The 57,671-nt window shown below is 65.4% G+C and carries 21 protein-coding genes (1 of these 21 running past the window's edge); 3 read left to right on the forward strand and 18 right to left on the reverse strand.

The features are described from left to right. Positions 1 to 920: 920 nt before the first annotated feature. The 18 genes from FFS45_RS18520 to FFS45_RS18605 all read right to left on the reverse strand — a co-directional run bounded on the left by FFS45_RS18520 (position 921) and on the right by FFS45_RS18605 (position 55,041). The gene (locus FFS45_RS18520; protein WP_137956082.1) at positions 921 to 1,859 is read right to left on the reverse strand and encodes a dihydrodipicolinate synthase family protein; all 939 of its coding nucleotides are present in this window, start codon (positions 1,857 to 1,859) and stop codon (positions 921 to 923) included. Between the two features lie 236 nt (positions 1,860 to 2,095). Continuing rightward, positions 2,096 to 2,785, reverse strand: coding sequence for a FadR/GntR family transcriptional regulator (locus FFS45_RS18525; RefSeq protein ID WP_137956083.1), 690 nt, complete (start codon positions 2,783 to 2,785; stop codon positions 2,096 to 2,098). Between the two features lie 92 nt (positions 2,786 to 2,877). Beyond that, positions 2,878 to 5,388 carry a penicillin acylase family protein gene (locus FFS45_RS18530; protein WP_249362841.1) on the reverse strand — a complete coding sequence of 837 codons (2,511 nt, stop codon included), beginning with the start codon at positions 5,386 to 5,388 and terminating at the stop codon, positions 2,878 to 2,880. A gap of 19 nt (positions 5,389 to 5,407) precedes the next feature. After that, a complete protein-coding gene (locus FFS45_RS18535) occupies positions 5,408 to 7,075 on the reverse strand; it encodes a cyclic peptide export ABC transporter (RefSeq protein WP_137956084.1) in 1,668 nt (555 codons plus the stop codon). Positions 7,076 to 7,160: 85 nt separating this feature from the next. Then, positions 7,161 to 9,422, reverse strand: coding sequence for a TonB-dependent siderophore receptor (locus FFS45_RS18540; RefSeq protein WP_137956085.1), 2,262 nt, complete (start codon positions 9,420 to 9,422; stop codon positions 7,161 to 7,163). A 257-nt stretch (positions 9,423 to 9,679) separates the two neighbouring features. After that, positions 9,680 to 17,680, reverse strand: a complete 8,001-nt coding sequence (locus tag FFS45_RS18545) for a non-ribosomal peptide synthetase (protein WP_137956086.1) — start codon at positions 17,678 to 17,680, stop codon at positions 9,680 to 9,682. Between the two features lie 9 nt (positions 17,681 to 17,689). Then, complete coding sequence (locus FFS45_RS18550) at positions 17,690 to 26,200, reverse strand: non-ribosomal peptide synthetase (protein WP_137956087.1); 8,511 nt, start codon at positions 26,198 to 26,200, stop codon at positions 17,690 to 17,692. A 138-nt stretch (positions 26,201 to 26,338) separates the two neighbouring features. Further along, complete coding sequence (locus tag FFS45_RS18555; protein ID WP_249362842.1) at positions 26,339 to 27,397, reverse strand: YqcI/YcgG family protein; 1,059 nt, start codon at positions 27,395 to 27,397, stop codon at positions 26,339 to 26,341. A 190-nt stretch (positions 27,398 to 27,587) separates the two neighbouring features. Then, positions 27,588 to 29,018 carry a peptide synthetase gene (locus FFS45_RS18560; RefSeq protein WP_137956088.1) on the reverse strand — a complete coding sequence of 477 codons (1,431 nt, stop codon included), beginning with the start codon at positions 29,016 to 29,018 and terminating at the stop codon, positions 27,588 to 27,590. A gap of 345 nt (positions 29,019 to 29,363) precedes the next feature. Next, the gene (locus FFS45_RS18565; protein WP_249362843.1) at positions 29,364 to 31,466 is read right to left on the reverse strand and encodes a TonB-dependent siderophore receptor; all 2,103 of its coding nucleotides are present in this window, start codon (positions 31,464 to 31,466) and stop codon (positions 29,364 to 29,366) included. A 370-nt stretch (positions 31,467 to 31,836) separates the two neighbouring features. Continuing rightward, the gene (fhuB, locus tag FFS45_RS18570; RefSeq protein ID WP_249362844.1) at positions 31,837 to 33,861 is read right to left on the reverse strand and encodes a Fe(3+)-hydroxamate ABC transporter permease FhuB; all 2,025 of its coding nucleotides are present in this window, start codon (positions 33,859 to 33,861) and stop codon (positions 31,837 to 31,839) included. Beyond that, entirely contained in the window at positions 33,854 to 34,933 is a 1,080-nt protein-coding gene (locus FFS45_RS18575) for an ABC transporter substrate-binding protein (RefSeq protein ID WP_137956091.1), read from the reverse strand. Before FFS45_RS18575 ends, fhuB begins: the two co-directional genes overlap by 8 nt. Next, on the reverse strand, positions 34,930 to 35,721 hold the full coding sequence (locus FFS45_RS18580) for an ATP-binding cassette domain-containing protein (RefSeq protein WP_137956092.1): 792 nt from the start codon (positions 35,719 to 35,721) through the stop codon (positions 34,930 to 34,932). The genes FFS45_RS18575 and FFS45_RS18580 overlap by 4 nt, the downstream gene beginning before the upstream one ends. 80 nt (positions 35,722 to 35,801) lie before the next feature. Next, complete coding sequence (locus FFS45_RS18585) at positions 35,802 to 41,561, reverse strand: non-ribosomal peptide synthetase (RefSeq protein ID WP_137956093.1); 5,760 nt, start codon at positions 41,559 to 41,561, stop codon at positions 35,802 to 35,804. Between the two features lie 103 nt (positions 41,562 to 41,664). Next, on the reverse strand, positions 41,665 to 52,809 hold the full coding sequence (locus FFS45_RS18590) for a non-ribosomal peptide synthetase (RefSeq protein ID WP_137956094.1): 11,145 nt from the start codon (positions 52,807 to 52,809) through the stop codon (positions 41,665 to 41,667). A gap of 145 nt (positions 52,810 to 52,954) precedes the next feature. Beyond that, a complete protein-coding gene (locus tag FFS45_RS18595) occupies positions 52,955 to 53,929 on the reverse strand; it encodes a TauD/TfdA family dioxygenase (protein ID WP_137956095.1) in 975 nt (324 codons plus the stop codon). Beyond that, on the reverse strand, positions 53,917 to 54,804 hold the full coding sequence (locus FFS45_RS18600; RefSeq protein ID WP_137956096.1) for an alpha/beta fold hydrolase: 888 nt from the start codon (positions 54,802 to 54,804) through the stop codon (positions 53,917 to 53,919). The genes FFS45_RS18595 and FFS45_RS18600 overlap by 13 nt, the downstream gene beginning before the upstream one ends. A gap of 3 nt (positions 54,805 to 54,807) precedes the next feature. Further along, positions 54,808 to 55,041 (reverse strand): MbtH family NRPS accessory protein, encoded by a 234-nt coding sequence (locus tag FFS45_RS18605; protein ID WP_137956097.1) that lies wholly within the window; start codon positions 55,039 to 55,041, stop codon positions 54,808 to 54,810. 395 nt (positions 55,042 to 55,436) lie between these two features. Between FFS45_RS18605 and FFS45_RS18610 the strand changes: the two genes are divergently transcribed. The 3 genes from FFS45_RS18610 to FFS45_RS18620 form a co-directional block, all read left to right on the forward strand. After that, positions 55,437 to 56,090 (forward strand): nitroreductase, encoded by a 654-nt coding sequence (locus FFS45_RS18610; RefSeq protein ID WP_137956098.1) that lies wholly within the window; start codon positions 55,437 to 55,439, stop codon positions 56,088 to 56,090. 16 nt (positions 56,091 to 56,106) lie between these two features. Next, positions 56,107 to 56,586, forward strand: coding sequence for a hypothetical protein (locus tag FFS45_RS18615; RefSeq protein ID WP_137956099.1), 480 nt, complete (start codon positions 56,107 to 56,109; stop codon positions 56,584 to 56,586). Between the two features lie 287 nt (positions 56,587 to 56,873). Next, a protein-coding gene (locus FFS45_RS18620; protein ID WP_137956100.1) for a TonB-dependent siderophore receptor crosses the window boundary here: on the forward strand, positions 56,874 to 57,671 show its 5' end (the start). It continues 1,410 nt past the right edge of the window; 798 of the gene's 2,208 nt are visible here — the first part of the coding sequence; its start codon is at positions 56,874 to 56,876; its stop codon lies beyond the right edge, outside the window.

Raw genomic sequence — 57,671 nt, forward strand, 5'->3', positions numbered from 1 at the left:
TCCTCGCGGCTATAGCCCATCTGCGCCGTGCGCGAACGGTGGCCGAACGAACGCAGGTCGTTCACCCCGTACCAGCGGTGGCTGCGCAATTCTTCAGGGGTCTTTCTCTTGGTGCTCACTTCGCATTACTCCAGAAAATCCAACCGGCACAGCGTTCACCGCAACAGGGCATGCGCGGCGACCCGGCCCGGCTCATTCGCGTGACACCCGCAGCCAACCCATTGCTGCGTGTTGTCATCGGATGGGCGCAGGGACGGCCAGCGGTGCGCATCGTCTTGATGTTGCCAAGGAGGTGTGAAGCCGGTGCCTGGGTGTACTTGATATTGGAGAGCAGGCTCGCGCATCGTGACCTGGAGGCGAAGCTGCTTTCCCGTATGACGCTGTGATTGCTCGCAACATGGTTCGTGTCGAGGCGCACTGGCTGCGCCGCGCTCGCATAGACAGTCGCGTCGACGCCGAATGCCATCCATGCACCCGCGAATTTGACTGACAACCGCTGCGAATCGAACATCCTGTCTCCTCACAATCTTGTTATTTGGACAATCCGATACACAAACGCCGTGTCGAATTCCCGCGCGAGGCGGCCCGATGAGCGAACATACCGAACCACCACCAATGATGTCAAGCAACTACAAATGCCAGATTATGACGAATTTTTTACCTTACCAACCATAAGCCACTGTTTTTATTATATTTATACGGATTAGTCAGGAAAACCCGAATGTATCGTCGCTACAAACGCCTGACGCACATCGAAAAACGAGCCACTGGTAAGACAAATGTATGACGGCCGTCGGCTCAACAGTCACTGCAGGAGCGGGCGTGCCGTGCGGCAGGCACGCCTCAATCCAATCTCACTCGTCTGCCGGCGTTACGGCTCGGCCGCCAGCAGAAGCCGCAGTTCAGGCCGATCAGGCCGCTCAAGCCGATGCTTTAGCCGCAAAGCTGCGTTCGAACGCAAGCAATGCCTGGGTGGCGGCATTCACCTCCGCGTGATGCTCCTGCGGCGTGCTGCTCAGCAGCGGCAGAATCGCTCCCATATCGGCGATGCCCGAGAAAGTCACGGCGTCGTGCAAGACGCGAATCAGGGAAATGTTGTCGCGCAGGGTTTCGAGCGGCATGAATTCGTCATAGATGCGCTGCGCTTCGGCGTCGCGCGACTCTTTCGCGGCGCGCAGCAGCGCGGTCACCGCGTGCGACGCGATACAGCCCGAGCCGGTTGTCCACGAAGCGAGGCCGAAGTCGCGCACATGAACGAGGGCCGGGCGTTCGCCCATACCCGAGACAACGCGCGCCGGATTGACGTTTTGCAGGAGGCGGCGCAGATAGGCGTCGTCCCTGGGGTTCTCGCGCACGATCGCGTATTTCACGGCCAGCAAGGTGCCGCGGTCCACCAGACGCGCCAGCGTGTCCACGTCCACGTAGTTTTCGCTCTTGATATAGAGCGTGAGCGGAATGCCGGCCGCCTCCACGATGCGCGTCAGCCCCGCCTCGACGCCCTCGGAAGTCGTAAAGCCACCGAGCGGCAGCACCATCGCCGTGCGATACGAGGTCTGCGCGAGGATGCGCGCCTGGTCGAGCATCTTGCCGTAGTCCGGGCCGATCGCCGGAATCACCCGGGTATCCGGGCCGGCGCTTTCAGCCAGCATGTCGAGCAGTTCGCGGTACTCGCTCACCGCCACGTGATAGAGGTTCGCGTTGCCGCCGTACAGCAATGTGCGCACGCCACCCGCCTCGATATGGCGGATCAGTTTCTGGTTCTCGCCTGCGTCGAGCGACAGGTCGGCACGGCGCGCCAGGGGCGGCACAGCCATTACGGTCGAAGCAAATTCGCTTTCGACGATCGGGGACACGTTCATGGGGTCTCTTATCGGAATGGAGTGGACAACGGACAGGCTGAACGGTAGCACTGCCCCTCCATGTTGTCAAACAACATGACAAATCGACAAAATCCCGACGGGCGCCGGCGAAATTGGGACCCACAAGCGTTCGCCGGGCCGGGCCAGGCCGCCCCGGCGTGCGCGGCGTGCTCCCAACCCGTGCCTGCTCTTAAGACCCGCTCTGACGCGGCACGCTCCAGAACCCGTGCATGCTCTCAAGCCCCGACCATGCGCTCCATCGCGTTGCCCAGATGCGCCCGCATCGCCTGTTCCGCGCCGCGTGAATCGCGCCGCCGGATAGCTTCGAGCACGGCCAGATGTTCCTGCTGCACGCGCTGCTGCCGCTCGATCGACTTCACGAGCGACAGCTTGCGCGACAGGTCCATGCTGAGCTCAACCTGCTCGTGAATGAAGGACAGGGCCGTGATGAAGAACTGATTCTTCGACGCCCGCGCCACAGCCAGATGAAACGCGAAGTCATCGCGTGCGCCTATTCCTTCGCTGTGAATGACCTGCTGGAGGGTGTCGCAGGCGTGCTGGATCGCCTCGAGATCGGCCTCATCGGCCTTCTGGGCTGCGAGCGCGGCGCCGCCCACCTCCGTCATCAGGCGGAATTCATAGCAGCGCCGTATATCCGACAAGGTCTCGAGCGGCGCGAAGCGCCGCAGATCGGGGTCCGGCCGGCGCCTGACGGTCGTACCGGAACCTTGCCGGGTTGCGATGATGCCGTCCGCACGCAACTGGGCCAGCGCTTCCCGCACGGTCGGGCGCGAGGTTTCGAAGCGCTCGGCCAGCGTGTGCTCGCTCGGCAGCCGATCGCCCTCCCGGTACTCGCCATCGATGATGCGGTTCAGGATATCGCTATAGACCCGTCCCGGCATGCCGGGCGATTTGTATTCGAACATGACGGAGGCATAGGCTTAAGTTGTCACACTAGCAAACAATTGTACGACCACTTTTGGCGGAAACGCATAGTGGTAAACAAGCTAAGCCGGCGTCAATCCCCAGGACCGGGACGAGGTCCAGTCAATACCTGCTCTGTCATGCCTGGCGCACTGCTGATCGCCTGTTCGGTGAACGGCAAGCGTGACCACGCTTTCTTCGCATATCCATTGGTCGCGTCGGCATAGTGCGGCGAGGCGGGATCATCCGATTCCGAATGAGCCAGCAGGGTGTCGGCATGCGGACCATCGTCGCCGAACTCAACGAGCTGGACATAGCTGTTGCCATGCGCGTCGAGGTCGAGCGCATAGCCACGGCGGTCGAGCGGGTGTTCCGCGCATGCCGCCGCGAAATAGCCCTCGGCATCGCAGCCGCCATACATGGGCACCTTGATGCCATTGCGCGTCAGGTAAAGCAGCTCGCCGCGCGTCGAGTCCGGCGAAAAACCATTGCGCTGCAGGGCGAGAACCGCGCCCGCAAGCGCCTGTTCAAGCTTCTGCTGAACCTCAGGATTCGCGGTGTTCAGTCCGGCAGGCGTAGTCAATGGCTGGTGAGCGTCGAACGGCACCGCATACAGTTGTGCGGCGGCAATCTTGCTCGCACGGAGCCAGAACTCGTCCCACAGGTTCGCACCGCGCGCATCGGCGTTGGCCGTGCCATCCCACTTCCTCAGCACACGGCATGCTTCGCCCAGATCGACGGACTGCGGATGCGCGAAGTCCGCGCCGCCCAACGGGTCCCGAGCGACATCAACGACCGGTGCGGGCTTCCCCTCCACGCACACGGAATCGAGCAGCGGCTGTCTCGCAAGGCGCTCGGACATGGACGTACTCTCGAGCACCGTACGCTTCAGTTCTTCGCGCGTAATGCCGCCGGGCCTGGCCATCAGTTGCGCGGCAAGCGCGTGCCCGAGCCGCGTGCGCAAGGACTGCGGGGTGTCCGTCTGGCCCAGCACGTCCGCATATCCCGTGAGCGGCGCGCGCGGATTGGTCAGCCAGTAGCTGCCGTTGAAGTTGCCGACATAGTCGAGGCGCAGCAGGCCGGGCATGCTGTCAGCCGGCAGCGCATCCGCCTGCTGCTGCGAGTGGGCTGCCGTTGCGCCCCATGAGCACGCGGAACGGGAGCCGTCCAGAAACGGCACGCCCGGGACCATTTTGTTGAAGGCCTGGCCCAACTGCGTCGTGCATGCCGCTGCGAGCTGATCCGGCACGTTCGGCACCGTGCCGATATCGGCAAACCAGACACGCGGATCGTCGCGCCCGATTGCGAACGTATTCACCCATGGCATCGCCGCGTAGCGCTTCTGGATGGCGATGAAGTCGTCGAGCGAGCGGGCTTGCCCCCAGGCGAGGAAGTTGTCGAACGCGCGGGTATTTTGCGCGTTCACATCGCGCAGTACGAACGCATGCGCGGCATTCCACGCGAGCGCCGGCGATAGCGACGACAGATTCACCATAGGTCCAAAACGCGAGCGGTACAGCGTGCGGGTGACCTGCGTAAAGGAACCGTTCGCGGCATCGCGCACCTTGACGGTGATAGGCACCGCCTGTAACGCCTCCTCCTTGCCGTCGTACAGATAATGCGTCGGCGCATCCGGCGCCAGCTTCAGCTCGAAGATGCCGAAGCGACGCGCGCTCGACACAGTATGTGTCCACGCGATGTCGTGGTTGAAACCGATCACCACCACCGGCTCACCGAGAAACGACACGCCCGCGACATCCAGTTGCCCCGGAATGGTCAACTGCGCCTGGTAAAAGCGATCCGGTCCGCGCCAAAACCAGTGAGGATTGCCGAACAACAGACTCTTGTCGTCGCGGGTCGTCGCGGCGCCAAAAGCGAGCGCATTGCTGCCGATGCCCGCGTGTCCGCCGACGGTCATCTGCGCCACGCTGAGCGGCAGTGTATTGGCGGCAAGCGGCGGCGCCGGCGCGCCCGGCGGCTGGGCGTGAACGATCGCCGCGAGGAACTGGCTGGCGCCACCCGCCAGGTCGATCGCGGTGAGCCTGCGGTACAGATCGTCCGTCGTGATATGGCCTACCCACGGTTCGTTCGCGCAGGTGAGATGAGCGCCGGGAAAACGTCCCGCCTTCAGTTCATCGACATAGCGGTTGTAGCCCTGCGCGAACCCGCCTAGCAGCGTGCGGAAATTTGCAGGTTGGGCGGAACGGTAGCGCTGGACCGCGGCATCATCGTCAACGAACCTAAAGAAAAAATCCGCATCGAGATTGCGCGGCCGGCCAAACGAAGCCGCCGCAGGCGGCCGGGCATCGGCGCCGAAGTACGACGAACGTTCGCCACGCCACGTCACGAACGAGTCGGCCAGCGTGCAAAGATCGTCCTGCGCCTGCACGTAGCCAAAGCCGTAACCAAGACTGCCCCAGTCGTCGGCCTTGATGTGCGGGATACCGTCCTGGGTCCGGCGAATCTGCGCATGATAGGACGCAGCAGAGGCATCCGCCGCACCGTCCTGATGAGATGGCGCGGTGCAACCGGCGAATAGCGCGCTCGCCGCCAGCATCGCGGCGAACGTGCCCAACTTACGTAACGCGCGAAACGGATAAGTCATGAAAGCTCTGATACGGGTGTCATCCGGCAACGACATGCGCGCTGCCATCCGCATGTGCGTGGGTGTTCTGCAAATCGCTTCCCTTGCCCTCTTCGACGACCTGGCCGTAATCGAGCTTGATGTAGCGGTCGGCGAGAGGGAAATAGCGATCGTCGTGGGTAATGACAAGGACCGTCTTGCCTTTGGCGCGCAACTCCGGCAGCAGGCGCCGGTAGAAGACTTCCTTGAACACCGGGTCCTGGTCCGCGGCCCACTCGTCGAAGACGTAGAACGGCCGGTCTTCCAGATAGGTGACGAGCAAAGCCAGGCGCTTTCGCTGCCCCTGAGACAGTTCGGTCGTCGAAAATACGCCGTTCTCGATCTTGACCTTGTGATCGAGATGCAGATGTTCGAGCAGCGTTTTCGCCTGGCTATCGAGCCCTTCGAGCTTCATGCCAAGCAGCGTATCGAAGAGGAAAAAGTCGTTGAACACCACCGAGAAATGCTGACGGTAAATGTCGCGCTCGGCTTCGTCCACCGGCTTGCCGTTCAGCAGGATGCGTCCGCCCTCAGGAGCATAGAGTCCAACCAGCATCTTGGCGAGCGTGGTCTTGCCGCTGCCGTTGCCGCCGATCAGATAGACCAGTTCGCCCGGTTTGAACGAGAGGTCGACCGGACCCAGCGTGAACACTTCATCCTCTTTCTCGCGGTAATAGCGGTGCGTGACTTGCTCGAGCACGATGCTGTCGAACGACGTGGGCTGGTCCGCGGGCAGCGTATTTTCCGGCGGCAAATCCTGGTTGATCTTATTGATGCGCTCGATCGCGACCTTCGCCGAACTGATGCTGGGAAGCGCTGAAAGCAGCCCCTCGATCGGCATCATCATATACAGGAAAATCACCGCGTAACCCGACATGACGTGGCCCGACACGGGGTAGATCCGGGTCAGCAAAAACAGCACGCAGCCGATAAAAGCAAAAAAGATAAAGCTACCCCAACTGGCCGCGGCGGCGTACAGCACGTAACCGCGCGTGCGCTGCACGCGCACAGCTTCCACGTTGGTCGCAAGCGTGTCGTCAATGAAGGCCTGCTTGCGCTGGCGATGCAGTTTCAGTTCCTTCGCACCGTCGAAGAGTGCGCGAAAATCCTTGACCAGCGTGTCCTCGCGCCGGCGCGAACTGCGCAGATGAAACGCCGCGCGACGATTGGCGAGATGAAACCCGAGGGAACCGATGAACACCGTGACGATTGCAAGCAGCAGGATCTGCCAGGACAGATACCCCAGATAGCCGAGGCATCCCGCAATGACCGCGCCCTGCATGGCGAGGTTCGGCATGCTCACGAAAAAGACCACGATGGTATCGAGATCGTTCGTCAGCACGGACAAGGCTCGTGAGGAACCCTGTTTTTCGAGGTTCTGGTAAGACGCGTCGCCAATGCGACGGATCGTGCTCATGCGCAGCGTGGCCTTGGCGCTCTGGCCGAGCCGCATGAACAGCGTCGACGACAGCGCACGCGTGACAAGCACGAGCACGCTCAAGCCGAGGAACTTCAGGCCAAGTTCCGCGAGCCGCTGCTGCGACGCGCCGAGCGCCTGGTTGATCAGAGCAACCAGGCCCGCACTGCTCAGACCGCTGATGATGCTCGTGATGATCGCAATGAGCAGCGTCTTGCGCGAATTGCGGATCAGATAAAGTATGAGCGGCATAAATCCTCTTTCTCGTCGATACCGGCCGCTGCCGCATGCAGACAGCCTGTCGGCCGGTTCTTTGCTGTTGCAAATCCGGCCTGGTTTACCACTGGTAGGTCGCGCGTCCGATCACATTACGTCGCAAGCCATACGCGCAGTAGTTCTCGCCCTGGCAGTTGACGTAGATACGATCGAACAGGTTCTGCGCATTCACCGAAAAGCGCCAGTGTTCAATGTCGTAATGAACCGCAGCGTCGTACAGCGTGACCGACGCCATCCTTAAGGTGTTAGCCTCATCGCCGAACTGCGGACCCATGTAGCGCACGCCGCCGCCAAGACCAAAGCCTTTCAGCGGTCCCTGCTGGAAGGTCTTGTCGAGCCAGAGGCTCGCCATGTTGTGCGGGACGTTCACCGGCTGGTTGCCCGTGTATCCCTGATCGCTCGCGGTAATCAGCCCATCCATGTAGGTATAGGCGGCCGTGAGGTTCAGGCCGGCGCCGAGATCCGCGACACCTGAAAGCTCGATGCCACGCACCCGCACCCCGCCCGTCTGCACCACGTAGTTGCCTTGCGGGTGGTCGAAGTCTGTCTCGGTCACGTTCTTCTGCTGAATGTTGTACACAGACAGCATCGCGAAACTCTTCTGGCCGGGCGGCTGGTATTTGATACCTGCCTCGACGCTCTTGCCGGTGGTCGGCTTGAGCGGGGCTCCGTTGTATGTGGTGCCGAGGCCGGGCTGGAACGATGTCGAATAGCTCACATACGGCGCAAAACCGTTGTCGAACAGATAGACGAGACCGGCGCGGTAGGTGAACCGCTGCTCGCTGTTGCTCTGGTCGGTCTGGCCCGTCAGCCGGTTGTCCTCGTCGGTGTTGGCCCAATCCTGACGCACCCCGAACGTCGCAGCCAGTTTGCCGAAGCGGATCTGGTCCTGGGCATAGAGGCCCGCCTGGTCGAGATGATGCTCCACACTGTAGTCGACACCGCCCAGCGTGATCGGTCCGCCATAGACCGGGTTGTACAGGTTGAGCGACGGCACCGAAGTCGCGTCGTTCTCGGCCCAGCGGTCAACCGAATGCAGGTAGTCGAAGCCGACCAGCGCCGTGTGCTGCAGCGGCCCCGTGCTGAACTTGAACTGCGCCTGGTTATCGACCGTGATAGTGTTGACGCTCGCCTGCGCCGCATACGCGTAGCGGTTGATCGTGGCGAGATCGTCCCGGAGCCCCGCGTCGCCGACGATGTCCTCGTCCAGGTTCACATGCGTATAGCGCACGTTCTGGCGCACGGTGAACCAGTCGTTGAAGCGATGTTCGAACTCGTAGCCGATCGCCGCTTCGGTGCGCCGGATCTCGTTGAAGTCAGGCTCGCCATCGAACACATTCGTGCCGATCTTGCCGTATGGACTTGCATACAGGGTGCCGATGGCCGGCAGGTCAGCGGTCGGATAGCTGCTGTTGCGATAGCTGAAATGCGAAAGCAGCGTGAAGGTGGTGTCGGCCGACGGCTTCCATGTCAGCGCAGGTGCAATGTAGAAGTGCTTGTCCGTCTGGTAGTCCACCTGCGAACCGGTGGTGCCCATATCCCCTGTCAGGCGGTACAGCAGCGTGCCGTCCTGGGTCACGGGCCCGCTGAAGTCGAAGCGCCCGCCCACTTCGCCATGACTGCCGGTATCGAGCGACACCTCGTGGATCGGGTCGTCGGTTGGCCGCTTGGTCACGAGATTGATCATGCCGCCGGGGATGTTCTGTCCGTACAGCACCGATGCAGGCCCGCGCAGCACATCGATACGCTCCAGGCCATATGGATTGACCGCAGGCGCGAGCAGCGTGAAATAGGTTTGGGTCGACAAGCCATCGACGAACGGAAACTGGTTCGGGAAGCCGCGCACCGTGAAGTAGTCGATCGTCGTGTTGAGTCCACCGTACTGCTCACCAATAACCCCCGGCGTATAGCGCAACGCCTGACCGACGGACTGCACCGCCTGATCCTGCATCTGCTCGGCTGTAATGACTGAGATCGACTGCGGCGTTTCGACAATAGGGGTATCCGTCTTGGTACCCGTCGCGCTGCGTTTGGCCACATAGCCATTCACCGGACCGGTTGCCGTTTCCTGTTCGCGCCCGCTTGACACCACAATCGGCTTCAGTTGCTGATTCTCCTGAACCTGGCCCGTCTGCTGCGCCGCCTGGGCCGGCGCCGGATTCGCCGCGGCACTCGACGCCGGATCGCTTTGCGCATGGGCGACGCTCGCGAAAAACAGGTATGCAGCGACCGACGAGCCGCTCCGCTGCAACAAACCGCGAATTGCCACACCGCTAGCGAGGCGAACTGCCTCTTTCGACTCCTCCTGCCTGACTGCTTTCATTCCCCGACCTTCTCTTGCTATTTAAAGTTAGTAAAGATGATTCGCCACCACGGCCCCGCGCCTGTCGGGTCGATCTGCGTTGCCTGGCTCATTTTTCAGCTTCGAAATGGTACCGAAACGACATCCAAGATGCAAATAACATTCATTCTCATTTAGACAAAACCCGACGCGCTCCGTCCCGGAAGGCTCCCCCCTTTTGCACAGAGCGGGACGGTCGCGCGGGGCGGGAATTCTCCCGCCCCCAGCAGGAAGCCGCTTCAGATCTGGGCCATCAGTTCCAGCATGAGCGCGGCATCCGCTTCTTCTTGCCCGCTCGCCTTGCTATCTGCCGCGAGTTTTTCCGCCACCGCGTGCAGCGGCTGGTTCGTCATCAGCACGGCAAGCGGCGCTTCAAGCGCCAGTTGGCGCCGCAGCGCGGCCTGCACCTGCATCGCCGCCAGCGAATGGCCACCCAGTTCGAAAAACGTGTCGTCGCGGCCAACCGTGCTGACACCCAGAACCTCTGTCCAGATTTGCGCGAGTGCAATTTCAGTTTCGCTGTGCGGCGGGTTGAACGCTTGTCCGCGATCCTCCTGCGCGGGCAGCGGCAAGGCATGGCGGTCGATCTTGCCGCCAGGGCTGAGCGGCATGGCGTCGAGCATCATCACCGTAGACGGGATCATGTAGTCCGGCAGCGACCCGGCGAGTCTCGCGCGCAGCGCAGCACCGTCGACGCTTTGCGCGGAAAGGGGGGCGGCACTGGCGTCGGCGGACAGCGCCCGCGTCACGTACGCCAGAATCCTCAGGCCCCCGGCTCCTTCACGCGCAACCACCGCGGCCTCGCGCACCTCCGGCATACCGAGCAGATGCGCTTCGATCTCGCCGAGTTCGACGCGGAATCCGCGCACCTTCACCTGATGGTCGGCACGGCCGAGATAGTCGAGCGCGCCTTGTTCGTTCCAGCGGACGATGTCGCCCGTGCGATACAACCGGCCGCCCGGCTGCGGTGCAAACGGATCGGCGATGAAGCGCTCCGCGGTGAGACCGGGACGCTGGTGATAGCCGCGCGCCAGCAGCGCCCCACCGATATACAGTTCGCCCGCGACGCCCACCGGCACCGGTTCGAGCCGGGCATCGAGCACGGCAAGGCGGCGGCCGGCCAGCGGCGTGCCGAGAGGAATCTGCGATGGCACGGCCGCTTGCGGCAGCAGGTACGGCGCGCAGTCGAATGCGGTGGCCGTCACGGTGGCTTCGCTAGGCCCGTAAGTGTTCGCCAGTTCGATGCGCGCGAGCCCCGCGGCGCGCCATGCCCGCACGCCGTCGGCCGGCATCGCTTCGCCGCCCGCGTGCACACGGCGCAAGCTCGCGCAGGCCGCCGCGGCGCGCGGATGGGCGGCGAAATCCTGGGCGAGCACGTTCCAGTAAGCAGTCGTGAGGTCGGCAACGGTAATCCGGCCGGACTCGACTTCGTCAAGGAAGCGCTCGCTGCTCCACAACTCCGGACCGCGCAGGATCACCGCGGCGCCTGAGCACAGCGACGGAAATACCTGCTCGACGAAGCCGTCGAAATTGAAGGTGGAAAACTGCAGGACACGATCGCTGCAGCTCAGGCCAAACAGATCGATCGACACACACGTATGCTGTGCAAGTGCCGCATGCGCAATGCCGACGCCTTTTGGACGCCCCGTCGAACCCGACGTGTAGATGAGGTAGGCAAGCTGCTCGCCGTGTACGGCGACCAGCGGATCGTGATCGGGTTGGCCGTCGCCGCAGCGGCTCACGTCGAGCGTTACGACGCCCTGGGGAGCCGGCACGTCGGCCGCCCCCGGCGCCGTCAACGCGAACTCGATGCCGCTGTCCTGTGTCATCCATGCAATCCGGTCTGCCGGATACGCCGGGTCCAGCGGAACATAAGCGGCGCCGGTTTTGAGCACGCCAAGCAACGCGACGATCATGTCGATCGAGCGGTCAATCGCCACGCCCACGCGCGACTCCGGTCCGACGCCATGCGCCAGCAACCGATGCGCGATCCGGTTGGCGCGGCGGTTCAGCGTGCCGTAGTCGATGGATTCGGCGCCGAGCACCAGCGCCTGGGCGTCCGGACGCAAGCGCGCCTGAGCCGCGATGCGCAGGTGCACCGGCGTGGTGTCGAGCGCGGCGCCATCGGTCTGGCAGGCATCGCCCCAGTTCTGCAACTGCGCCAGCTCGTCGGCCGACAGCATCGGCACGTCGGCAAGCGCACGAGCCGGGTCGGCTGCAAACGCATCGAGGAGATTCGAAAGATGCGCCGCAATGCGCTCGATCTGCGCGGCATCGAATGCGTCGTGGGCGTACGCGAAGTCGATGCGCAAGCCGCCGTCCGCCACAGCGTCCGCCTGCGTGCGCTGTGCATGCGTCACCGAAAGCGTGAGCGGGTAATTCGTCTGCTCGCTCGCCTGCAGGTTGGAGAACGTCAGCCCCTGAGGAGCAGCCGATCGCAGCGTGTCGTCGACCGGATAGTTTTCGAACACGACGATGCTGTCGAAAAGCGGCTGCCCGCCTTCAAGCTGCGCCCAGCGCTGGATATCGTAGAGCGCAATGTGCTCGTGCTCGCGTGCGGCAATGCCTTGCTGCTGAATCTGCTCGAGCCAGTGCGCGACACTCGCCGCAGGCCGCGGCTCCGCGACCACCGGAATCGTGTTGATGAAAAGTCCCAGCGTGCGCTGCGCATCGGCAAGCGCTTCGGGCCGTCCCGCGACCGTCGCGCCGAACGTGACCGCGCGCTGGCCGGTATAGCGCTGCAGCAACAGCAGCCACGCGGCCTGCACGAGCGTGTTGAGTGTCACGCGCTGCGCCTTCGCAAAGCGCAGCCAGTGACCGGTGCGTCCGGCATCGAAGGCAAGCGTCTTGCTGCCGAACAGCGCGCTCGCTGTCTTGGCGTGATCTGCGTCGGGTTTGGTCAGTGCGGCGCCCAATAGCGTCGGTCCGTCGAGTCGCGCGACCTGGGCGCGCCACCAGTTTTCGCTCGACGTGTCGCCCGCCGCCGCGCGGCCCGCCAGCCACGCGATGAAGTCCCGATAGCGTCCAGGCTTCGCGTCCGCTACTGCGCCGAGTGCTGTGCCCTCATAACGCCGCAGCACTTCAGCCAGCAACTGAGCCATGCTCCAGCCGTCAAGCAGCGCATGATGGAAAGTCCAGACGAAGTGATGACGGCGCTCCGCGGTGCGAATCAGCGCAAGGCGCAACAACGCAGGCTGTTCGATATCGAAACCGGCTGCGATGTCAGCGGCGGCGAACGCATCGAGCGCGGCGGCAACTTCGTTGTTGCCGCGCCAGTCTTTCTCGATGAACGGCAGCGTCACGTGACGCGCAACCCACTGACGTGGCGCGTCGTCGAACTGCAGGAAACCCGTGCGCAACACATCGTGGCGCGCAACGACCGCTTCCCACGCCGCGCGAAACCGCGCGCAGTCCAGACCGTCGATATCGACGCGCAACTGGTTCACATAGGCGCCCGGCTGCTCGCCGAGCAAGCTATGAAATACGATTCCCGTTTGCATCGGCGCAAGCGGGTAGAGATCCGCTACGTTGGATGCGCTGACCGGCAACGTGTCGAGGCGCACCTGATCGATTGCGGCCAGCGGGACATCCGAAGGCGTGATGCCGCTCGCACTGCTCGTGCAGTGCTCGATCAGCGCCAGCAGTTCCGCATGCAGATCGCGCGCGAGCGCGCCGAGTGCCGCTTCATCGTAGCGGTCGCCGCGGCGGTGCAGCAGCGTCAAGGACATTTCGCCATCCAGCACCTGGCCCATGACTTCGAGGGCATGCGCGACGGCGGCTTGCGGGTCCTGCGACGCGCCGGTGCGTTCGGACGCGAGTTGCCATTGCGCGTCGCCGCCCAGCGTGCCGTCCAGTTGTCCAAGGTAATTGAACACGACATCGGCATGGGTCACGGCAGCAAGCGCCGCGCGCTGCTGCGGCGCGCCGAGATACTTCAGGATGCCGAAACCGATGCCAGAGCCGGGAACCGCGCGCAAATCCTCCTTGACCCGTTTGAGCGCCGCCGGCAGGTCTCCCATGGGTTGCAGGCACACCGGATACAGGCTTGTGAACCACCCCACAGTACGGCTTAAATCCGCGTCAACGAAATGCGCGTCGCGGCCATGGCCTTCAAGGTCGATCCGCAGCGTGTCGACACCTGCAAAGCGGCACAACACCCGGCCTAGTGCGGCCAGCAGCAGATCGTTGATCTGCGTGCGGTACGCAGCCGGTGCCTCTTGCAGCAAACGGCGCGTGAGATGCCGGTCGAGCCGCAACGCCGCGCTCACCGGCACAGGCGCGCGCTGCTCGACGCGTGCGGTGTAGGGCAACGCAGAGGGAACGGCGGCCAGCGCTTGCCAGTACGCAAGCTGCGCATCGAGCGCCGGTGTCCGCGCGGCGGTTTGCAGTTGACGGGCGAAGGCCTGATATGAGGTCGTGCGCGGCGGCAGCGCAATGGGCTTGCCTTCGGCGAGCTGGGTGCAGGCAAGTTGCAGATCGCCCAACAGCACGCGCCACGACACCGCATCGACAGCCAGGTGATGAATCACGATGAACAGGCGCCAGCTCCCGTCGTCGATCGCAAGCGCCGTGGCGCGGACCAGCGGGCCGTCGGTCAGATTCAGACTGCGTTGGGCGCGATCGCAATGCGCCTCGATATCCTGCACGCGTACGCCGGTTTCCAACTGCAACAGTGGCGCGGCTTCGGCACCGGCGTAGCGCTGCACCCATGCAGCGCCGTCTTCGTGCGATGGCTCGCGAGACTCGAAACGCAGTCGCAGACAGTCATGGTGCGCGACCAGTGCACGCAGCGCCTGATCGAGATGAACCAGGTCTGGCGCGCTTTGCCTGCACAGCAAGACCGACTGATTCCAGTGATGGCGCTGCGGCATACGCTGCGCGAAGAACCATGACTGGATGGGCAGAAGTGGAATGGCCTCGTCGAGTTCGACGCGCGTGTTTGCCGCCTCGCTGTCTTGTGTGCTTTCATCGGCCTTTACGGCGCAAGCGGCGAGTTGCGCGATTGTTTGTTGCTCGAACACCTGACGCGCGCTCAGCACCAAACCCGCCTGGCGTGCGCGGGCGACGATCTGCAAGCTCAGGATCGAATCGCCGCCGAGGTCGAAGAAGTTGTCATGCCGGCCGATAGGCGCGACGTTCAGCAGTTGCGACCAGATCGCCGCCAGTTGCGTCTCCGTCTCGCCCTGCGGCGCTTCCCGCACGCTGTCGTCCGCGGCGGCGGCCTGCGGCTGCGGCAGCGCGCGCCGCTCCACCTTGCCATTCACGCCCAGCGGCAGCGACGCCAGCGCCACGATCCGCCACGGCACCATGTAGTCCGGTACGGCCTTCGCAAGCTGCGCCTTCAGGTCTGCTACGTCCAGTGCTTCTGTGTCTGCTTCCGCATCTGTGCCGCTCGCCGCCTCCGGTGTCACGTACGCCACCAGCCGGCCTTCGTGCGCAACCACCACCGCCTCGCGCACCCCGTCCAGTTCCGCGAGCCGCGCCTCCAGCTCACCCAGTTCGATACGGAAGCCCCGGATCTTCACCTGGTGGTCCAGCCGTCCCAGGTAGTCCAGCACCCCATCCCCACGCCAGCGCACCAGGTCGCCCGTGCGGTACAGGCGCGACCCGCTGCCCTTCGTATCGAACGGGTCCGGCACGAAGCGCTCCGCGGTTAGCCCCGGTCGTCCCAGATAGCCGCGCGCCAGTCCCGCGCCGCCCAGGTACAGCTCACCCGCCACGCCACGTGGCACAGGCTCCATGCGGGAATCGAGCACCCACGTCTGCGTGGCTGCAATCGGTGCGCCGATCGGCACTGCCAGGCCCGCTTCCGCACGGCACTGCCACGCGGTCACGTCGATCGCCGCCTCGGTCGGTCCGTACAGGTTGTGCAGTTCGACACCTGGCAGTACCTCGAATACGCGGTTCTGCAGTTCAGCCGGCAGGGCCTCGCCGCTGCACACGATGCGCCTGAGCACGTCTGCGCAGCGCGACGCGTGCTCGCTTGCGACAAACGCCTGCAGCATCGACGGCACGAAATGCAGCGTGCTCACCTGATGCGTGACGATCGCCGCAGCCAGTTGTGCCGGATCGCGGTGCGCACCCGGTGCAGCCACCGCCAGGCGGGCGCCCACCATCAGCGGCCAGAAAAATTCCCACACCGAGACGTCGAAGCTGAACGGCGTCTTCTGCAGCACCGTTTCACCGCGTTGCAGCCCGTAGGCGCGCTGCATCCATTCGAGGCGGTTGTACAGCGCATCGTGACGGTTGCCCACGCCCTTCGGGCGGCCGGTGGAGCCGGATGTATAGATCACATAGGCCAGGTTCGCGCCATGCAGCGGGACTTCGGGATTGCGCGCGTCCTCTTCGGTGCAATCCAGCGTATCCAGTTCGATGCGGCGCACGCCCGTCACCTCAGGCAGCACGATCCCGGACTGGCACAGCAGCAGGCCAATGCCGCTGTCCTCCTGCATGTACGCGAGGCGCTCGGCCGGATACGACGGGTCCAGCGGCACATACGCCGCGCCCGCCTTCATGATCGCCAGCAGCGCCACCACCAGTTCCACCGAGCGTTCCGCCGCCACGCCCACCTTCGATTCCACGCCCACGCCCTGCCTCGCCAGCCAGTGCGCCAACCGGTTCGCCTGGGCGTTCAGTTCGCCGTAGCTCAGCGATGCGCCGCCGAACACCAGCGCCTCATCGTCAGAGTGGCTGGCCGCATGACGCTCAAACAGACGGTGCACAGGTTCGCGATACTCGTAGCGCTCGTCGTTGCGGCTCCAGTGTTCGTTCTCGCGCCGCTCTTCCTCGCCCAGCAGCGGCACTTCGCTCACGGCGACGTCACTGCCTTCGCGCGTGATCGCCTCGAGCAGAGCCTGGTAATGATTCGCCATACGTTCGATGGTCTGTACATCGAACAGTTCACGCGCATAGGCAAAGCTCAGCGAGAACCTGCCGTCCTGTTCTTCCCGCGTGTCGAGCAACAGTTCGAACTGTGCCATGACGTTGGGCAATGCATAGGGTTCGATCGCGAGGCCGGGCAGTTGCTGCAGCGCGCGCCAGTCGCGTCGCTGATGATTGAACATCACCTGGAACAGCGGACTATGGCTCAGGCTGCGCGGCAGATGCAGACCATCGACCAGCGCGTCGAACGGCAGGTCCTGGTGAGCCTGCGCACCCACGGTCGCTTCGCGCACCTGCGCCAGCAGTGCGGACGGGGTCGTCGATGCATCGAGACGGCTCGCCAGCACCTGCGTGTTCACGAAGAAACCAATCAGGCCTTCCGTCTCGACCCGATGACGGTTCGCCACCGGCACGCCAGTACGCACTTCAGCCTGCCCGCTATAGCGGTACAGCAATGCATGGAACGCCGCCAGCAGCACCATGAACGGCGTCGCCGAAGCGCGCTGTGCGCAGGCACGCACCGCCGCTGAAAGCGTTGGCGGCAGGTCGACGTTCAGGCGCTCTGCATGATACTCAGCTTGCGCGGGACGCGGCGAGTCAGTGGGCAACGCCAGCACCGGATGCTCATTGCCCAGCGCGCCGCGCCAGTACGCAAGCTGCCGTTCGCGCTCGCCCGCGTCGAGCCAGTCGCGCTGCCACGCCGCGTAATCGGCGTACTGCACAGGCAGTGGCGCGAGCGGCAGCTCACCGCCCAGCACAGCGGCACGGTAATGCGCCACCAGTTCGTCGAGCAGCACCTGCACCGACCAGCCATCCGACACGATGTGATGCATCGACAGCGCCAGCAGATGCTCCTGCTCGTTCACGCTGAATAGCGCCACCCGCAGCAGCGGACCCTGCGCGAGATCGAACGGCTCGGAAGCCAGCGCGCGCGCGGCGCCGTCCAGCCCTTCGGCCGGCAGTGTTGCTTCACGCCAGTCGAGTTGCGCGTCTGAGTCGATCTGCTGTCCGACCCGGCCTGCGTCATCGGCCACAAAGCGCGTGCGCAGTACCTCATGACGCGCAACGATTGCCTCGAAGCTCGCACGCAGCGCCGCACGGTTCACCTCGCCTTGCAGGCGCAAGCCGCCCGCCACGTGATACGCACTGCTTTCCGGCGACAGTTGCCACAGGAACCACTGACGCTGCTGCGCATAGGAAACCGGCAGCGATTGCTCCGCCGTCCGGGTTCGCGACAGGATAGGCAACTGCGCGGGCGTCACGCCCTGCTCGACCATTTTTTGCCAGAACAACTGCCGTTTTTCCGGCGTCAGTTCGATGAAGCGCTCTGCAATGCGCTGTGCCTTGTCTTTTTCCATGAGTCTTGCTTAAAGAGTGTCGAGGAAGGCATCGAGTTCGTTCAATACCTGCTCGCCTTGGGTCGCCTCGCGAGCGCGATCGATCGATGCCGCCAGCGCCTCGATCGTCGCAGCCTCGAAAAGCGCGCTCAAGGGCAAGGTGGCCTTCAGGTCGAGACCGATACGGGCGTTCAGGCGCACCGCCATGAGCGAGTTGCCGCCGAGGTCGAAGAAGTTGTCGTGCCGGCCGATAGGCGCGACATTCAGCAGTTGCGACCAGATCGCCGCCAGTTGCGTCTCCGTCTCGCCCTGCGGCGCTTCCCGCACGCTGTCGTCCGTGGCGGCGGCCTGCGGCTGCGGCAGCGCGCGCCGCTCCACCTTGCCATTCACGCCCAGCGGCAGCGACGCCAGCGCCACGATCCGCCACGGCACCATGTAGTCCGGTACGGCCTTCGCAAGCTGCGCCTTCAGGTCTGCTACGTCCAGTGCTTCTGTGTCTGCGTCTGCGTCTGTGCCGGTCGCCGCCTCCGGCGTCACGTACGCCACCAGCCGGCCTTCATGCGCAACCACCACCGCCTCGCGCACCCCGTCCAGCTCCGCGAGCCGCGCCTCCAGCTCACCCAGTTCGATACGGAAGCCCCGGATCTTCACCTGGTGGTCCAGCCGTCCCAGGTAGTCCAGCACCCCATCCCCACGCCAGCGCACCAGGTCGCCCGTGCGGTACAGACGCGCCCCGCTGCCCTTCGTATCGAACGGGTCCGGCACGAAGCGCTCTGCGGTTAGCCCCGGGCGTCCCAGGTAGCCGCGCGCCAGTCCCGCGCCGCCCAGGTACAGTTCTCCCGCCACGCCGCGCGGCACCGGCTCCATGAGGGCATCGAGCACCCACGTCTGCGTGGCCGCAATCGGTGCGCCGATCGGCACTGCCAGGCCCGCTTCCGCACGGCACTGCCATGCGGTCACGTCGATCGCCGCCTCGGTCGGTCCGTACAGGTTGTGCAGCTCCACGCCAGGCAGTACCTCGAATACCCGGTTTTGCAGCTCGGCCGGCAGGGCCTCGCCGCTGCACACGATGCGCCTGAGCACGTCTGCGCAGCGCGACGCGTGCTCGCTTGCGACAAACGCCTGCAGCATCGACGGCACAAAGTGCAGTGTGCTCACCTGATACTTAACGATCGCTCCGGCCAGTTGTGCCGGATCACGGTGCGCACCCGGTGCGGCCACCGCCAGGCGGGCACCCACCATCAGCGGCCAGAAAAACTCCCACACCGAGACGTCGAAGCTGAACGGCGTCTTCTGCAGCACCGTTTCACCGCGTTGCAGCCCATAGGCGCGCTGCATCCATTCGAGGCGGTTGTACAGCGCATCGTGACGGTTGCCCACGCCCTTCGGACGGCCCGTGGAACCCGATGTATAGATCACGTAGGCCAGGTTCGCGCCATGCAGCGGGACTTCGGGATTGCGCGCGTCCTCTTCGGTGCAATCCAGCGTATCCAGTTCGATGCGGCGCACGCCCGTCACCTCAGGCAGCACGATCCCGGACTGGCACAGCAGCAGACCAATGCCACTGTCCGTCTGCATGTACGCGAGGCGCTCGGCCGGATACGACGGGTCCAGCGGCACATATGCCGCGCCCGCCTTCATGATCGCCAGCAGCGCCACCACCAGTTCCACCGAACGTTCCGCCGCCACGCCCACCTTCGATTCCACGCCCACGCCCTGCCTCGCCAGCCAGTGCGCCAACCGGTTCGCCTGGGCGTTCAGTTCGCCATAGCTCAGCGATGCGCCGCCGAACACCAGCGCCTCATCGCCAGGGTGGCTGGACGTATGACGCTCAAACAGACGGTGCACAGGTTGCGTGCCTTCATACTGTTGCGTGTTGCGGCTCCAGGTCTCCAGTTGGTCACGCTCGTCGTCGCCTGGCAGCGTAAGCGCATCCAATGTCGTCTCGACGCCAGCGCCCGGCTCACGCGTAAATGCCTCCAGCACCCGCTGATAGTGCTGCGCCATACGCTCGATGGTCTGCTCATCGAACAGTTCACGCGCATAGGTAAACTCCACCGTAACCGCGCCATCCGCCTCTTCGCGCGTATCCAGCAGCAATTCGAATTGCGCCATCGGATTCGCCAGCCTGTACGGTTCGATCGCGAGACCCGGAAGTTGCTGCAGCACGCGCCAGTCGCGTCGCTGATGGTTGAACATCACCTGGAACAGCGGACTGTGGCTCAGGCTGCGCGGCACATGCAGGGCATCGACCAGCGCATCGAAAGGGAGGTCCTGGTGCGCCTGGGCACCTAGAGTCGCTTCGCGCACCTGCGCCAGCAGTGCGGACGGGGTTGTCGATGCATCGAGACGGCTCGCCAGCACCTGCGTGTTCACGAAGAAACCAATCAGGCCTTCCGTCTCGACCCGATGACGGTTCGCCACCGGCACGCCAGTACGCACTTCAGCCTGCCCGCTATAGCGGTACAGCAATGCATGGAACGCCGCCAGCAGCACCATGAACGGCGTCGCCGAAGCACGCTGGGCCAGCGTGCGCACCGCATCGGCCAGGCCTGCCGGCAACATGAAGCCATGACGTGCAGCATGGAATGAAGCGTGCGCGGGACGCGGTGCGTCGGTGGGCAACGCCAGCACCGGATGCTCATCGCCCAGCGCGCCGCGCCAGTACGCAAGCTGCCGTTCGCGCTCGCCCGCATCGAGCCAGTCGCGCTGCCACGCGGCGTAATCGGCGTACTGCACCGTCAGTGGCGCGAGCGGCAGCTCACCACCCAGCACAGCGGCGCGGTAATGCGCCACCAGTTCGTCGAGCAGCACCTGCACCGACCAGCCATCCGACACGATGTGATGCATCGACAGCGCCAGCAGATGCTCCTGCTCGCTCACGCTGAATAGCGCCACACGCAGCAGCGGACCCTGCGCGAGATCGAACGGCTCGGAAGCCAGCGCGCGCGCGGCGCCGTCCAGCCCATCAACCGGCAGTGTCGCTTCACGCCAGTCGAGTTGCGCGTCTGACTCGATCTGCTGTCCGACCCGGCCTGCGTCATCGGCCACAAAGCGCGTGCGCAGTACCTCATGACGCGCAACGATTGCCTCGAAGCTCGCACGCAGCGCCGCACGGTTCACCTCGCCTTGCAGGCGCAAGCCACCCGCCACGTGATACGCGCTGCTTTCCGGTGACAGTTGCCACAGGAACCACTGACGCTGCTGCGCATACGACGCCTCGGTATGCGCGCGGATCTCGTCGGGCAAGCGCCGAATCGTCGGCTCGCTCTGCGCTGCCGGTTGCGCTCGCTTGTCCTGCGGCATCGCGCTCGCCGCGAGTTCGGCAAGCGTGCGCCGCTCGAACAGTTGCTTGGGCGTCAGCTTCAGGCCCGCCTTCTTCGCCTTCGCGACGACCTTCAGCCCGAGAATCGAGTCGCCACCCGCTTCGAAGAAATTCAGTCTACGGTCGAGCGTTGCTGCATCGACGCCCAGCACGTCGGCCCAAATCTGCGCCAGCGCAATCTCCGCATCGTTGCGAGGCGCCTCGATGCTGCCGGGATCGGCGCGATGCGTCGGCGCTACCTCAGTCAGTTGTGCCAGCAGTGCAGCGCGATCGAGCTTGCCGTTCGCATTGAGCGGCAATTCGGGCAATACAACAAGCTTCGCCGGCACCATGTATTCCGGCAAAATCCGGGCCGCGTCGGCCAACACCGCTGCGCTGTCGCGCTCGCCAGTCACGAACGCCGCGAGCCGCTTGCCCGCAGTCGTGTCGTGCGCAAGCACCGCGGCCAAACCCACGCCCTCGACGCCGCACAGCACGCGCTCGATCTCCGCAGGCTCGACGCGATAGCCGCGCACTTTGACCTGATCGTCGCTGCGGCCAAGATACTCAAGCGTGCCGTGCGCGTCGAGCCGCGCAAGATCGCCCGAGCGATAGACGCGCGCGCCCGGCACGAACGGATCGGGAACGAAACGCTCGGCAGTCAGCGGCGCCCGGTCGTGATAGCCGCGCGCGACACCCGGTCCGCCCAGATACAGTTCACCCGCGATTCCCGCAGGCACACGGTTCATCCGCTCGTCGAGCACATAGATGCGTGCATTGGGCAGCGGCTTGCCGAGCGGCAGCCGTTCGCCCGGACGCTCGCCTCTCACCCGCGCATGCATCGCGATGCCGACGGTGGTCTCCGTCGGTCCGTAGTGATTGAAAATCCGGCACGCCGGTTTGAGCGTCTCGATCCGCTCGAGCAGCGTGGCCGGCGCCGCGTCGCCGCCGAGAATCAGCGCCTGCGCCGGCAGCACGTCCTGTTCGCGGGCCGCAGACAGCAACGCAGCGAGATGGCTGGGCACGATCTTCAGCACGTCGACCTGATGTTGCGCCATGTAGTGCGCGAACAGATCCGGATTGAACGCGAGTTCCGGCGCGAGCAGATGCAGCGTGCGGCCCGAGCACAACGCGCCGAACAGCGCCGTATGACCGAGATCGGCCGCGGGCGTCGACACCATCGCAAACGAAGCGTGTGCGTTTACACCCGATGCGCCAAGCGTCTCCAGCATGCCCTGGACGTAGTTGGCGAGAGCGCGCTGACTGATCACCACGCCCTTTGGCGTACCCGTCGAACCGGAGGTGTAGATCAGATACGCTGCGCGCTCGCCGTGCACCGTTCGCCGCGGCGTGCCATGCGCAGGGCTATTGCCGGTCTCGCCGACGGGAGCGAAAACGAGCGGCAGCGTGGTCGAGACGTTACCGGCTACGGCCAGTTCCGCAGGACATGCCGAGGCATGCAGAAGCGCGACGGCCCCGCAATCGGCGAGTTGCGCGGCGATGCGCGCGGCAGGCAGTTGCGGGTCCAGCGGCACCCATGTCGCGCCGGCCTTGAACGCGGCCAGCATGCCGAGCACCTGCTCGGCCGAGCGTCCCGCATAAACGCCGACGCGCGCTTCGTCGCTGACGCCGGCCGCGCTCAACTGCCGGGCTAGCGCATCCGCCGCGGCATCAAGCTGGGCGAAGCTCAGCGTGCGCCCCTGATCGTGCAGCGCGATCTTGCCGGGAGCGCGCGCCACGCTGTCGTCCCACAGCGTCAGCACATCGCTTGCGGGGTAGGCTCGCGGCGTTCCCTGCTCCACGTCCGGAGCTTGCGGGTCCGGCAACTGTGCGAACTCCGTATCGGGTGCATCCACTAACGCTGCGGCCAGCGCTTCGAACAGACTCGCAAAGCGGTTTGCAAAACCGGCGTCGAATACCGCGTCGTCGTAAGCGAGCAGACATTCGATGCCCGCTTCGCCGTCGGTGAAGTCGAGGGCGAGGTCGAAATGGGGCGTTTCGTTCAGCAGCACCGTCAAGTGCGTATCGAGCGGCGCGAACGCATCGCGCAGAAGCGGCCGCTGCTCGGTCAGCTTCACCTGGAACAGCGCCTCGTCGCCACGTGTGCGGTTGGGCAACAGCGCGCTTACCAGGCGGTCGAACGGTACGTCCTGGTGCTCGTGCGCCGCCAGCACGGTTTCGCGCGCCGCCCCAACGAGCGTGCGCAGGGTGTCACTCGCGCCAACCTGGAGGCGCAGCACCTGCATACTGATGCAATAGCCGAGCATCGATTGCGTCGCGGCCTGCCGGCGGCTCGATAGCGGCGCACCGACGCGGATATCGCGCTTGCCGCTCAGACGCTGCAACACCACGTCGAATACCGCGAGCACCACCATGAACAGCGACGCGCGCTGCTGCTCGCCGATACGCTTGAGCTTCGTTGCAGTGTCCTGCGGCAACGTGAAAGCGAGGCTGCATTGCCGGCCGGTTCGAACTGCGCCCACAGCAGCCGGCCGCTCGAACAGCAGCGCCGCGGCGGCGGCATCGCCATCCGCGGCAAGCTGTGCGTGCCAGTACCCAAGCTGACGCGCGAGCGTCGCATCGTCGAGCGTGGCGCGCTCCCAGGCAGCGAAGTCCGCGTATTGGAGACGCGGCGCATGATCTGCGCTGATGCCCTGTGCACCGCCGGTACCGGCGCGATACGCTGCCCCGAGCGACGCCAGCAGCAGATTCACCGACCAGCCATCCGCGATGATGTGATGCAGCGCGAGCAGCAAACGGTGATCGTGCGGCGCGACGCGAACCAGATGCGCGCGCAGCAGCGGGCCGCGTTCGAGGTCGAACGGTTGCTGCGCGATCTGCTCCGTCAGCTCACGCAGCGCGTTCAGCGGCGCACCGGATGGATTCGCATGATCGGCGGTGAGATCGGTAAACGGCAGCGCCACTAGCAAGCCTGCGTCGATGATCTGCAAGGGCTCGCCATCGTCGTCGAGTTCGAAGCGGGCGCGCAGAATCTCATGCTCGCTAATGAGCGCATCGAAAGCGCGCTGCAGTGTGTCGGGTTGCAGCGGCCCGGTAATGCGTAATTCGCCGCTCATGTTGTACGCGGCGCTCGACGGCTCGCTCGCCCAGGCGAGCCAGAGCGAGCGCTGCGCGTGCGAGGCGCGGACCACACGGCGCTGCTGATCGCCCAGCCGTTCGATCTCGCGATGTACTGCAGAGCCGCCTTGCTGACGCAACGTTTCAATCGCTGCGGCCGCGTCCTTGAGGATAGGTTGATGGAAAATGTCGCGCACCGCATAGGCGATCTGCCAACGAGCAGCTACCGTAGCAGCAACCTGCACCGCCGCCAATGAATTGCCGCCGAGCGCGAAGAAGCTGTCTTCGCGTGTGACAGGCGCAGCCGGGAGCACATCGCGCCACAGCGCAGCAAGCGCTTCCTCGACACCGGCGCGCGGCGGCTGCGAAGCTGCGGCAGCGCTCTCGCCTTGCGCGTGCACTGCGCCGTCCGATGCTGCGTCCTCAATGGGCCGTCCATGCATGAAATACGCGTATGCATCGAGCGAGCGAGCGTTCCAACCCTGAACGCAGGCCGAACGCTGCACCTTCCCGCTCGAGGTCTTCGGCAACCCGCCCGGGTTGAGCAGCACGACGGCAGCGGCCGGTTCGCCGCAGGCCAGCGTGATCGCTTCGGTCAGCGCGGCAGCAATCGCGGCGGCGGGCGCGAGCTTCCGCATGTTGCGCGATACCTCGGCCGCGATACCAATGCCCTCCGCGCCGTCGAGCTGTACGGCAAACGCGGCAACCCGGCCGCGTCGCACCAGCTCCACCTCACGCTCGACCGCCAGTTCGAGATCCTGCGGATACAGGTTGCGTCCCCGGACGATCAGCAGGTCCTTCAGGCGTCCTGCGATATAGAGGTTGCCGTTATGGACGAAGCCCAGATCGCCGGTGCGCAGCCAGCGCTCGCCATCGCTTTCGACGAAGGTTGCGGCGGTCTCGGCCGGGCGATTCCAGTAGCCCGCTGCAACGCTTGGACCGCTCACCAGAATCTCGCCCAGTGCGCCGGCTTCGAGCGGTGCGTGAGCGTGGCTGTCGACGATACGCACCGCGTGGCCTTGAGCGACCGTGCCGCACGAGACCAGCGCTGTTCCGTCAGCGTGCGCGGTGGGCGCGGTGGCGGTGGCCTCAGCCAGAACCGCACGTCCCGCTTCAAGACCGCCGTTTGTAAACGACGGCGCAACGACGCCCGAACCTCGCACGACGCCTGTGACGAACAACGTCGCCTCCGCGAGGCCATAACACGGGTAGAGCGCATTGGCATCGAAGCCGCTCGCGGTAAAGCGTTCAACGAAGGCATCGAGCGTCGCCTTGCGCACGGGTTCCGAACCCGAAAACGCCACTCGCCAGCTCGACAGATCGAGCGACGCGCGCTGTTCGTCATTGACCCGGTCCGCACACAGCCGGTACGAGAAATCCGGGCCGCCCGAGATCGTGCCGCGATGCCGGGCAATCGCTTCGAGCCAGCGCACCGGGCGCTCCAGGAAGTACTGCGGCGACATCAGCACGAGCGGAATTCCGCTGAACACCGGTTGGGACATCGAGCCGATCAGGCCCATGTCGTGATAGAGCGGCAGCCAGCTCACGAAAACATCGTGTTCGCCGACGCCAAGGCTCGCCTTGATCGCGATTTCGTTAGCCCACAGGCTGCCGTGCGTGACCATGACACCCTTTGGCGTCGACGTCGAGCCGGAGGTGTACTGCAGGAACGCGACATCGTCCGCCAGCGGGCAGTGAGGTTCGAAACTCGCGGCATCCTCCGCATCCAGCGCATTCAGCCCATCAACTGCCACGATAGCGGCGTTCGACGCTATCTCGGCGAAAGCGTCGCGATGCGTGCCGGCAAGCGTCTGGGTGGTGAGCACGAAACGCGCGTCGGCGTCGGCTGCGATCGATTTGAGGCGGGAAAGATGCTGGCCGCGCAGCGATTCCGGCGGATAGGCCGGCACCGCAATCGTGCCCGCATACAGGCAACCGAAAAACGCGGCCACATAGTCGACGCCGCTATCCATCATGATGAGGGCACGCGAGCGCGAGGCGCCGGCGCGGCGCAAGTGTGCGGCGATTGCCACGACCCGGCGCTCGAGCGCCGCGTAGTCGAAGCGCGTGTCGCCGCTCGCATCGACGGTGACCAGCGCTGTATCGGCGGCGCGTGACTGCGCCAATGCGCGCAGTCGTTCAATCATATTTTCAGCCATCTTCAATCCTGAGACAGGTCGAACTGCGCGCCGCGCGGCGGCGCGCGCGTCACCAGCATGTTCATAAAGAAACCGGTCAGCGGCCCGGTCTCCAGCCGCTTGCGGCCCGCCACCGGCACGCCGGTTGCACCAGGATGGCTAGCTCTCGCTCTGCTCGCTGTGGCCGGAATCGGGTTGCGGGATAGCCGCCTGCCATTGATCCGCTACACGCACGCGAGCCGTTGAGTGCTGGAACGCCGTCTCGCGCGGCGGATGGCCTGGCCGATGCGCGATGTGCGAAACACTGCTCGCTGGGTTCATGGCGGGCAAGATAGATGCGGCGGAAGGTGCTGAAGATTCACGCGCAGCGGCTGCCTGAGCCTGCGCTTGCATCTTCTGCCGCTTCAGGAACGGGCAGCGGTCCTCCGCGGCAATGTTCTCGTCGGACAGGAAGTACTGCTTCCACTCCAGATTGCCCGGGTCGCCGTAGAAACCGAGATCCGGATGGGCGGTGACGTCGTCCCAAGTTTCGAGGCGCTTGCGCACCTGATTGCGCGCTTCGCGCCCGATCACCTTGTTGGTAATCGTGTCGACGAACACGCTGCGCGGCTGGAACAGCAGCACCATGCCGGGACCAAGATTGCGGCTATGCCGCAGGCGGAACGACGGGCACGCGCAAACCACAAAGGTTTCCACACCGGCGAACGAGAACTCCCAGTCCTCATGCGACGGCTCCGGCTGCGCATCGGCTTGCGGATCGGGGTCGACATCGTGCAGATGCTGCAGGATGCTCCAGAACCAGTTGTGATACGCCTCGTGCGTGAGCGGCTGCGCATCCGGTTCGAAGAAAATGGCAATGTTGTTCTTGCGGTATTGCGGCAGCGACACCAGCTCCGCGAACGTTTGCATCGTCGCGGGCAAATCGCTGATGTCCTTGCCGTTCACATACGAATAGAACATCTCGCCGCGCTTTTCGGCCATCGTGCCGAAAAAGCACGGATAGGCTGGGTCCATCACATGCGTGCGCATCGTGTCGTAAGACGCATCGAGCCATGCAGGCGGCTTCGCCGCCGCGCCGGTCACGCGCCCGGCGATGATCCGGCTTTTCCAGTCGCCCGGGTCAAAGCCGTCTTGAGACGTCGCTGCCTCTTGCGGGTTCGATGCAGGCGCTGCAGCGAACTGCACGCCATCATCTACGGTTTCCTCGTTTGATCGCATCTTCAATGTCCTTGTTCGTCACACATCTGCACCACGCAGCGGCGAGCAAGCCGACACACGCCCTCGCGGGCGTGCGTCAACTGCGATATCTGTTTGCGGGGAAACCGGCGCCCTTATTGCGGGCGTTCCAGCGTCAAGAGGCACGGGCGCCGCACGATCGCCAGGGATTCGTGCAGCGGCCGCGCCATGCTCAGGCCTCGGCCGTCGCGTCCAGCTCGGCGACCAGTGCCCGGACCCATTCGTCCGGGATGATCGGCTGGTGATAGGTGCACTCGCCGGAGACGACGGTCGAGCCATGCAGGCGTCCGTCGGGGATCAGCACCATGTCGCCTTCGTTCATCTTCAGTTGCATGCCGACATTGCCCCAGAAGAGCATCTCGCCTTCCTGGATCGTCACGAGCCGGTGATCGTTGTGCACATGCGTGGTCGAACACATTTCATGCGGCTCGACGAAAGTCTCGCGGTCAATGCCCGGGCACTCCGCGTCGATGCGTGTGCTGATGCGATGAGCGAAATCCACGTAACGGCGGATCGACGACAGCCACAGCAACTGTTCGCCGAGATCCCAGCGAGCGCGCTCGGCAAGCCGCTCGCCCGCGGCGGCGCCTTGCACCGCCTGAGCAAACGCCGCGGCGCCGTACTCGCGTTCAATACCTTGCAAGGCCTGCGCAAAGCGCGCCACCAGTTCATCCTTGCGCTCAGCCGCATCACCACGGCGACGGCCGGCCGGTTGCAGATGGGCACAGGCACGCTCGAGCGCGAGGCCGAAGGCGAGCCATTCGGCTTGCGCCGCAAATGCCGCGCCGATGAGCGCGAACGCGCGATCCGGCCGGCGCGCCAGCGCATACAGCAGATTGCACTTCGCCATGCTGGTGGGCAGGTAGAACTGCCAGTACGCGTGTTGCTGACGCGTGACGCCACAGGCGCCGGCCACGCGCTGCAGCAGCGCGTCGTCGGGCAGATCGCCTTCGAGCGTGGGCCGCAATTCGGCCGGCAACATATCGAACAGGCCGCTCGCGGTGGCCCGCGCCAACGCGCGGCGCTTCGACGGCGCGAGCGCCCAGCGCTGAACCATGATGAAGCGCAGCCCTTCCTCGAGGTAGTCGTTGCGCATCAGCCGCGCGAACGTCTCGCCCCAGAAGGCGGTCTCGTCATCGACGATCCTTGCGAGCCGCGCGCTTGCCGCCGCGGCATCCGTTTCAATCTGCTGGTCCTGGGCGAGGTATTCGAACGCGTACGCCTCGAGGAACGGTGCGAGTTGCGCGCCGCGCACCTGCACGTCGTCGCGGTAGAACTCGCTGAAATGCTGCCACTCCGCCGCCTCGGCGCTGCGCGGCAGGCGCGCGATACCCAGTTCGTAGATCGACAGCAGCGTGCGGTTCGAGGCCAGCGAGGGCAGACGGCTCACGTTATGCTGGCGCACCGGCTTGGCGAACTTCAGAAACTCGAAGTCTTCCGGGCGCAGCGGACGCCGGTGATAGTCGTCGTCGAGCAGCAATTCGCTGACCGTGGCGCTGCGAAACGAGTGCGCGGCGGCAAACTGTTTGATCAGCTCTACATACTGTTCGCTCTTTCCGGAAAACGGCGCAAAGTCGAATAGCAAAGGCGTGGCTTGCGTCATGGCAATAGTTCCTGTGAATGACTCGGGAGTGGGCGGCGCGGCCGCATCGGCACGGTGTGCACGGGGCTTCCCGTGGAACCGTTGCAGCGCTGCCGCAGTGCCGGCTCAATATCTAGAATACGAATGCGAATGATTATCATTCATATTAAATTAGACATGATGCTCCGGCTTGTCAAGCTGTTTCCGGCCAATCCGAGTCCGGGGCAACGCCTCTCCCGTGTATCCACGGGCGTGGCCGGCACATGGCCGCGAAACTGAGACGCGGCCACGCCGTGAAGCGGGGCCGCGCGTTTGATGCATCTGGCATGCACATGAAGCTCATGCGCATGCCGCGACCGGTTTCGCTCAGAAATCGGTGCGCACCGTCAACATCAGGTTGCGCCGGTCGCCGAACTGGCTGTAGAACGTGCCCGGCGGACGGACATAGTACTCGCGGTTAAACATGTTGTTCAACGTCAGCGAAGCGTCGACATGCTTGTTGAAGCGATAGCCGACCTGCGCATTGAAGATCGCATAGCCGCCCTGCTCGACGCCGCGTGTGATCGAGCTCTGCGCCAGCATCCCGCCGCCAATCGTCACGCCGTTCAGGAAGCCTTGCGACAGACGGTAAGTCGTCCACAGTTTGAACAGGTGCTTCGGATCGGTGCCGTCCGAAAGATTGGCCGTCTGGTTCTCGAAGCTTTCGGTCAGGAACGTATAGCCCGCATAGAGATTCCAGTCTGGCAGCGGCTGGCCGGTGACTTCAAATTCAAAGCCCTGATCGCGCGACTTGCCGCCCGCGATCGAACCGCTCGGATGATCGGGATCGGTAATCGCGACGTTGTCGACGTTGATGCGGAACAGCGCCGCGGTCGCACCGAGCCGGTTGTTCAGGAAGGTGCCCTTCAAGCCGGTCTCGTACTGCTCACCCACTGCCGGCGGCAGGCCCGCGCCGGTATAGGTGGTTGCGGTCTGCGGCGAGAAGACCTTCGAGTAGCTCGCGTAGGCGCTCAACCAGGGCACGATGTCATAAACCAGCGCGGCTGACGGGATGAACCGGTGATTCATCCGGGCCGTCGTGGTCCAGTCGGAGACGGTCGGCAAAAAGCTCTGCGATTCTTCGTTGAAGAAGGTTTCGCGCGCACCCAGCACCAGCGTCAGCGGCCTGGCGAGATGAATCCGCGCCTGCGCATAGACGCCGTACTGTTCGGTGCGGTTGTTGGAGCCATAAGTGAACGGAACGTTGACGTTCGGTACCGAGTTCGGATCGAACACGTTGTACGCGCCGCCGAACGGGCCGGTCAATGCAACGCTGCCGGACTGCGCCGTCGACGAAAGCAGCGAATAGTTCGCACCCACCGTCAGCGTATGGTTCTGGCCGAACAACTGCAGCGGTCCCGACACATTGGTGTCGGCGCCGAACCAGTCATAGGTATTGCGCTGCCGCTGGTCGGTGTAGAACGCATAACCGCTCGGGCTGACGCCCGGGCCGGAATATGCGTAGTCCGCTGTCGACAGTTCATGACGGTAGAAGACCGTAGTCTGCGACTGCCAACCGCTTTCGAACTTGTGCGTCAGGTTCAGGTTGGTTTCCTGAATCGACGTATAGCTATAGTTCCAGCTCGGGCTGAAGTTCTGCGAGAACGAACTCGGCAGCCGCGTATAGCTGGTCGTGCCGCCAACCCCATAGTCGAAGCCCGACAGCGGATTGACCTCATAGGCTGCCGACAACGACAGTGTCGTGCGCGGCGTGAAGTCGTAGTCGAGCGCGCCATAAAGCATGAACTTCCTGTCGCGCACGCCATCCACCGTTTGCAGGGCATCGCTGCCGACGATCACCGCGCGCCCGCGCAGCGAACCATCCTTGTTGAGCGGCCCAGTGACGTCAACCATCTGGCGCACGCTGCCGAACGAGCCCACCTGCGTTTCCGTTTCGATATGGAAGGTGTCCTGCGGACGCTTGCGCACGAGGTTCACCGTACCGCCCGGATCGGTCGGGTCACCCGCGCCGGTCATCACACCCTCCGGCCCACGCAGCACTTCGATGCGGTCGTACATGGCCAGATCGAACTGGATCTGGTATTGCAAGCCGCTGACAATCGACACGCCATCGAACTCGACACCCAGGTTATTGCCGCGCGCCTTGTAGTACGCGGTGCCGTCGCCGTATTTCAACGCCTCGACGCCCGTCACAAACAGCAAGGCATCCTGGATCGTCGTCATGTTCTGGTCGTCCATGCGCTGACGCGTCAGCACCGACACCGAACTCGGCGTCTCCTTGAGCGGCAGCGGCACCTGTCCGGCCACCGTTGCATCGACGGCCTGGTAGGAGCCGCTGCCTTCGGTGGTGGCGTCGGCGCTGCTCTTCACGGTAACCGCCGGCAGCACGTTGTCGGTGCCGGTGGTGGTCGTGGGCGTCGTTTGCGCGCGGGCATGCCCGGCCCAGATCGCAATCAGAGAGATTGCCACCGGCGTCAGGCGGGATTGGAATGAGCGAGTCCTGGCTCGCCGCGTACGACACAGGTCCATGGTTATTTTCATCGTGGCAGGCAAATTCTCAGCGTGAAGACACATACCCGTCCCGCCCATTGAAATGGACTCCTAACGAGGTGTGTCAGGATGATGTATTCGTAGCGAAGGTGAGTCGCGGCTTTGCACTTTCCCCAAGCACCGCGAGCGGCTATGGGCCGCTGTTGCGCAGCAATACCCGGTGAGAGATGCACTCTGCATCGGGCATTACTTATCGCGAATAGGATGTTAGTCGATAATGATTCTCATTTGCAATTTATTTTACGTTTTACCCGAACTCTGTAGGGATAATGAGACATGCCGTAAGTCATCAGGTGGACGCAACACTCTTGCGCAAGGTCAGCACGAGCAGATACGGGCCGCCTATCAGCGTCGCCACGAGACCCGCCGGCATCTCCTGTGGGAACCAGAGCTGCCGGCCGAGCCAGTCCGCGAAGCCCATCAGCAGCGCACCGAAGATCGCCGCCACGAACATCTGCACGGCCGGCCGGCGCGCGCCGGAATAGCGGGCGATGTGCGGCGCAATCAGCCCGACGAACGAGAGCGGGCCGACCAGCAGCGTCGCGGTGGCCGTCAGCAGCGCCGCCAGCAGCAGGATCGACAGGCGTGCCCGCACCACCGGCACGCCGAGGCTGCCCGCCATGGCCGCCCCCAGGCCGAGCGTCTCGAGCCAGCGGGCCATCAGCGGCCCGAGCACCAGTGCGGCGAGCGCGATCGAGCCGGCGGCATAAGCGGCCACCGGTTCGACGTAGTAGGTCGAGCCGACCACGAAATTCATCAGCAGACCTGCACGAGGATCGCCGCTTGCCAGCATCGCGCTGACGATTGCCTGAAACAGCGCGCTGATCCCCACGCCGATCAGCAGCAGCCGCTCCGGTGCAAACGAGGCGCGGCCGCCGAGCCACAGCAGCAGTGCGAGCGTCGTCATGGCGCCGATGAGACAGCCGGCGAACAGGAGACCCGGCGTCGGCTGAAGTCCGGCGAGCAGCACCACCACGATGCCAAGCGCGCCGCCCGAACTCACCCCGAGAAGATCGGGGCTCGCCATCGGATTGGCGGTCACGCGCTGGATCAGGGTGCCGGCGAGCGCAAGCAGCACACCCGCCGACATTGCCGCGACGGTATGCGGCAGCCGCCAGAATAACAACGCATCGATCTGCGCGGCATGGGCCACGTGCCAGCCGCCGATGCCGCGCGACACGGCGAAGCTCAGCGTCAACACCACGGCAAGACCGGCGACGGCCCACGGCAGGCGCCTTGCGAGCCTGGCCGCAGGCCCGTGCGCGATGGCGCTCGCATGCAGGTCGGGCTGGCTGCGCAGACGCGGCAGCAGCAGCATCAGCAGCGGCACGCCAAGCAGCGAGGTCACCGTTCCGGTGGGCACCAGATGCGCCGAGAACAATTCCGTCGCCGACACCGCCTGAACGATCTCGTCCGTCGCCCACAGGAGCGCAGCGCCGAGGCAGGGCGCCCAGATCAGCCGCTGATGCAGCCGCCGCGCCCCGGCGAGACGCGCGAGTGTCGGCGCGGCGAGACCGACAAAGCCGATCACGCCGACCGTCGAGACCACGCAGGCCGTCAGCACCACCGCGATCAGCAGCGCGGCAAAGCGCGTGCGTTGCAGCGAGATGCCGAGGCTTTGCACAGTCGAGTCGCCCGCTTCGAAGACACCGAGCGGACGCCGCAGCAGCACCGTGGCGACGACGCAGGCAAGCACGCCCCATAGAAGCTGGGTACTCTCATGCCAGCCGCTCTGGTCGAGCGCACCGCCGCCCCAGATCATCAGGCCGCGCAACAGGTCGAAATTCGACATGGAGATGGCGAGGCTGATGGCGCCGCAATACAGGTTCACGATCATCCCCGAGAGGATCACCGCGAGCGAGGACATCCGCTGCCGCCACGCAAGCCCGAACACCAGCAGCATGGCCAGCGTGCCACCGGCCAGCGCCACCAGGGTGCGGCCGCCCATGAGCCACGACGGCGCCCACAGTTCAGCGATCGTCAGCGCCAGATAGGCGCCGGGAAAAATGCCGAGAGTCATCGGCTCCGCGAGCGGATTGCGCAGCACCTGCTGAGCCAGCGTCCCCGCCAGTGCCAACGCGGCGCCGCACAGCAGCGTCATGGCGATCCGCGGCAGCAGGCTGTCGCGCACGAGCACCTGATGCAGGTCGGCGCGGTTCGGCGCCAACAGCGCGCTCCAGAACGAAGCGCCATTGAGCTGAGCATGAATGCCGAGAATGGCGAGGACCAGGGCCACCGCCCCGAGTATGCCGACCAGCGCCGCACGATAATCGCGCGGCGCCGCCGGCACCGATGCTGTAGCGAGATTACGCAACGCCGCCTCCGCCGTTGTCGATCGCGGCGAGCGCCGCCGCGACTGCTTGTGCGAATCGTTGCATCGAAACCAGTCCTCCATAAGGGGCAATCACCGGCAGCGCGGCAATGCGCCGCTCGCGCACCACAGGCAACGCCTGCCAGATCGCATTTTTTTCAAGTCCCGAAAGCGCGGCAGGCGGCACCGGACCGACCAGCAGCAAGCTCGCCTGCGGTACCTCGGCGAGGCGCTGCACCGGCACGAGCGCAAAGCCGCCCTCGGTGCGCCACGGGTTGCCGCCCGCGCCCGGGTTGGCGGCGTTGTGCACGCCGAGTTTCTGCAGCATCTCGTCGAACAGGCTGCCCTGCGCATAGACGCGCAGATGCCGGTCGTCGACCAGATCGGCGACGAGCACCGGCGCACGCGTGAGCGAGGGATGCGCCGCCAGTTGCGCGCGCACCTGGCTCGTGATGCGCCCGGTCGCAGAGATCAGCTCGCTTGCCTGCTGCGGGCGTTGCAGTCGTGCAGCCAGTTCCGTGGTTTCGCCGAGCAGCGCCGGGTAGGGCGTGTCGCTCGACATATAGGCGCCGAGCGTGATCGTCGGGGCAAGACGTTCCAGCCAGCGTTTGGCCGGTGCGTGCCCCGGCGTGATAATCAACAGGTCTGGTGCGAGCGCCAGCAGCACCTCGAAGTTCGGCTGGTAGAGCAGTCCGATATCGGCCACGCCCGGCGGTAGCGGCGGCTCGACAATGGTGCGGCGATACCAGTCGGGCAGCGCCGTGCCGATCGGCGCCACGCCAAGCGCGAGCAGCGTTTCGGTCAATTCCCAGTTGAGCGTAACGATGCGGTGCGGCACGCTTGCCCTGGCAGTCGTCGCGCCTGTTGTGGCCGATGCGGCTGTGCCTGCAGCCCCTCCAGCCCCTGTGGCGGCTTGCGCCGCGGCCCAGGCGCGGGTCGTGCCAGGCGCGATGAATAAACCGAGCGCACCCAGCGCCCCGAATGCGCCGAATACGCCCAGTTTCGCGAGCAGGCGGCGACGGCGTGGATCAGCGGCCGTCACAGCGCCGGCGGGTCGAAGGTCGCGCCCCGTCATCGCGGAAACCCGATTGCATGACCGCTTTGCGGATCGGTCAGCACGCCCATCGGCACACCGTAGATGGCTTCGAGACTGTCCGGGCGCATGATCTCCGTGGGGCTCGCCTGCATCAGCACCTTGCCGCCGCGCAGCGAGATCAGTTCATTGCAGAAGCGCGTCGCCATATTGACGTCATGCAGAACCACGATAGCGGTCATGCCGCGCTTTTCGCACAGCGAGCGGATCAGGCCCAGCACCTCGATCTGGTGGCTGATGTCGAGCGCCGAGGTCGGTTCGTCGAGCAGCACGCAGCGGCTGTTCTGCGCAATCAGCATAGCCAGCCAGACGCGCTGGCGCTCGCCGCCCGACAGGCTGTCGACGGCGCGCTGCGCGTAGTGGGCCACGTCGGTCCACGCCATCGCCTCTTCGACACGCTCACGGTCGTCCGCCGTGACGCGGCCCAGTGCGCCATGCCAGGGATAGCGGCCAAGCGCGACCAGTTCGTGCACCAGCAGGCCGTCGGTGGACGGCGTGTACTGCGGCAGATGCGCAACCTGCTGCGCAAAACGCCGGTGCGGCCAGCTCGCGAGGGGCATGCCGTCGAAATGAATGCTGCCGCGCGTAGGCTGATGCAAGCGTGCCAGCAGCCGCATCAGCGAAGTCTTGCCCGAGCCGTTATGGCCGATCAGGCCCACGACCTGCCCCGGCGCGATATCGAGCGAAATGGATTGCAGCAGCAGCCGGTCGCCGATCGAGAAATCGACGCCGGAGAGCTGGTAAAGCGAGGAACCGCCTGTTGACTGCATGACGAAAACCGTGACTCGGTTGATGGTTTTTGGGGAGACGCCGTTGATTGGCCTGCGCGCCCGGCGTCGAGGTTCTTGTTCTAGGTGCGCGGCCCTTTCAGCAGGTGTTGCAGTTGTGCCCTCACGCTGTCGTGCAGCGCCGGATGATGCACGATACCGGTATGGCTTGCATCGATCGCGATGTCTTCGACACTGCCGCTCGTGTGCGCATGCCAGTCGCGCCCGCGGCCGGCTACGGTGTCGCGGGAGGCACGCCAGAAGGTGATCGGCACATCGAGGGACGGCAGCGTGTGGGCCATCCGCAGCCGGTAGTGCAGCGCGTCCAGTTGGGCCGCGCGCTCGAATAACGTACGCAGTTGCGCGCCATCCGCCTGCTCATCAAGCCAGGCTGAAAGGCCGGTCTGCTGCTGGCCTTCGTCCGCAGCGGCATCGCCGGTATGCGTCGCGGTATCGAGCAGACCGAGAAAGTCGACCGCATGACCGCGTGCGCGCAGCAGCGCGGCGACCGCTACCGCCAGCCGGCCGCCGAACGACCAGCCGAGCAGGCGAAACGGACCTTCGGCCTGGGCGTTGAGCACGCGTTCAACGCAGGCTTCGGCAAGGGCCTCAAAGCTGGCCGGCTGGTCTACATACGCGAGCTCGTCAGGGCCGCTCTCCCCGTCCGGCTCAGCCGCGAAACCCGGCGAGCGCAGCGCCAGCACGGTAGCGGTACCTTGCAACGCGGCGGCCAGAAAGCGGTACTCACCGACCAGGCCGAAGCCAGGGTAGAAGCAGAACAAGGTCAACGGTGCGCCGCTGGCATTCAACGGCTGGAGGTCAACGTCGCCGTTCGGGCCGTATGGTGGGCACAGCAGCGCCTCCGTGTAGAAGCGCTGACGCCATAGTTCATACGCGCCGCGCTCTGCGGGATCGGCTGCCGGCGCGAGCGGTTGCGCGGCCATCGTCAGGCCGTCGAACCGGTGACGTCGTGGTGTTGCGCCAGGCCCGCCAGGCGCCGCGCCTGCACGGCCGCCCGGTTGCGTGATTTCGCTGCCGGAGCCGGCAAGCGGATTGCCGTGCTGAGCCAGGGTACGTACATGGCCATCGAACGCGTCGATCAAGCGGTTCAGCTGCGTTGCGCCGACCACGTCTTGCGCGACGCTCCATTCGAGTTTCAGGCAGCCGTCTGCGATAAGGCCATTCAGATCCAGCACATGGCGTGGCCCCGCTGCGGCGCTTGCGCCGATGCCGTCGCCGCTGTCCTCCGGCGCGAACGTAAAGTAGCCTTCGCTAAGCCGCTCTTCGAAGCGGCCAAGATAGTTGAAGCCGATCGTCGTACGCGGCAAGGCATCCAGGACGGCGCGCGCCGATGCCGATCCTCCATAACGGAACAGGTTGAAATGCATCCCTTCGGCAGGCACGCTGCGCAACAACGCGGCGATCTCGCGGCGCGTGGTTTCAATCTGCGCCGCGGCGCCCAGCCGCAACGGATATTGCGTCGTAAACCATCCCACCGTACGGCTCAGGTCCAGCCCAGGCGCGCATTCGCGGCGGCCGTGTCCTTCCAGCTCAACGATGACGGGCACCTGCGGCAAATGCTCGGCGCAGGCCTGCGCAAGTGCGGCCAGAAGAACTTCGTCGATCCGCGCGCCGGTGTCGGTCAACTGCCGCGTCGTCGCGGCGTCGAGTGTCCAGTTGCGATGTTGCGTGTGCCGGGGAGCAGCGGGCGCTGCCTTTTCCACTGGGTTTGCGTTGAGCAAGTTTGTGTTCAGCGCGCTTATCGGCGCGCCCAGTTGCTTTTGCCACCAGGCAAGCTCGCTCAAATGCGCGGGCAGGCTCGCGTACTCCGCAAGCCGGCGGGTCCATTCGCCCCACGACGCGCCCACGCGCGGCAACAGCGTCTGCGTGCCGGAAACGCGGGCCGCCTCGTAAGCGCTCAGAAGATCGTCGAGCAGGATGCGCCACGACACGCCATCGATGACCAGATGGTGCACGACGATCAGCAATCGTGCGCCATCCGGCGTGGGCATATACGCCGCGCGGAGCAAGCTGCCCGCGCCGGGATCGAGGCTGCCGTGCACACTGTCGGCAAGCGCTTCGATCGACGCCGTCGGGTCGGCGGCGGCTCGCAGGTCCACGATGCGCAGTACCTCGGTTGCGCCGGCGGCCGCGCTTGCATCAGCGTCAATCGATGACTCATCCGTGCTGACCGGCATAGCCGCTGGTGGCAAGATCGTTTGTATCCATTCACCGGTTTGCGGGTCGCGCCGGAAGCTCGCGCGCAACGCATCATGAGCGGCGAGCACAGCATAAAACGCGGCACGCAGCGCGTCGATGTCGAGCATTTCGGCGCTGCGCAGCAATACGGATTGATTCCACCGGGCCGGCGCGGTGGGATAGTGCTCGAAGAACCATTGCTGCATCGGCGCGAGCGGCACCTCCAACGGCACGCTCGCCACCGCTTCTTGCGCGGCCTCAGCCACACATGCCTCAGCCACCCGCGCCAGTCCGCGCACAGTGGGATGCTCGAATACCTGGCGCGGCGCGACGACCCAACCCGCGGCGCGCGCCTGGGCAATCACGCGCAGGCTCGAAATCGAATCGCCGCCAAGCGTGAAGAAGTTATCGGTCACGCCGAAATCGTCACGCCCGAGCACCGTTTTCCAGACCGCCAGCAGCGTAGTTTCGACCGCGCCGGCCGGCGGCGTCGCGGCGTTCTCCAGCGCGTCGTCCGGTTCAGGGAGCGCGCGGCGGTCGAGCTTGCCGTTGGGCAGCGTCGGCAACGCATCGAGCGCAATGCACAACGATGGCACATGCGAGCCTGGCAGCGTGCGCGCCAGTTCTTCGCGCACCGTCTCCGGATCGGCAGAACCGGTGAAATAAGCGACGAGGCGCTTGCGCTCCCCCTCCCCGCGCAATTCGACGACAGCCTCGCGGACCCGTGCAACGCGGCGCAGCGCGAACTCGATTTCCCCCAACTCGATGCGATGACCGCGCAGCTTCACCTGCTGATCGATCCGGCCCAGGAAATCGATGGCGCCGTCGGTGCGGGCGCGGCACAGATCGCCGCTGCGATAGACGCGCGAACCCGGCGCGCCATACGGATCGGGCACGAAACGCTCGGCGGTCAATCCAGGCCGCGCCAGATAGCCCCGCGCGAGCGTCGCGCCGCCGATGCATAGCTCACCTGGCGCGCCGTCCGGCGCCTGATTGCCGTCGAGATCGGCGACATACGCGTGGCGCGACGGATAGCAGCGGCCAATTGCGACGATCGCATGGTGCGCATCGTCGCGGCCCACCGGATGATGCAAGGCTGCCACCGTGGTCTCCGTCGGGCCGTACAGATTGTCGATGGCAACATGCGCGAGCGGGCCCTCGTACCAGCGCTGCAACGCATCGCCGGGCAGGGCTTCGCCGCCGACCGTGATTTGCCGCAAGGCGATATCGGTTGCCAGCGGCAGCGCGATGCGCCATTGCTGCCACAGCGCGGTTGGAATCCGCGCGAAGGTCACGCGTTCCTCGCACAACGTGCGGTTCAGCGAGGCGAGTTCCCAGGGCTGGGGGCCGCGCATCACAACCCGGCCACCCGCCATCAATGCCGGCAACAACTCGTGCAGCGCAACGTCAAAATTGATTGTCGACGATTGCAGTACGACATCCGACTCGACGATGCGATGGTCGTGCAGGAAGTCGTCCAGATGCAGCGAAAGAGAGCGATGTGTAATCGCCACGCCCTTGGGCGTGCCCGTAGAGCCCGACGTGTAGATCACGTAGGCCAGCGAATCCGGATGCACGGTCCATGTGGACAGGCCAGCTTGCGCGGAGATAGGCGCAGCAAGCGCGGCCGACGCGAGCACCGGTCGCAGCGGCGCCAGCAGGTCGCCACAGCCGCTGCGGGTTGTCTCATCGATCACCACGCGTGTCACGCCTGCGTCAGCGATCATTGCTTGCAGACGCGCTTGCGGATAGCCGGGATCGAGCGGCACAAACGCGCCACCTGCCTTGAAGGCGCCCAGCAGCGCTGCCGGCAGCGCCAGCGAACGTTCGAGCAGCAAGCCGACACGCTCACCGGCGGCGAGGCCGTCCGCGCGCAATGCCAGCGCAATCCGGTCAGCCCATGCGTCGAGCTCTGCGTAGGTCAACGTCTTGCCCTCACAGCACAACGCGACACGTGCAGGGCATTGCCGCGCACGCTCGGCAATCCGCTCGTGCGCCGCGCTGAATGGCACGCCTGCGTTGCCTCTTTGGCTACCCTCTGCAATCGCCCGCAAGGCGTGACTTGCAAGGTCATCCACGAGGACGCCGGCGCCACCGCTCGCGACCGCATTCACGCCATGCCGCACAGCCAGGTCGCCCACCTTGCGCTCCGGGTGCGCCGCGACCTGCTCGAGCAGGTCGACGTAATCGTCGAGCATCCGTCGCGCCGTCGCCTCGACAAAGCGGTCGCACGAATAGGTCAGGGCAAGCTGCAAGGCGCCTCCGGGCCCACGATCCCGCACATTCAACGCAAGATCGAAACGTGCGGTCGGCGCGACGTCGAGTATCGATTCGGCAGCAAGACCGCCGTCCCCGGCCGAGGCGAGCGGATTCGGCGCCGTATCGACGGCTAGATCGAACATCACTTGAAACAGCGGCGAGCTGTCGAGATTGCGCTCGATAGCCAGCGCCTCGACGAGCCGCGAAAACGGCACATCCTGGTGGGCCTGCGCTTCGAGCACGCGCTCGTGCACGGTGCGCAGCAAGCCGTCGAATGGCTGGCTTCCTTCGAGGTCTGCCCGCACGATCAGCGTGTTGACGAAAAACCCCACGATCCCTTCCAGCTCCGTGCGCCCGCGCCCCGACGTGGGGACGCCGACCACGACCGTACGCTGGCTCGAATAACGGCACAGCAATACATCGAACACCGTCAGCAGTACGGTGAAGAGCGTTGTGCGACGCGCGCGCGCAATGGCACGTAGCGGCTCGGCCAGCGCAGCGGGAACCGGCAGGCGGACAAGTCCGCCGTCGTGCGACCGGGTGGCGCGCGGCGGCACGTCGCGCGGCAGCGTCAGCGCGGCGGGCGCACCGTCGAGCCGCGTGCGCCAATACCCGATCTGCCGTTCTAGCAAATCGTTCGCGGCCCACTCGCGCTGCCACAATGCGACGTCGGTCAACTGCACCGGCAGCGCGGGAAGATCGCGCTCGCTGTGATAGAGCGCGAGCAGGTCACGAAACAGCACATCCATCGACCATGCATCGGCAACGATATGGTGAATCACGAACTGCAGGACCCGACACTCGTTGCCAGTCTCGAACAGTCCGACACGAAAAACCGGACCGTTGACGAGATCGAACGGTTCGCAAGCAAACTCGCGCAGAGCCTGCGCGAGCGATGCGCCATCATCGGCGAGCGTGCGCTGCACGAAACCATAGCCGGCGTCAGGGGCCGGATATTGCGTGGGTATACCGTCTTGCGCATCGAAGCGCAGACGCAACGCTTCATGCCGCTCGATCAGCCGCTGCAGGGCACGTTGTAACGCGGCAAGCTCGAAGCGGCCCGACAGGCGCAGTGTATGGGTGATGTGGTAGCCCGCATGGTGCGGATCGAGACACCACAGGAACCACAGCCGCTCCTGGGCGAACAGCAGCGGAAACCGGGCCGGCCGCGACGCGAGCGGCACCACCGGCAGCGAGTCCGCGTCGAGCCCCTGGGCCCGTGCCCGCGCACGAAACAACACGCGCTTGTCTTCGGGAAGCGCCGCGTACTGCTGGGCGAGCCGTAAGGCGTCGGGCCGGCGAGCCGCTGGCGACGGCGTAGCAGGTACATTGGCCGCGTCGGCTGTGGATAAGGGGTGCGCCGAAGGGCGATCCGTGACGTTCATCGTGTCCTGTTTATCTGCAAATGCTACGAGGTCTGCGGGATGTGCAAACAGGCCTGAGCGAGCGGCGCGCAGGCGAGGTTCGCAACAAGCAAGACCCGCCCGTTCATAACGAATCCATCAGATCCTGCAACGCATCAAGCGCGTTTGACGCCTCATCTGCGTTGGCGCCTGCACGGTCCAGTTGTTCGGCCAGCTCGGCCAGCGCCGGATGCGCGAAAAGCAGCCCCAGTTCGATCTTCCGGCCCAGCGCCTCACCCAGGCGCGCCGCAACCCGTACGGCCAGCAGCGAATGGCCACCCAATGCAAAGAAATCGTCGTCGAGCCCGATCTGGGATGCCCCCAGCACCTCGGCCCAGATCGCGCACAGCATGACCTCGGTGGGCGTCACCGGCGGCCGGTACACGCCCGGCGCAGCGGAACCCAACAACGGCAACGCCTTCCGGTTGAGCTTGCCATTCGACGTCAGCGGCAACGCTTCGAGCCGCGCAATCTGAGCAGGCACCTGCTGCGCCGGCAGACGGCTTGCGAGCACCGCGCGCAACGCGGCCACGTCGGCTTCGCCGGTAATGAATGCAACCAGCCTGCGTGCCGTGCCCTCGCCCTGGATCTGGCAAACCGCGTCGGTCACGCCGTCGAGCGTGCGCAAGGCGGCTTCGGTTTCGCCCAGCTCGATGCGGAAACCGCGCAGCTTCACCTGCTGATCGGCGCGGCCGAGATAGTCGAGCTGTCCGTCGCGGCGCACCCGGCACAGGTCGCCCGTGCGGTACAGACGAGCACCCGGCGCGCCGGACGGGTCCGGCACGAAGCGCTCGGCCGTGAGGCCGGCGCGCCGCGTGTAGCCACGCGCGAGATTGGCGCCGCCGATGCACAGCTCACCAATGCCATTGTCCGGCACCGGATTGCCATCGGCGTCGAGCACCAGCAACGTCGTATGTTCGAGCGGTGCACCCAGGGTGATCGCTGCGCCGGCTTCGTCGAGCCGTGCGGCGCTCGACCAGATCGTCGTCTCGGTCGGGCCGTACAGGTTCCATAGCTGCACGCCACGCGTCTGCAGCGCGTCGGCGAGATCCACCGGCAGCGCTTCGCCGCCGCACAGGGCGCGCAGCGGCTTGCCTGTGTCGCGCGGACCTTGCCAGCCGCCGTCGAGCAGAACGCGCCAACCCATCGGCGTCGCCTGCATCACGCTTGCATGCGACGCGTCGACGAGCGCCGCGAGACGCCGCCCGTCGGCGACCGTCTCGCGTGTCGCCAGTTCGATCGTTGCGCCTGCAAGCAAGGAGAGATACAGCTCAAGCGCGGCGATATCGAACGATAGCGTTGTAACGGCAAGCCAGACGTCGTCGGCGCCCAGACTGAGACGGGCCTGCATGCTGTCGAGAAAGCGCGTCAGTGCGGCGTGCGGTATCGCGACACCCTTTGGCTTGCCCGTCGAGCCGGAGGTATAGATCACGTAGGCAAGCTGATCTTCGCGAACCGGTGTGAGCGGCAGGGCGGGTAAGGCATCAGCAGCGGCGGTGTTCCGGTCTGCGTCGTCGAAGTCGCGATCGACATCGACCAACACGTGATCCCCCGCGATCTCCGCGAGCCGCTCGCGTCCCGCTGCATCGACAAGCGTACAGGCGAGCAACGCATCGTCGATCATGCCGCCGAGGTGCGTGAGCGGATAAGACGGATCCAGCGGCACGTACGCGGCGCCCGTTTTCAGTACGGCGAGCACGGCCACCATCATCTGCGGCGAGCGCGACACGCATATCCCCACGCGCGCTTCCGTGCTCACGCCACGACGAAGCAGGTGCTGCGCGAGCCGGGTGGCGCGCTCTTCCAGTTGACGGTAGCTTAGCGTCGCGCCGTCGCAGCGCAACGCGATCGCATCGGGAGAACGGTGCGCCTGTGCCGCGATGCGTGCATGCACCGGCGTGAAACAGGCTGTGGGCGCGGCGGGTTCGCTTGCCCCCCGCTGCGCGACAGGCCGCGCCTCAAGCGCAAAGTCACGCAGCCGCAGGACACGCGAAGCATCCTCTTGCGCCAGTTGCGTGAGCAACCCGACATAGTCGCGCAACAGACGCTCGACCGTCGCCCGGTCGAACAGGTCTGTCGCATAGCTGAAGGACAGGCCAAGGCGCTCGGCAATCGACACGTTGAGCGTCAGATCGAACTGCGCCGCTGTGCGTTGCCCGCCTAGCGGCTGCAATCGCAACGCCGCGGCAGCATGCCGATCGAGCGGGGCGGCCGGCACGTCGAGATTGAACATCGCCTGGAAAAGCGGTGTGTGATTGGCGGCGCGCGCCGGCTGCAGTGCGTCGACGATCTGCGCAAACGGCACGTCCTGATTGGACTGCGCTTCGAGCACCCGTTGTTTCACTTGCATGAGCAGATCATCGAACGGCAGCGCGCCTGCAAGGTCTGCGCGAATGACCGCTGTATTGACGAAGAAACCGATGAGCGGCTCGATTTCCAGTTGCTCGCGACCCGACAGCGGAATGCCCACGCGAATATCGCGCTGGCCACCATAGCGATGCAGCAATGTATGGAATGCCGCGAGCAGTGTCATGAACAGCGTCGCGTCGCGACGACGGGCGAAACCCTGCAGCGCGTCGGCGAGCGTCTGATCCAGAACGCCTTCGACCTGCTCGCCATGCGCACTGCGCAGCGCAGGACGCGGACGGTCCGCGGGCAGCTCGAGCACGGGCTGTTCGTCGCCAAGGCGCGTGCGCCAGTAATCGAGCTGTCGCTCGAGCGCGACCGTGTCTAGCGTCTCGCGCTGCCACACAGCGAAGTCCGCGTACTGCACCGGCAGCGGCGTGAATATCGGCGCACGGCCGGCGCGATGTGCTGCGTACGCCGTCAACAATTCGTCAATCAGCAGATTCATCGACCAGCCATCGGCGGCGATGTGGTGCACCACGAGGCCGAATACGTGTGAACCGTCACCGAGGCTCGCCAGTTGCGCGCGCAACACGGGCCCATGCTGCAGATCGAACGCCCTTGCCGAGCCGTCGCGCAACCAGGCAGCGAGCGTCGGGTCAGCCGCGTCGCTCACGTCGGGAAATGCCGCTTCGGACCATTCGCACACAAGGCCCTCATCGACGATCAGCCAGGGCGCACCGTCGCGCTCTTCAAACCGGCTGTGCAGCATCTCATGGCGGCGCACCACACGGTCGAGCGCGCTGCGCAACGCGGCCACATCGAGTTCGCCCTCTACCTTCACCGCCAGCGACAGGTGGTAGGCCGGATTGTCGGGCGCCAGGCGCCAGAGGAACCACAGGCGCTCCTGTCCGTGGGTCGGCCGCGTCTCGCGACGCCGCAAGCGGCGCACCGGTTGCAGGCCACGCGCATCTCCAGGTTCGCGGGCGTCATCATCCAGCGCGGCGGCGAGCGACCCCAGCACCGGATGCTCGAACAGCGTGCGCAGCGGGATCTCACGGCCGAGCGCACGTTGCAGGCGTGCCGCCACCTGCAATGCGAGCAGCGAGTGCCCGCCGAGCGCGAAGAAATTGTCTCGCGCACCCACCCGCTCGGCACCGAGAATCGTTTGCCAGATTTCGGCCAGCATGACTTCGAGCGCCGTTTCCGGTGCGACGTAATCCGTATTATTTTCATCTACATCCGGCAACGCCTTGCGATCGAGCTTCCCGTTCGGCAGCGCGGGCAGCGCCGCCAGCGGCATGATTGCCGAGGGCACCATATAAGCCGGCAGCGTGCGCGCCAGCGCCTCGCGCAGTGCGTTTCCATCGAGCGCGCCGGCGCCCGCTGCGGGAACCGCATAACCCAGCAGGCGCTTCGCTTCGTGATCGCCGCGCACGACCACCACCGCCTCCGCCACGTCAGGCTGCGCACACAAGGCACGTTCGATCTCACCCAACTCGATCCGGTAGCCGCGTATCTTCACCTGATCGTCCAGCCGGCCGAGATACGCCACGTTGCCGTCCGCGAGCCAGCGGCATAGATCGCCGGTCCGATAGAGACGCGCACCGGGCGGCCCGGAAGGATCGGGTACAAAGCGCTCCGCGGTCTGTGCGGCGCGGCCGAGATAGCCGCGCGCAAGCGTTGCCCCGCCGATGCACAGTTCGCCCAGCCCGCCCTCGGGCGCGGCTTCGCCATCGGCATCGAGAATCTGATAGGTTCGCGACGCCCACGGCAGCCCGACGGGCACCGCTGTGCACACCGCATCCTCCGCCGTGACCGGCTGGCTCGAGGCCGTTACGGTCGTCTCAGTCGGACCATAGGTGTTGATCAATGGAATATCCGCGAGCGGGCCGGCAAACCATTGCGCGACCGCGATGCCAGGCAACGCTTCACCGCCGACGGTGACCCGGCGCAGCGCCAGTCCGGCGGTGTCGTCAGGCAGTTGCTGCACCCATTGTTTCCAGTACCCGGTCGGCAAGTCCGCTACCGTGACGCGGCGCTCCCGCAGCAAACGGGTGAATTCAGCGCCGCTCCACAACGCGGGGCCACGCAACTCGAGCGACGCCCCCACAGCCAGCGAGGCAAAGATATGTTCAACCGCTCCGTCGAAATTGACGGTCGCAAACTGCAATGCCCGGTCCGCCGCGCACAAACCGTTCTCCGCGATAAAGTCGTCCAGATGCAGGCTCAGTGCACCGTGGCTGACGGCGACGCCCTTGGGCTTGCCGGTGGAGCCGGAGGTATAGATCACATACGCGAGTTGCGCCGGGTACGGCAGGCTGCCGGAATCATGGTCCGGCTCCGCGCCGACCTGGTCGACGCGAACCTCCGGGCAGCCGGCCGACACCAGCAGTTCTGCATGCGCGGCGTGCGTGATTGCGTCGGTCACCAGCGCCGTCAGTTGCGCGTCCTCGATCATGTCGCGCAGCCGCTCGTGCGGATAACCTGGATCGAGCGGTACATACGCGCCGCCCGTCTTCATCACGCCCAGTAGCGCGGCGATCAGGGCGGGCGAACGCTCGACGCACACCCCCACGCGCGCTTCACGCGTGACGCCCATCCCAGTGAGGCGATGGGCGACGCGGTTGGCCCACTGGTTCAGTTCGAAATAGCTCAGCGTCGCGCCGTCGCAATGCACGGCGAGCGCATCGGGATGCTGTTGCACGGCCGCCTCGAAGCGTGCGACGAACGGACGATAGGCATGGGCGGCAGCGCCACACGCTGTGCCGCTCAGTGCATTGCGCCCGCCCACCCGCAACGCGGCAAGCGGCGTGGCCTCGCTCTGGGCGCGCGCCAATTGTGCCAGCAGGTTCACATAGGCACGCTGCACGGCGGTGAGCGTCGCCTCCGGGATAAGTCCCGCGTCCCAGCTCCACTCCAGCACAATGCGCTCGCCGGGCACGATACCCAGCGTCAGCGGATAGTGGGTGCGCTCGAACGACTCGGATGACGCCACGTTCAGGCCGAGCGAACCGTCGTTCAGCTCCCGGTCGACCGGGAAATTTTCGAACACCAGCAGCGAGTCGAACAGCGTGCCGAAGCCGGGTCCAGCCCACTGCTGAATCGACGGCAACGGCGCATGGCCGGCCTGGCGCAGCTCGACGTTGTAGGTCTGCAAATTTCGCAGCCAGTCGGCGACAGAGCCGTGCGCCGGCACGTCGACCCACAGCGGCAAGCTGTTGATGAATAGCCCCTGGATTGCAGCCGCCCCCGGGAGCTCGGCAGGACGCCCTGCCACGGTCACGCCGAACGCAACCTGGCGGCGATTGCCGTAGCGCGCGAGCAGCAGCGCCCACGCGCCCTGAATCAACGTATTGAGCGTTACGCCATAGGCTTGCGCGCTCTGTGCGAGCGCAGCGGCCAGCGCGGCGTCGAGCGTCTGCTCGCGATGGCCGAACGCAGCGCCTGTCGCCGCGTCACGCGACGCACGCACCCGCGGCGTCGACGGCACGCTGTCCAGCAGCAGCGCGGGCCGGTCGACGCGCGCCAGCCGGTCACGCCACCATGCCCCCGCATCCGGTTGCTCGCTCAACCATTCGAGGTACGAGCGGTACGGCACCACTGGATCGAGTGCAGGTGTCTCGCCGCGGCTCGCGGCTTTATAGACGCGGCTTAGTTCGCTCAGCAGTTGCGCGCTGCTCCAGCCGTCGGAGAGCGCGTGATGACTGATCCACGCCAGGTCGTGCGCGCCATTTGGCCGCTTGAACAGTGCAACGTGCATCAACGGCGCTGCGTCGAGGTCCAGCAGTTGGGGAGCATCGACTTCGAACCAATGCGCAAACGCTGCCTCGTAATCGGTGCGGCCGCTCCAGTCGTGCACCACAAACGGTTCCGGCACAGCGGTATATACGGCCTGCAGCATCGCGCCGCCGTGCGAGCGGACGAAGCGTGTGCGCAACACAGGGTGACGCGCGACCACGGTACGCCAGGCCGTGCGCATCGCCTCGAGATTCACCGCGCCACGCAAGATCAGACGCTTGCGGTTCAGGTAGGCACCCGGCTCCATCAGGCTGTGAAATAGCAGGCCCTGTTGCAACGGTGTGGCGGGATAGAGGTCTTCGATAGCCGCGAGCGGCAGGCCGAGCGCGTCGAGTTCGTCCTGAGCCAGCCCCGCGAGAGGGAAATCGGCGGCGCTCGCACGCGGTGTGGCCTGCGCACAATGGGTGACGAGGCGCGCGACTTCGTGGTCGAACGCAGCCAGCATTGCTTCAACGTCCGCTTGCGCGAGCACCGCCGGATCGTAGCGCCAGCTCAGCGACAGGCAGTCGCCGACAATCATGCCGTTCAGGTCGAGTGCATAGACGAGCGCTTCGTCGTCCCTCTGCGGGTTGCCCGCCTGCTCGGTGGCAAAACCGAAGGGGCCGTCGCTGGCGAGGCTTTGATCGAACTGGCCCAGATAGTTGAAGCTGACGCGCGGCGTGGGCCATTGCGCGAGCGCCTCGCGGACTTCCGGTGTTCCGTAGGCGTGCAGCCAGCCAAACGACACGCCGCTATCCGGCAGCGAACGCAGACGTTCCTTGGTCGAAATCAGTGCAGCCGCATCATCCGTTTCGGACGACACCGGCAGCCAGACCGGATAACGCGTCGTGAACCATCCTACCGTGCGGCTCAGGTCCGAACCTGCGGCGCCGCGCTCACCAGCACCCGCCAGGGTCTGCGGCTCACGGCCGTGCCCCTCCAGCGCGATCAGCGCGCCCGCACTGCCGCACGCTTGAGCCAGCGTACGTGCCAGCGCGCCCAGCAACAACTCGTCGATACCGAGCCGGTAGGCGCGCGGCGCGGCCCGGCGCAGCGCCGCGGTCGCCGCGGCGTCGAGGCGCCAGGTCAACTGGCGGCTCGACGCGAGCGTGCCGCGCGGCGCGGGCAGCCCCGGCATGGCGCCGTTCAGGACGCGCTGCCATGCGTGCAAGGCACTGCTCAGCCGGTTTTCGTTCACCGCCTTGCGTTGCTCGCCCACCCACACGCTCCACGGCGTGCTCGGGGCGAGCGCCGGCAGATTGCGTGCAAGCGCCGCCGAATAGGCTTCCTGGAGATCGGCAAGCAGGATGCGCCATGACACACCGTCGACCGCAAGGTGGTGAACCACCAGCAGCAAGCGGCCCGCCGCAGTGGCATGCGCCGCGCCGGTCGCCGCCACCGGCAACTTGAAATACACCGCCTTCACAAGGCGCCCCGCTTGGGGGTCAAGACTCTGCTGCGCGATCTGGCCTTGCGCCGCCAACGCCGCTTGCCAGCCATCCGCGGCATCGGACACAGCAGGCAGACTGCGCAGATCGCTGACGCTCAGCAGCCGCGCAGGCGCGTCGGCGAGCACACGCTGGCTCCAGCCGTCGGGATGCCGCTCGAATCGCAAACGCAATGCATCGTGGCGCGCCACGACCGCCGTCAACGCGCGTTCGAGCGCGTCGGCCTCCAGTTCGCCACGCACCTCAAGCAATACCGACTGGTTCCAATGCGGCTCGCCATCCGGATAGCGCGTGAAGAACCACGTCTGGACCGGCGTGAGCGGCAACGTCTCGCGTACCTCGGCCAGCTCTGCGCCGCTGGTGTCGTCAAGCGGGCGCATGACGGTTGCAAGACGTGCGACGGTGGGATGTTCGAACACCTGGCGCGGAGTCAGCAGCCAGCCCTGCGCACGCGCCCTTGCGATCAGTTGCAGACTCAGGATCGAATCACCGCCTACCGCAAAGAAATCATCCTCGACGCCGAGTTCACCGCGCCCGAGTACCGCTTCCCAGAGCGCCAGCAACAGCCGCTCCGTGTCGTTGCGTGGCGCGACACGCTGTTCGCTATCCGCGGCGTCGGGCGCCGGCAATGCCGCGCGGTCTACCTTGCCATTGCGCATCAACGGCAGCGCATCGAGCAGCACGATCGCCGCAGGCACCATATGCGCAGGCAACTGCTGCGCCAGAGCGTGTTGCAACGCCCCGCCCTGCACGGACTCGCCCTCTTTAGCGACCACGTAGGCAACGAGGCGCGGCGCGCCAAGGTCTTTCGCGAGCACCACGACCGCATCGGCGACACCGGGCTGACGGCGCAGTGCCGCCTCGATTTCGCCAGGTTCAATACGCAGCCCGCGCAGCTTGATCTGCTGATCCAGACGCCCGAGAAAATCGATCGCACCGTCGGTACGGCGCCGGCACAGATCGCCGGTGCGATATAAACGTGCGCCAGGATACGACGGATCGGGAACGAAGCGTTCGGCCGTCAGCGAGGGACGATCCAGGTAGCCGCGCGCCAGCGTATGGCCGCCGATGCACAGTTCGCCAAGCGCGCCCGCCGGGGCCTCGTTACCGTCGCTGTCGAGCACGCGGGCGGTGCGCGAAGCATACGGCACGCCGATCGAGACGATCGGCTGCGAGGCGTCGTCGGCGGTCGTGGCGCGGTACATGCACGCCACCGTCGTTTCGGTAGGACCGTAAAGGTTGGCAAGTCCGATATGACCAAGCGGGCCGCTGCGCCATTGCGCCAGGGCGTCGCCCGGCAAACCTTCGCCGCCCACCGTGATCTGCCGCAGCGCCGCGAGCGCCTGCGCGGGCGGCGGCGTGCGCAGCCATTGCTGCCAGTAAGCGGTCGGCAAGCGCGAAAACGTCACGCGCGCATCGATCAGATGCCGGCTCGTCGTTTCGATGTCCCACGACTCGGGTCCACGCATTTCCACCTTGCCGCCACGCAACAGCGCCGGCAACAGTTCGTGCAGCGCGACGTCGAAGTTGATCGTCGAGGACTGCAGGACGGTGTCGCTTGCCTCAATCCGATGCGCGTTCATGAAGTCGTCGAGGTGGGCCGCAAACGCACCGTGTGTAATCGCGACCCCTTTGGGGCGGCCCGTCGAGCCCGAGGTGTAGATCACATAAGCGAGCTGTTCGGGATGCGGGGTGTACGCCGCGGCATCGGCCAGGCTTACGCTCGCATCAACGCCCGTACCGTCCGGCGAATCGCGATTGAGCGCATGGACATCAATCGCAATACGGCCGGCAAACAGCGCGCCGCACTGCGCCTCGGTTGCGCGATCGGTCAACAGCACGCGCACGCCCGCATCGTCCATCATCAGCGCGAGGCGCTCGGAGGGATAAGCTGGATCGAGAGGCACGAACGCGCCCGGCGACTTGAGCGTGCCTAGCAGCGACGCCACCATGCCGATTGAGCGCGTCATGCAGATGCCGACCCGCTGGTCGGCGCTCACCCCCGCCGCGAGGAGACGCTGTGCTATCCGGTTGGCCCACGCGTCGAGCGCGGCGTAGCTGATGCGCTCGCCTTCGCAATGCACAGCCAGCGCCTCCGGCTGTCGTGCAACGCTCGCCGCAAAGCGGGCCGGCACCGGTTCGAAGGCCTTTTGTGCGGGCATGGCCGGGATCTCGCGCACGAGCTCGAAACGACCGAGTGGAGCGGCGGCATCGCGCACAATCTGCTCCAGCAGCGCGACATAGTGATCGAGCATCTGCTCGATCACCGAACCATCAAACAGATCCTCTGCGTAGGTCAGCGCGACTTCGAGACCTTGTGCACGATCTCGCGCGGCAAGCACCAGATCGAAACGCGCGGTCTGCGTGCCGACTTCGTGATTGGACACCTCGAGCGCCGGCAGATGCGGCATGTCGCCATCCGCGCCCAGGTAGTTGAGCATCGCCTGAAAAAGCGGCGTGTGACCGAGGCTGCGTTGCGGCTGCAGGGCGTCGACCAGCTTTGTGAACGGCAGGTCGGCGTGGGCGTGCGCTTCAAGCACCCGCTCGCGCACTTGCGCGAGCAGATCGGCAAACGTCGCGAGGCCCGCGAACTCAGTGCGCACCACCAGCGTGTTGACGAAGAAGCCGATCACGCGCGCCACTTCGTGCCGGTCGCGGCCGGCCACCGGCACACCGACGCGAATATCGCGCTGGCCGCTGTAACGGGCAAGCAGGAGGTCGTAGGCCGCCAGCAGCACCATGAACGGCGTCGCATCGCCCGCTTCGCCAACCCGCCTGAGCGCCATTCGCAACGTGCCCGGCAGCAGACGCGTCACGCGGGCGCCGGCGCCGCTGCGCAGTCCCGTGCGCGAACGCGCGTGCGGCAATTCCAGCACGGGATGCACGCTGCCGAGACGCTCGCGCCAGTAGTCGAGCTGGCGCTCGAGCGCAGCCCCGTCGGACCATTCGCGTTGCCACTGCGCGTAATCGCCGTACTGCACGCGCGGCGCGGCATGTGCGAACGGCGCATGCGACGCCGCGCCCGCCCCGAGACAGGCACGGTAAGCCGCCGCGAACTCGGACACCAACACCTCAATCGACAGCCCGTCCGCCACGATATGGTGCACGGCAATGTGCAAAAGATGATCGTCCGCCGCGCGACGAATCAGCCCCACGCGTAGCAACGGACCGCGTTCGAGATCGAACGGCAACGCCGAGCGGTTGGCCAGCAGCGTTTCGAGCTCGTCCTCAGTATCGCCAGCGCTGCCGAGATCGAACTCATCCCAGCCGTACTGACGCGCACCAGCGGTCTGGAACGGCACGCCGTCGAGTTCCGCGAAGCACATCCGCAAGCTTTCGTGCGCGTCGACCACTGCGTCGAGCGCCGCACGCAGCGCCCGCACATCGAGCCGGCCGCGCAAACTGACCGCGCCCGTGACGTTGTAGGCGGCGCTAGCCGGGTCCAATCGCCACAGGAACCACAAACGTTCCTGCGCATGCGACAGCGCAAAACGACGCTCACCACCCGGGAACGGCACGATCGGCAGGCGCGATGGGTCGATGCCGCGCTCCTTCAGGCGGGCGCGGAACGCGGCGCGCTTTTCGGGCGGCAACGCGACATAGGCCGTCGAAATCGACAGCAGATCCTTCGACACTTCGCTCGCAGTTTCACTCATGGACAGTCTTGATTCGAGAGGGTTTCTGACGGCCGGCGCTCCGGCGGCCGGCCGTCTGTTGGTCGCCGATCGGGCGGCGGGCGACCGGCAATCCAGAGGTCGCGCTTGCGGCCCGCACGCCCGGGCACGCGACGGCCAAAATTCTTCAGGCAGTCATCGCCACCAGCACGCGACGCTTGCCGGCAAACGGCGCGCGGCCGTGCGACATCAGCAGGTTGTCGAGAATCAGCGTATCGGCGGCGTGCCAGTCGAACGACAGCATCGTGTCGCGATACACCGCGCGGATCTCGTCGAGCATCGCGGCATCGATAGGCGTGCCGTCGCCGAAGAAGGTGTTGCGCGGCAGGTACGCTTCATCGACGACTTCGAGCAGCGCTTCGCGGATCGCCGGCGGCAGGTTCGAAACGTGGAACAGGTGGGCCTGGTTGAACCAGACGGTCTCGCCGGTCACAGGATGACGCAGCTCCGACTGGCAGACCTGGCGCGTGCGCAACGCCTCGCCGTCGTCGAGCCATTCGTAGTCGATGCGGTTGGCGCGGCAATACTGTTCGACCTTGTCGCGCTCGTCCGTGCCGAAGACCTGCTCCCACGGCAAGTCAAGACCATTGCCGTAATTGCGCACGTACATCACCTGCTTGTCGGCGAAGTGGCGGCGCAACGCGGGGTCGAGCCGCTCATAGACGCGCCGGCTATCGGCGACCGGCGTCGCGCCGCCCTGCTCCGCGGCAATGTCGCAATAGAACCAGATCGTGGCGGGCCAGTTGAGCGTGTAGGATTGCTCATTATGCTGATCGATCCATTGATCCGCCGGATACTCGGTCGACGAATAGACGCCTTTCTCGATCTTGCTGCGCGGCGTCGAACCAAATTCGTAAGTGAGCAACGGTTGCCCGAAGCGATTGACGAGGCGGTCGAACCCCGCCGCGCCTAGCGCATCGAAACCGCGCAACAGCACGCCGCCATAGTTCGGCTTCGCTTGCGCAACCCGGGCCTGCACCTGCGCAAGGCAGGTCTCTGCACTCAGCGGCTCGTTTGGGCTCAGCACCAGCACGCGTGTGCCGTTGCGCTCGAACACCTGTTCGCTGAGTACCGTGTCGATACTGCTCGTCAATGTATCCATGCTTCGCCTTTAGATAGAGCCGCTTCAGGCTGGCTCGCCGGTGCAGCGCGAACCGGCCGGGCGAGCGCACCCGCAAGAGATGTCGCGACGCACGCCATCACCGGGTCGGGCGCGCCGTCGAGATAGAAATGGCCGCCCTCGAAGCCGTGCAGCGTGCATGTGTTGCGAGTTTCGTCGCGCCAGGCTGCAACGTTTTCGACGCATGCTGTCGTGTGGTCGTCGCGGCCGGTGAAGACTGCGATCGGGCAAGCGAGCGGTTCGCGCGCAACGCCACGCCGGACATTGACCGCCGCGGGATTAACTGCCGCATCGCGCCACACCGCCGCAGGACGCGGATACAAAGACGGGTAAGTGCCGCACAGATGAAAGTCGGCCCGCAGCAGCGGCAGCACGAAGTCGATGAACTCGCGGTCTTCGAGCAACGCAGAGGGCGTGCCCCCAAGCTCGCGCAACTTGTCGACCATCGCCTCGTGCGTACAGTCGAGCCAGTGCGTCTCATGCTTGCGATGAGCCGGCGCCACCGACGCCGACGCGCCGAACCAGATTGGCTCAAAGCCATGACGCGCACGCAGCGCGTGAATCAGTTCGAAACCGACCAGCGCGCCCATGCTGTGACCGAACACCGCGAACGGCACTTCGGCATCGAGCCGGCCGTCAAGCTCGGCGAGCAGCGTGTCGAGCAGCGCCGGCCACTCCGTGTGCGGCGGCAGTGCGCGGCGCGCACCGTGCCCCGGCAGTTCGAGAGCAAGAATCTCAACGCCGCCCGGCAAACGCTGGGCCCAGCGGCGGTACAGCAAGGTGCTGCCGCCCGCATGCGAGAGACACACCAGGCGCAGCGGCGGCAGCACCGCCGGCACAGGTACAGATGCGCTCATCGGTCAGGTCGCCGAACCCGCCTGCTGCGCCGCGTCCTCAGCCATCGCCTTGCGCAGGCTCAGCGGACGCATGTCGGTCCAGACCTCGTCGACCCACGCGAGGCATTCCGCCCGCTTGCCCGACTTGCCGGCTGCGCGCCACCCGGCCGGAATCGCTTTGTAGTCCGGCCAGATCGAGTACTGCTCTTCGTCGTTGATCACCACGTGGAAGTTCGTGTCTTCATCGCCCCAGCTCATTGAACGCTCCGCTAAGATTGTTGCGTAGATAAATACGTATCATTCCCATTTGCATTGCCCATACGGGCCGGCTTCGCAGTGTTGACGCAGTCAGCCTTGCGCTGTTGGCGTCTATCAAGCCCCGCTGAACAGCAAGCGCTGCCCACCTCTCAAATGAGAATCATTTCCGTTTAGACGCGTAAATTAGAGGGCGCGCTACCCTTTGTCAAGGAATTTTGGCGAGCGTAGGGGCTTGCCGGAAGCCTTGCCAGGACTCGATCCAGCCCGCGCACAGGCCTCTGGCGGGGAGGTCAGGGTCCATCGTCCGATAGATTTTGCAAATGAGAATCATTTGCATTTAATCGGGATCTGTCTCATCATAGGCACCATCCCAACCTTCTTCGATGCCGCCGCCTATGAACTCGCCCCTTGCCCTTGAACCGCTCGAACGCCCCGCCACCGAGGACCCGCAAGCGCGCGCGGAGATCGCTCTGCAAGCGCTGCTGTCGCGCCAGTCGCATTGGCCGTTGATGGGACCAGGTCCCGACGATCACGAACTCGCCGCGATCTTCGACGCCGCGTTGCGTGCGCCGGATCACGGTCACCTGCAGCCCTGGCGCTTCGTGGTTGTGCGCGGTGCGGCACGCGACGCCCTGGGCGAGGTGCTGGTCGACATTGCCTGCGCCCGCTCGCCAGGCGACCCGCGCTCGGCGCACGCGCATCGCAGCAAGAAAGCCCATGCGGCGCCGGTGATCATCGCGCTCGGCGCGGCGGTCAACGGCGATTCGACCGTGCCTGAAGTCGAGCAGTTGCTGGCAGTCGGCGCGGCGTCAATGAACATGCTCAATGCCATTCATGTGCTCGGCTATGGCGGCTTCTGGGCTACCGGCGCAGACAGCTACCACCCCGCGATGCACGCGGCGCTCGGTTTCGGGCCTTCCGAGCGGCTGCTCGGTTTCCTGTTCGTCGGCACGCCGCAACCGGGTCAGCGCCCGGCAACGCGGCCGCAGCGTAGCGCATTCGTGCGCGAGTGGACCGGTCCGGCTCCAAGGGTGACGCCGGGCAATTAAACAGGCCGGAGGTGCCATGCATTTTCTTATTCCTTCCCCGCAGCCGTACACGCTGCTTGACGAGTCACTCGCGCAACATCCCGATGTGGCCGAGCAAACGGTGCTGACGGCATTGCGAACCTGGATGCGTCCACACTGTGATTCGGTGCGCAAAAACGAGAGCTGGCGCAACGTGCTATCCGATGCCGGTCTCTGCGCTGACTGCCTTCTCTGTTTCGACTTGCTGATGCATTCGCTCACCGACGAATCGTGCCGGCCATTCGATACGCGCTGCCGCTGCGCGAGCGATCTCGCCAAGGACGAAGCCACTCTGCTGCAAACGCTCGCGCTGCTGCAACGCATGCGCAGCGACGAGGCCGTCGCCCTGCTCGACGACTGGCTGCCGCGACCGGCCTCGGGCGTCGTGCTGAAAGTGAGCCGCTGGTTCGCGCTCTGGCTGCTCGATGCGGGACTCGAGATCCGGGTGCGCGAGCGCCGCGTCACCTATGTGCACTGAGTGCGCTGAGCGCGTAGCCGCCATGAAGGGCTCCGCCGCTCGCTCGTCACGCCCGGCGCCTTACCGCGAGCGTGTCTGCGGAGCGCCCCGGTAAGTTTTTGGAGCGCTTTAATAATTTTCCTTTCATTCGCGAATGATTCTCATTTAAAATGACGATGCAATTTGCATTGATACAGTTTCGCCGGGTCACGCCCGCCAGGATGGTTGCCCGAACGAAGCGATAAACGCCGCCCGAACACGACAAGCGTTCTGGTGCGGAAGACCGACCACCACGCTTTCGTCAATTCATGTCCGTTTCCCGTTCGAACAGCCCGCAGGCCAGGCCTGCGCGCGCTGCGGCTAACCGTGCCGCCGCCCGTGCCACCATCCTTGCTGCCATCGCCGTCGCCTTCGGCGTGCCTCGTCTAGCCGCCGCGCAATCGGCCGACACCGCTCCCGCCACCGATAGCAAACTGCCCGCCATCAAGGTGCAGAGCAAGAGCGAAGCGTTGCCCGGCGACCTCGCACCGACCTTCGGCGGCGGCCAGGTTGCCCGCGGCGCGGACTTCGGTGTCCTCGGCCAGCAGAAGAATCTCGACGTGCCGTTCAGCATGACCACCTATACGTCGAAGCTGATCGAAGACCAGCAGGCCCGCACCCTTGCCGACGTGCTCGATAACGACCCGGCCGTGCGCAGTGCTTACGGCTACGGCAACTTCTCCGAAGTGTTCGTGATCCGCGGCTTCCAGCTCGACGGTGACGATGTCTCCATTAACGGCCTGTATGGCGTGACACCGCGCCAGCTCGTCGCCACCGACGCAATCGAACGCGTCGATCTGTTCAAGGGAGCCAACGCGTTTCTGAGCGGGGCGTCGCCGGCCGGCTCGGCGATCGGCGGCGGTCTTAACGTGCAGTTGAAGCGCGCCGACGACAAGCCGCTCACGCGCGTCACGGTGGAAGGCAGCGGCTCCGGCGAAATCGGCACGCACATCGACGTGGGCCGCCGCTTCGGCAGCGAGGACCAGTTGGGCATTCGCGTGAATCAGGCGAACCACGACGGCGAAACGAGCATCGACGGCGAACACCGTCGCGACAATACGACGGCG

The organism is Burkholderia sp. 4M9327F10 (genome assembly GCF_005503145.1).
Taxonomy (GTDB): domain Bacteria; phylum Pseudomonadota; class Gammaproteobacteria; order Burkholderiales; family Burkholderiaceae; genus Paraburkholderia.

What these genes read in the sequence shown, in the direction of transcription:
- FFS45_RS18590 (WP_137956094.1), bottom strand. Translation starts at nt 52,809, where the DNA reads ATGAGTGAAACTGCGAGCGAAGTGTCGAAGGATCTGCTGTCGATTTCG.
- FFS45_RS18535 (WP_137956084.1), bottom strand. Translation starts at nt 7,075, where the DNA reads ATGCCGCTCATACTTTATCTGATCCGCAATTCGCGCAAGACGCTGCTC.
- FFS45_RS18520 (WP_137956082.1), bottom strand. Translation starts at nt 1,859, where the DNA reads ATGAACGTGTCCCCGATCGTCGAAAGCGAATTTGCTTCGACCGTAATG.
- FFS45_RS18530 (WP_249362841.1), bottom strand. Translation starts at nt 5,388, where the DNA reads ATGACTTATCCGTTTCGCGCGTTACGTAAGTTGGGCACGTTCGCCGCG.
- FFS45_RS18610 (WP_137956098.1), top strand. Translation starts at nt 55,437, where the DNA reads ATGAACTCGCCCCTTGCCCTTGAACCGCTCGAACGCCCCGCCACCGAG.
- FFS45_RS18525 (WP_137956083.1), bottom strand. Translation starts at nt 2,785, where the DNA reads ATGTTCGAATACAAATCGCCCGGCATGCCGGGACGGGTCTATAGCGAT.
- FFS45_RS18580 (WP_137956092.1), bottom strand. Translation starts at nt 35,721, where the DNA reads ATGCAGTCAACAGGCGGTTCCTCGCTTTACCAGCTCTCCGGCGTCGAT.
- FFS45_RS18615 (WP_137956099.1), top strand. Translation starts at nt 56,107, where the DNA reads ATGCATTTTCTTATTCCTTCCCCGCAGCCGTACACGCTGCTTGACGAG.
- FFS45_RS18595 (WP_137956095.1), bottom strand. Translation starts at nt 53,929, where the DNA reads ATGGATACATTGACGAGCAGTATCGACACGGTACTCAGCGAACAGGTG.
- FFS45_RS18560 (WP_137956088.1), bottom strand. Translation starts at nt 29,018, where the DNA reads ATGACGCAAGCCACGCCTTTGCTATTCGACTTTGCGCCGTTTTCCGGA.
- FFS45_RS18600 (WP_137956096.1), bottom strand. Translation starts at nt 54,804, where the DNA reads ATGAGCGCATCTGTACCTGTGCCGGCGGTGCTGCCGCCGCTGCGCCTG.
- FFS45_RS18545 (WP_137956086.1), bottom strand. Translation starts at nt 17,680, where the DNA reads ATGGAAAAAGACAAGGCACAGCGCATTGCAGAGCGCTTCATCGAACTG.
- FFS45_RS18555 (WP_249362842.1), bottom strand. Translation starts at nt 27,397, where the DNA reads ATGCGATCAAACGAGGAAACCGTAGATGATGGCGTGCAGTTCGCTGCA.
- FFS45_RS18540 (WP_137956085.1), bottom strand. Translation starts at nt 9,422, where the DNA reads ATGAAAGCAGTCAGGCAGGAGGAGTCGAAAGAGGCAGTTCGCCTCGCT.
- FFS45_RS18605 (WP_137956097.1), bottom strand. Translation starts at nt 55,041, where the DNA reads ATGAGCTGGGGCGATGAAGACACGAACTTCCACGTGGTGATCAACGAC.
- FFS45_RS18585 (WP_137956093.1), bottom strand. Translation starts at nt 41,561, where the DNA reads ATGAACGTCACGGATCGCCCTTCGGCGCACCCCTTATCCACAGCCGAC.
- FFS45_RS18550 (WP_137956087.1), bottom strand. Translation starts at nt 26,200, where the DNA reads ATGGCTGAAAATATGATTGAACGACTGCGCGCATTGGCGCAGTCACGC.
- FFS45_RS18575 (WP_137956091.1), bottom strand. Translation starts at nt 34,933, where the DNA reads ATGACGGGGCGCGACCTTCGACCCGCCGGCGCTGTGACGGCCGCTGAT.